The organism is Amycolatopsis sp. NPDC102389, from assembly GCF_044765885.1.
Lineage (GTDB): Bacteria > Actinomycetota > Actinomycetes > Mycobacteriales > Pseudonocardiaceae > Amycolatopsis.
The window spans coordinates 1-51,337 of sequence record NZ_JBIWKX010000056.1 but is presented as its reverse complement, the minus strand read 5'-3'; the positions used below and the strand labels follow the sequence as shown (position 1 = coordinate 51,337).

General features: G+C 70.4%; 36 protein-coding genes. 15 read left to right on the top strand and 21 right to left on the bottom strand.

Annotated features, from left to right (window positions below; genetic code table 11):
- Positions 1 to 732: 732 nt before the first annotated feature.
- Positions 733 to 1,953: a cytochrome P450 gene (locus ACIRGA_RS33115; protein ID WP_400948670.1), complete on the bottom strand. Its 1,221-nt coding sequence runs from the start codon at positions 1,951 to 1,953 to the stop codon at positions 733 to 735.
- Between the two features lie 139 nt (positions 1,954 to 2,092).
- Here ACIRGA_RS33115 and ACIRGA_RS33110 point away from each other — a divergent pair, with 139 nt between their 5' ends.
- Positions 2,093 to 3,586: a GGDEF domain-containing protein gene (locus tag ACIRGA_RS33110; protein WP_400948667.1), complete on the top strand. Its 1,494-nt coding sequence runs from the start codon at positions 2,093 to 2,095 to the stop codon at positions 3,584 to 3,586.
- A gap of 4 nt (positions 3,587 to 3,590) precedes the next feature.
- On the opposite strand, the gene ACIRGA_RS33105 is transcribed toward ACIRGA_RS33110, so the two are convergent.
- Complete coding sequence (locus ACIRGA_RS33105) at positions 3,591 to 4,538, bottom strand: phosphatase PAP2 family protein (RefSeq protein ID WP_400948665.1); 948 nt, start codon at positions 4,536 to 4,538, stop codon at positions 3,591 to 3,593.
- A gap of 110 nt (positions 4,539 to 4,648) precedes the next feature.
- On the opposite strand from ACIRGA_RS33105, the gene ACIRGA_RS33100 reads away from it, so the two are divergent.
- The 4 genes from ACIRGA_RS33100 to ACIRGA_RS33085 all read left to right on the top strand — a co-directional run bounded on the left by ACIRGA_RS33100 (position 4,649) and on the right by ACIRGA_RS33085 (position 8,109).
- A complete protein-coding gene (locus ACIRGA_RS33100) occupies positions 4,649 to 5,341 on the top strand; it encodes a response regulator (RefSeq protein WP_400948662.1) in 693 nt (230 codons plus the stop codon).
- On the top strand, positions 5,338 to 6,750 hold the full coding sequence (locus ACIRGA_RS33095; protein WP_400948659.1) for an ATP-binding protein: 1,413 nt from the start codon (positions 5,338 to 5,340) through the stop codon (positions 6,748 to 6,750). The genes ACIRGA_RS33100 and ACIRGA_RS33095 overlap by 4 nt, the downstream gene beginning before the upstream one ends.
- A complete protein-coding gene (locus tag ACIRGA_RS33090) occupies positions 6,747 to 7,244 on the top strand; it encodes a hypothetical protein (protein WP_400948657.1) in 498 nt (165 codons plus the stop codon). The genes ACIRGA_RS33095 and ACIRGA_RS33090 overlap by 4 nt, the downstream gene beginning before the upstream one ends.
- A gap of 196 nt (positions 7,245 to 7,440) precedes the next feature.
- Positions 7,441 to 8,109 carry a hypothetical protein gene (locus ACIRGA_RS33085; RefSeq protein ID WP_400948654.1) on the top strand — a complete coding sequence of 223 codons (669 nt, stop codon included), beginning with the start codon at positions 7,441 to 7,443 and terminating at the stop codon, positions 8,107 to 8,109.
- Here the strand turns inward: ACIRGA_RS33085 and rnhA are convergent.
- From rnhA to ACIRGA_RS33055, 6 genes are all read right to left on the bottom strand, one after another.
- On the bottom strand, positions 8,106 to 8,588 hold the full coding sequence (rnhA, locus tag ACIRGA_RS33080) for a ribonuclease HI (RefSeq protein ID WP_400948651.1): 483 nt from the start codon (positions 8,586 to 8,588) through the stop codon (positions 8,106 to 8,108). The genes ACIRGA_RS33085 and rnhA overlap by 4 nt on opposite strands.
- 22 nt (positions 8,589 to 8,610) lie before the next feature.
- Positions 8,611 to 9,801, bottom strand: coding sequence for a DNA polymerase IV (gene dinB, locus ACIRGA_RS33075; RefSeq protein ID WP_400948646.1), 1,191 nt, complete (start codon positions 9,799 to 9,801; stop codon positions 8,611 to 8,613).
- 42 nt (positions 9,802 to 9,843) lie between these two features.
- On the bottom strand, positions 9,844 to 10,836 hold the full coding sequence (locus ACIRGA_RS33070) for a HEAT repeat domain-containing protein (protein ID WP_400948643.1): 993 nt from the start codon (positions 10,834 to 10,836) through the stop codon (positions 9,844 to 9,846).
- Positions 10,836 to 11,504 carry a HEAT repeat domain-containing protein gene (locus ACIRGA_RS33065; RefSeq protein WP_400948638.1) on the bottom strand — a complete coding sequence of 223 codons (669 nt, stop codon included), beginning with the start codon at positions 11,502 to 11,504 and terminating at the stop codon, positions 10,836 to 10,838. Before ACIRGA_RS33065 ends, ACIRGA_RS33070 begins: the two co-directional genes overlap by 1 nt.
- A 62-nt stretch (positions 11,505 to 11,566) precedes the next feature.
- A complete protein-coding gene (locus ACIRGA_RS33060) occupies positions 11,567 to 11,860 on the bottom strand; it encodes a putative quinol monooxygenase (RefSeq protein WP_400948633.1) in 294 nt (97 codons plus the stop codon).
- Positions 11,861 to 11,888: 28 nt separating this feature from the next.
- Positions 11,889 to 12,305, bottom strand: coding sequence for a DUF6010 family protein (locus ACIRGA_RS33055; RefSeq protein ID WP_400948629.1), 417 nt, complete (start codon positions 12,303 to 12,305; stop codon positions 11,889 to 11,891).
- A 93-nt stretch (positions 12,306 to 12,398) separates the two neighbouring features.
- On the opposite strand from ACIRGA_RS33055, the gene ACIRGA_RS33050 reads away from it, so the two are divergent.
- Positions 12,399 to 13,337, top strand: a complete 939-nt coding sequence (locus ACIRGA_RS33050; RefSeq protein WP_400948625.1) for a GlxA family transcriptional regulator — start codon at positions 12,399 to 12,401, stop codon at positions 13,335 to 13,337.
- On the opposite strand, the gene ACIRGA_RS33045 is transcribed toward ACIRGA_RS33050, so the two are convergent.
- The gene (locus ACIRGA_RS33045; protein ID WP_400948620.1) at positions 13,334 to 13,624 is read right to left on the bottom strand and encodes a hypothetical protein; all 291 of its coding nucleotides are present in this window, start codon (positions 13,622 to 13,624) and stop codon (positions 13,334 to 13,336) included. The genes ACIRGA_RS33050 and ACIRGA_RS33045 overlap by 4 nt on opposite strands.
- Positions 13,625 to 13,741: 117 nt before the next feature.
- Between ACIRGA_RS33045 and ACIRGA_RS33040 the strand changes: the two genes are divergently transcribed.
- From ACIRGA_RS33040 to ACIRGA_RS33020, 5 genes are all read left to right on the top strand, one after another.
- Positions 13,742 to 15,001 carry an MFS transporter gene (locus ACIRGA_RS33040; RefSeq protein WP_400948616.1) on the top strand — a complete coding sequence of 420 codons (1,260 nt, stop codon included), beginning with the start codon at positions 13,742 to 13,744 and terminating at the stop codon, positions 14,999 to 15,001.
- A gap of 341 nt (positions 15,002 to 15,342) precedes the next feature.
- Positions 15,343 to 16,641 carry a diguanylate cyclase gene (locus ACIRGA_RS33035; protein WP_400948612.1) on the top strand — a complete coding sequence of 433 codons (1,299 nt, stop codon included), beginning with the start codon at positions 15,343 to 15,345 and terminating at the stop codon, positions 16,639 to 16,641.
- Positions 16,642 to 16,666: 25 nt separating this feature from the next.
- On the top strand, positions 16,667 to 18,109 hold the full coding sequence (locus ACIRGA_RS33030; RefSeq protein ID WP_400948608.1) for a glycosyltransferase family 39 protein: 1,443 nt from the start codon (positions 16,667 to 16,669) through the stop codon (positions 18,107 to 18,109).
- A gap of 57 nt (positions 18,110 to 18,166) precedes the next feature.
- The gene (locus ACIRGA_RS33025; RefSeq protein WP_400948604.1) at positions 18,167 to 19,405 is read left to right on the top strand and encodes a DUF222 domain-containing protein; all 1,239 of its coding nucleotides are present in this window, start codon (positions 18,167 to 18,169) and stop codon (positions 19,403 to 19,405) included.
- 1,168 nt (positions 19,406 to 20,573) lie between these two features.
- Entirely contained in the window at positions 20,574 to 26,060 is a 5,487-nt protein-coding gene (locus ACIRGA_RS33020; protein ID WP_400948601.1) for a carboxyl transferase domain-containing protein, read from the top strand.
- A gap of 67 nt (positions 26,061 to 26,127) precedes the next feature.
- Here ACIRGA_RS33020 and ACIRGA_RS33015 read toward each other — a convergent pair whose 3' ends face one another.
- The 8 genes from ACIRGA_RS33015 to ACIRGA_RS32980 all read right to left on the bottom strand — a co-directional run bounded on the left by ACIRGA_RS33015 (position 26,128) and on the right by ACIRGA_RS32980 (position 42,832).
- Positions 26,128 to 26,661 (bottom strand): bifunctional nuclease family protein, encoded by a 534-nt coding sequence (locus ACIRGA_RS33015; protein WP_400948599.1) that lies wholly within the window; start codon positions 26,659 to 26,661, stop codon positions 26,128 to 26,130.
- Between the two features lie 23 nt (positions 26,662 to 26,684).
- Entirely contained in the window at positions 26,685 to 28,442 is a 1,758-nt protein-coding gene (gene ctaD / locus ACIRGA_RS33010; protein ID WP_400948596.1) for a cytochrome c oxidase subunit I, read from the bottom strand.
- Positions 28,443 to 28,522: 80 nt separating this feature from the next.
- Positions 28,523 to 29,665 (bottom strand): glycosyltransferase, encoded by a 1,143-nt coding sequence (locus ACIRGA_RS33005; protein ID WP_400948593.1) that lies wholly within the window; start codon positions 29,663 to 29,665, stop codon positions 28,523 to 28,525.
- Complete coding sequence (locus ACIRGA_RS33000) at positions 29,666 to 30,457, bottom strand: alpha/beta fold hydrolase (RefSeq protein ID WP_400948591.1); 792 nt, start codon at positions 30,455 to 30,457, stop codon at positions 29,666 to 29,668.
- Between the two features lie 2 nt (positions 30,458 to 30,459).
- Entirely contained in the window at positions 30,460 to 30,759 is a 300-nt protein-coding gene (locus ACIRGA_RS32995; protein WP_400948589.1) for an acyl carrier protein, read from the bottom strand.
- Positions 30,756 to 34,991: a beta-ketoacyl synthase N-terminal-like domain-containing protein gene (locus ACIRGA_RS32990; protein ID WP_400948672.1), complete on the bottom strand. Its 4,236-nt coding sequence runs from the start codon at positions 34,989 to 34,991 to the stop codon at positions 30,756 to 30,758. The genes ACIRGA_RS32995 and ACIRGA_RS32990 overlap by 4 nt, the downstream gene beginning before the upstream one ends.
- A 36-nt stretch (positions 34,992 to 35,027) precedes the next feature.
- Positions 35,028 to 41,486, bottom strand: coding sequence for an SDR family oxidoreductase (locus ACIRGA_RS32985; RefSeq protein WP_400948586.1), 6,459 nt, complete (start codon positions 41,484 to 41,486; stop codon positions 35,028 to 35,030).
- A 440-nt stretch (positions 41,487 to 41,926) separates the two neighbouring features.
- Positions 41,927 to 42,832 (bottom strand): LysR family transcriptional regulator, encoded by a 906-nt coding sequence (locus ACIRGA_RS32980; protein WP_400948583.1) that lies wholly within the window; start codon positions 42,830 to 42,832, stop codon positions 41,927 to 41,929.
- A 71-nt stretch (positions 42,833 to 42,903) separates the two neighbouring features.
- Between ACIRGA_RS32980 and ACIRGA_RS32975 the strand changes: the two genes are divergently transcribed.
- Positions 42,904 to 43,893 (top strand): YeiH family protein, encoded by a 990-nt coding sequence (locus tag ACIRGA_RS32975; RefSeq protein WP_400948581.1) that lies wholly within the window; start codon positions 42,904 to 42,906, stop codon positions 43,891 to 43,893.
- On the opposite strand, the gene ACIRGA_RS32970 is transcribed toward ACIRGA_RS32975, so the two are convergent.
- Together ACIRGA_RS32970 and ACIRGA_RS32965 are read right to left on the bottom strand one after the other, a co-directional pair.
- Positions 43,871 to 45,046, bottom strand: coding sequence for an MFS transporter (locus ACIRGA_RS32970; protein ID WP_400948578.1), 1,176 nt, complete (start codon positions 45,044 to 45,046; stop codon positions 43,871 to 43,873). The genes ACIRGA_RS32975 and ACIRGA_RS32970 overlap by 23 nt on opposite strands.
- Positions 45,047 to 45,102: 56 nt before the next feature.
- On the bottom strand, positions 45,103 to 45,999 hold the full coding sequence (locus ACIRGA_RS32965; protein WP_400948575.1) for a DMT family transporter: 897 nt from the start codon (positions 45,997 to 45,999) through the stop codon (positions 45,103 to 45,105).
- On the opposite strand from ACIRGA_RS32965, the gene ACIRGA_RS32960 reads away from it, so the two are divergent.
- Complete coding sequence (locus ACIRGA_RS32960; RefSeq protein ID WP_400948573.1) at positions 45,998 to 47,422, top strand: PLP-dependent aminotransferase family protein; 1,425 nt, start codon at positions 45,998 to 46,000, stop codon at positions 47,420 to 47,422. The two genes, ACIRGA_RS32965 and ACIRGA_RS32960, sit on opposite strands and share 2 nt — an antisense overlap.
- Before the next feature lie 40 nt (positions 47,423 to 47,462).
- Positions 47,463 to 48,161 (top strand): Crp/Fnr family transcriptional regulator, encoded by a 699-nt coding sequence (locus tag ACIRGA_RS32955; protein ID WP_400948570.1) that lies wholly within the window; start codon positions 47,463 to 47,465, stop codon positions 48,159 to 48,161.
- Here the strand turns inward: ACIRGA_RS32955 and ACIRGA_RS32950 are convergent.
- Both ACIRGA_RS32950 and ACIRGA_RS32945 read right to left on the bottom strand, forming a co-directional pair.
- Positions 48,133 to 48,693 (bottom strand): hypothetical protein, encoded by a 561-nt coding sequence (locus tag ACIRGA_RS32950; RefSeq protein WP_400948567.1) that lies wholly within the window; start codon positions 48,691 to 48,693, stop codon positions 48,133 to 48,135. The genes ACIRGA_RS32955 and ACIRGA_RS32950 overlap by 29 nt on opposite strands.
- Positions 48,694 to 48,705: 12 nt before the next feature.
- On the bottom strand, positions 48,706 to 49,278 hold the full coding sequence (locus ACIRGA_RS32945) for a hypothetical protein (protein ID WP_400948564.1): 573 nt from the start codon (positions 49,276 to 49,278) through the stop codon (positions 48,706 to 48,708).
- A 188-nt stretch (positions 49,279 to 49,466) separates the two neighbouring features.
- Here ACIRGA_RS32945 and ACIRGA_RS32940 point away from each other — a divergent pair, with 188 nt between their 5' ends.
- The gene (locus ACIRGA_RS32940; RefSeq protein WP_400948562.1) at positions 49,467 to 50,987 is read left to right on the top strand and encodes an exo-alpha-sialidase; all 1,521 of its coding nucleotides are present in this window, start codon (positions 49,467 to 49,469) and stop codon (positions 50,985 to 50,987) included.
- The last annotated feature ends 350 nt before the right edge of the window (positions 50,988 to 51,337 follow it).

Here is a 51,337-nt window from a genome sequence, read left to right as displayed (position 1 = left end):
GGGTGTGTCACCCCACACATTTGCTCCTAAAACGAATTTTTTCTCATAACAACGCCCTATTTTGGGTATTCGGCGACAGGCTCCGGCTGCACGACCACTTGCGGGAAGCCGCCATCCGACCCCACTGTCCACAAAGGCCCGCCCTCGAGCGAACGTTGCCCGATCAGCCCTGCTCGGGCGTTTCGCGATGGGGGTCGCGAGTGACAAAGAGCGTTCTATTTTGAGGGGTAAGCCAAAGGTGGCGTGATGGCCTGGGTGGCAGGAGCGAGCTTACCGAAGAGGATCGACGCGGTCCCTCGCGTCCACAAAGGACACTTTTTCGGCCTAAAGTGACCGATTTGCGGACTTTGCGCATCTTCGCGCGGTAGTCGTGAGTGGCAAGTGGGGTTCTATTGAGGGGTAAGGCAAATGTGGCGTGTCGCGAAAGCCACTTTCGCGACGTCTGATGTCCCGAAAGTGGCTTTCGCGACACGAAGTCCGACGGGTCACGAGCGGGCCGCCCATCTCACCGGACACGTTTGCCTTACCCCTCAATAACCCTACTTGCCACTCACGACCCCACTGAAACCGTACATATACCCCTCAAACGGAGGCTATGCAGCCACCGCGCGTCCTTTGTGGACACTCAAGGGACGGCGTATAGAACGAGCTGAAGGGGACTTTCACCGCATGCGACGCGGTGAAGGGCGCTTTCACCGCGTCCGATGCGGTGAAGGACGCTTTCAGCCCACGCTAGAGCTTCACCGGCAGGTTGTGCAGGCCCCGGGTGATCGCACTCGGCCACCACACGAGCCGGTCCTCCGGCACGGTCAGCGTCATCGACGGCGCGCGGCCGAACAACGTCTCCAGTGCCGCGGACGCCTGCATCCGCGCGAGCGCGGCACCGATGCAGATATGCGGGCCGACACCGAAGGCCACGTGCCGCACCGGCCGCTCGCCCGGGCGGAAGGCGAGCGGTTCGGGGTGCACCGCCGGATCGCGATTGGCCGCCAGCAACGACAACAGGATCGGATCGCCCGCTTCCATCCGCTGCCCGGCGAGTTCCATCGGTTCGGTGACGAAACGCCAGCTGGTGTTCTGCAGCGGGGTGTCGCGGCGCAGCACCTCTTCGATGACGAGAGTCAGGTGCGATCCGTCGGCGCGGGCGCGGGCCGCCTCCTCCGGATGCGTGATGAGGGTCAGCGCGGTGGACGCGATGAGGCTGATCGTCGTCTCGTGCCCGGCGATCAGGGACAGGAACGCCGTCGCGGTGACCTCGTCGTCGGTCAGCTTCCCGGCGGCCTCCTGAGTGAGCAGGTCGCTGATCAGGTCCGCCCCCGGTTCGGCGCGTTTGCGGGCGACGACGTCGCCGAGCAGCGCGTCGAGGTCGTCGGTCGCCTTGAGCATCGAAGCCATGTCCGTGACGTCCCCGGCGGCGACCACCAGCGCGGGCGGGCGGACCTCGTCGAGCAGGCTGTCCGGGATGCCGATCAGCTCGCAGATCGACCGGATTCCCAGCGGGTACGCGAAATCCTCGACGAGGTCGCCTTCGCCCCGGTCCAGGATCGGGTCGAGCAGTTCGTTCGCGAGCTGATGCGTGCGGTCGCGCATATGCTGCAGCCGCCGCGGGCCGAACGCGCCGGCACAGGCTTTGCGCAGCCGCGCGTGCTCCTCGCCTTCGAAGTTGTTCATATGCCCGATGAGCGTCGGCCGATGGTCGGCGGGGAGCCCGAGATTGGCCTTGCGCCAGTGCTCCGCGGCGACGGACGGGCATTTGGACAACCGCGGATCGGCCATCGCGGAAACGACGTCCGCGTGCCGCGTCAGCAACCAGGTCCAGGTGTCGCCGGGAAGCGGGAGCCGGAACGCCGGCGCGTTGCTCCGAAGCCATTCGTAGGCGGGCGAAGGATTCCTGTCGAAGTCCGGACCGAACATCACGGGCACCGCGGCGTCGTCGTATGCGGCATCAAGCATACGAGTCACCATGCCAGCTTGTGGCGGTATCGCGTCCGGCGAACGCAGGTATCGGCCTGTCTCACGCGATCGTCAACGCGGTCCCCCTGTCACCCCTCGTGGTGACCCAGCAAGATCGAGCGGGTGCGGTGTGTGACGGATGGAGGTGACCCTCGTCAGCGAGTTCACCGAGCACGACCGTGACGCGATCTCGGAGCGGCCGCGCGGTTCGCTCCGGGTGTTCGCCGACACCGTCGGCCTCGCCGCCGCCCGCGTCTGGCGGCTGCGTGGCCGTGCCTGGAACACCCTGCGGCATCCGGCCGGGTGGGAGCTGTGGCGCCTGCCGCCCGCGGCGGTCTTCTGGATGCTCGGCACGGAGATCGCGGTCGCGATCTGGGCCTTGAAATCGCAAGTCGGTGCTTCCCTCACGACCACGGACCTCGTTCGCTTCGGCGTGATCGCGGGCTGCACGATCTGGTATCTCGTGCAGACACAGCACCCCGAGGAGCAGCGCCGGGCCGACGACCGCCGCGGCGAGCACATCGACCAGACCGCCGTCTGGCTGGGCGGCGCGGCCGTCCTGCTGCCGCCCACCTTGTCGCTCATTCTGTTGCTGATGGTCCGCGTGCAGCGCTACTCCATCGCGCACAAGGCGATGACGACCTTCCTCTTCACCACCGCCGCGCACGCCGCCTCCATCCTCGGCGTGCACACGATCACCCAGCTGACGTCACTGCACACCTGGCTCGAATCGGGCACGCTCCCCCAGCGGCCGGGCGACATCGCGGTCGCCGCCTTCGCGCTGCTGGGCGCCGCGCTCTGGTACTTCGCGTCGCAGACGCTGCTGATCAGCATCGCGCGCGGCCTGGCGTGGGGCGGCTGGCGGCGGCAGAAGCTGATCGGCAGCTGGGCCGACAACGCGGACTTCGTCTACGCGCTGCAGCTCGCCGCGTGCACGACGATCCTCGGCGCGGTCAACATCGCGCTGGTGCCGCTGGTGATGATCGGGGTCGCGCTGCGCTCGACCCGGCTTTCGCAGGCGCTGGCGGACACGATCGCGCGCAGCCAGCGTGACCGGAAGACCGGGCTGCTGACCGAAGACTCGTTCCACGCCCCGGCCGCCTTGCGGCTGCTCGAAGACCAGACCGGGCGGCGGCCGACGGCGTTCCTGATGCTGGACCTCGACCACTTCAAGCAGTGGAACGACAAGTACGGGCATTCCGGCGGCGACATCGTGCTCGGCTGTGTGAGCGCCGTGCTGCGGCAGAACACCCGCTCCACGGACGTCGTCGGGCGGTGGGGCGGCGAGGAGTTCTCGGTACTGCTGCCCGACACCGCCCGCGAGGAGGCGATCCGGATCGCCGAGCGGATCCGGGTGGCCGTCGCGAAGACCGCGATCACCGGCCTGACCGAACTCGCCAGCGGGCACGCCACCAACGAACCCCGCGCGGTGGGGCCGGTCCTCGGCTGCACCGTGTCGATCGGCGTCGGACTGTCGCCCGAGCATTCGACGGACTACGGCGAGCTCTTCCGCGCGGCGGACGCGGCCATGTACCAAGCGAAACGGAGCGGGCGGAACCGGGTGGTCGTGGCGCCCTCCGCGATTCCGCCGTCGCCACGGGCCCCGACGTCGCCGTTGAGCCGGGTGGACTGACGCGTCAGCGACGGGTCACGAGACGGGTTTCGAGCAGGTCGTCGACCACCCGGGTCTCCACGCCGGTCCGCCGTTCGAACGCGGACCCGCGCAGCGGCCACAGCGCGACCAGCACGACACCCACCGCGGACAGCGCGGCCAGCACCAGCGCGGCGACGAACTGGGCGGCGCCGTCGGTCGCCGTGCTCAGCACCGCGAAGCCGATCAGGACGATCCCGGTCGGCAGCACCGTGGCCAGCCCCACCAGGAACGCGGGCGTGCGGCGCAGGTCGCGGCGCCGGGTGGTCAGCCAGGCGGCGAGCAGGCAGGCGAACGACGCCCCGAGCAGGCAGGCACCCGCCGTGTCGCTGAGCCGGTGCCAGCCCAGCGCGATGGTCGACGACGCGACCCAGGCGACGGCGACGCCGCCGATGCCGATGACCGCCGGACGAAAACGTTGGGGCAGAACGAAAGCGAGGGCCATCAGGATGGCGATGGCGGCACTGACGTGACCGCTGGGGAAACTGTTGTGCCCCGGCCCGCGACCGCCGTCGGGCAGTTCGGGACGGACGAGGACGTAGAGCTTGAGCAGCTGCGCCGCGACGAGCGGGAACACGAGGACGCTCAGCGCGGGGATCAAGAGGCCAGGTTTGCGGCGGAGCAGCGCCAGGACGACGAGCCCGATCCCGGCGGCGCCGATCACGAGCACCATGTCCTGGTCGCGCAGCGGTCCCGCCCAGTCCATTGTGGACCACTGGCCGGACTGTGCGCTCCGGACGACGCCGTTCTCCGCGAGCTGCCCGGCCGACGTGTGCACGAACAGCACGTAGGTCACGACGAACGCGGCGGCCAGTCCCAGCCCGGTGGCGAGCTGGAACACGGCCCTGGACAGGGTGCGCCTGGTCTCGGCGTGCCGTCCCGGCAGCGGACGGCGGGCGGGGGTCGGCTTCGCTTCGTGGGTGAGTAGGGCCATGCGTCTCACTGTCCCCACGCCGTTTCGCCGTGAGGTCCGGACAATGTCATGGTTCTGCTACAAGATCGAGCCGAGTCGCACACGTGCGGCGACATCCGAATAATGGCGGCGTGGCAAGTGTCCTTTTGATCGAAGACGACGCGTCCGTGCGGGAGGGGCTGGAACTCGCGCTGCGCCGGCAGGCGCATACCGTCCACACCGCCGAGAGCGGTGAGCTCGGGCTGGAGAAACTGCGGGTGTTCCAGCCCGACATCGTCGTGCTGGACCTGATGCTCCCCGGCATCGACGGCTTCGAGACCTGCCGCCGCATCCGCTCGGCGGGCGACGTGCCGATCATCATGCTCACCGCCCGCAGCGACGACTTCGACATCGTGGCCGGCCTGGAGGCGGGCGCCGACGACTACGTGACCAAGCCGATCGAGCCGCGCGTGCTCGACGCCCGCATCCGGGCGGTGCTGCGTCGAGCGGTGAGCGAGAAGCCGGCGAACGAGAACGACGCCGCCGGGGAAAGGCACGGCCGCCTGGTCATCGACCGGGCCGGGCTGGTGGTCACGAAGAACGGCGAACCGGTCTCGCTGACCCCCACCGAGCTGAAGCTGCTGCTGGAGCTGTCGCGCACGCCGGGACAGGTCTACAGCCGCCAGCAGATCCTCTCCGCCGTCTGGGATCACGACTACCTCGGCGACTCCCGGCTGGTCGACGCCTGTGTCCAGCGGCTGCGCGCGAAGATCGAAGACGTCCCCGCGAAACCCGAACACGTCCAGACCGTCCGCGGCTTCGGGTACCGGTTCGGCCGTTCATGAGGCTGCTCTCCGGGTTGCGGCCCCGGCTCATCCTGGCCTTCGCGGCGATGACCATCATCGGGGCGGCGGCCGCGGCGGGGGCCAGTTACGTCTCGGCCCGGAACGCGATCCTCGAGGCGGTGCAGAACGCGGCGATGAACCAGCTGAAGGACCGGGTCAGCACCTACGGCCGCCCGCTGTCCACGCCGCCGACCCAGGAACAGCTCAACGACTTCGCGGGCAGCCTGCGGTTGAACGCCGTCGCGGTCTACAAGAACCTGCGGTCGGTGAACGGCCCGGACCTGACCACGTTCTCGCCCGAACTGCGGCAGACCGTCGCGAACGACACCCGCATCCAGTTCCAGCGCGTGGACCGCGAAACCGTCCCTGAACTGCTGGTCGGCCTGCCGGTGCTGGTGCGGCAGCCCGACGGGTCGATGGGGGCCAGCGGCGTCCAGGTGTACTCGCTCACGTCGCTCGTCCAGCAGCAACAAGCCATCGACGAACTCGCGAAATCCGCCTGGCAGACGGCCGCGCTCGTCCTGCCGCTGGCCGCCGCGCTCGCCCTGCTCGCGGCGAGACAGGTGCTGAGACCGGTCCGGGCGCTCAACACCGCCGCCGCCCAGCTCGGCGAGGGCAGGCTCGACGTCCGGCTGCCCGCCAAAGGGTCCGACGAGCTGGCCGAACTGGTCACGACCTTCAACAACACCGCCGCCGAACTGGAGCGCACGGTCGGTGAGCTGAGAGCCATGGAGGCCGACGCCCGCCGCTTCGTCGCCGACGTCTCGCACGAACTCCGCACGCCGCTCGCGGCGATGAACGCGGTCACCGACGTCCTCGACGAAGACGCCGAGACGCTGCCGCCGGACACCGCCGTCGCGGCGCGGCTGGTCTCGGGTGAGACCCGGAGGCTGACCCGGCTGGTGCAGGATCTGGTCGAGATCTCCCGGTTCGACGCGGGCCGCGCCGAACTCGTGCTCGACGAATGGGATCTCGCGACGGCGATCCGGGACAGTCTCGACGCGCGCGGCTGGCGCGACGGCGAAGACCTGGTCACCGATCTGCCGGAGGGCGTCCTGGCCCGGGTCGACCGGCGGCGACTCGACCTGATCGTGGCCAACCTCGTCGGCAACGCGTTCCGGCACGGCACTGCCCCGGTCGAGGTCCGGCTACGCGACGGCGGCGGCGAAGTCACCCTGGAGGTGGAGGATCACGGACCGGGGATCGATCCCGAGGTCCTGCCGCACGTGTTCGACCGGTTCACCAAGGCCGACACCTCCCGCGCCCGCTCCGAAGGCAGCGGGCTGGGCCTGGCGATCGCGCTGGAGAACGCCCGTCTGCACGGCGGCGACATCACCGCCGCCGACACCGGGCACGGCGCCCGGTTCGTGCTGCGCCTGCCGCACCGCACCGAAGGAGCGACGCGATGAGGAGGACCAGGGTGCTGCTCGCTCTCGCGGCCGCGGCGCTGGTGGCGGCCTGCGGTGTCCAGCCGACCGGCGTCGTCCCGGCCGGGCCGGGGCCGTCGATCCGCGCCACGACTGGGCCGAACGTCCTCGGCGGGCTGACGCTGTACTTCGTCTCCGACGGCCGGGTCATCCCGGTGACGCGGCCCACCGAAGGCTTCATCTCCCCCGAAGGCGCGCTCACGTTGCTGCTGAAGGGGCCGACGGAGCGGGAAGCCGCGCAAGGGCTCACCAGTTTCGTCCCGGCGGAGGTGGGGCGGGTCGAGGTGTACGCGGGTGACCCGACCGCCATCGTGCTGCCGTTCAGCATGCGCAAGCTGTCCAACCAGGCCATCAACCAGCTGGTCTGCACCACGATGGCGGCCACGGCGGCGACCACGCGGATTCCGCGCTCTCCGGGAGTGAACGTGACCTCGCCGGACGGGGACATGTACTTCCAGTCCTGCAAAGCGGACTGAAGTCGTCACTCACGGTGGTCACATAAAAGCGCTTCTCGTATCTGTACGGGCATGAGCCTCTTTTGGTTCAACGATCAAGGTAACTGTGGGCGAACACACTCGGGCGTGACATTGCCGTGTCCTTTTCGTAATGTTGCCCGGAGCTCGCGGCCCCCGACGCGAGTTCCCGTCCCCGAAGTGGTGAGTGATCAGAGAAATGGCCGGCAGACATCGCAAGAACAAGGCTCCGCAGTGGAAGCTCCCCGCGGGTATCGCGGCAGCGGTCGCCACGGCGCTCCCGGCGTCGATGTGGCTGACCACCGCGGGTTCCCCCGACGTCGAAGCGGCCAGTGCCGCGCTCGCACTGAAGGCTCCCCCGGTCTCCAGCGTGACTCCCTCGCCGTCGACCAGCAGCACCCCGCCCTCCAGCACGACCACCCAGCCTCCGTCGGCCTCCTCGGCTCCCCCGAAGCCGACGACGTCGACCAAGGCCCCCGCCCCGGTGAAGACGACCGTGCCCGCCGCGACGGCGTGTTCGACCAGCCTCGCCGGGACGAAACCGCACGTCGCCCAGGTCGGTAACCACGTGAAGGCGAAGTTCGGCGTCAAGAACGTCGGCGGTGTCGCCGGCCGGGCGAACGCCAGCGACCACCCCTCCGGCCTCGCGCTGGACTTCATGGTGGACACCGCCACCGGCAACGCCATCGCCGACTACATCCTGGCCAACCAGAAGGACTTCGGCGTCACCTACGTCATCTGGCGCCAGCGCTACAACGACGGCAGCGGCTGGGACACCATGGAGGACCGCGGCGGCGCGACCGCCAACCACATGGACCACGTCCACGTCTCGTTCGCCAAGAGCGCGAAGGTCAACGTCAGCTGTTAGCGAGTCCGAGCGGACCGCTCGCCGGGCTGGATCACGGGTCGCCCCACGACCTCTTCCACGCCTTTGACGGCGAGCCGGTCCGCTCGCTCGTTCTCCGGATGTCCGGCGTGGCCCTTGACCCAATGCCATTCGACGTCGTGCCGCGAAGCGGCTTCGTCGAGACGGCGCCACAGATCGGCGTTCTTGACCGGCGTCTTGGCCGAGGTCATCCAGCCGTTGTTCTTCCAGTTCCGCACCCAGCTGGTGATGCCGTTCCGGACGTAGGTGCTGTCGGTGTAGATGTCCACCGTGACCCGGCGCTTCAGGCTTTCCAGCGCCTCGATGGGCGCGGTCAGCTCCATCCGGTTGTTCGTGGTCGGCCCGGCATCCCCGCCGTAGATCTCCTTTTCGACCGTGCCGTACCGCAGCACCGCGCCCCAGCCGCCGGGACCGGGATTCCCGCTGCACGCGCCATCGGTGTAGATCTCGACTTCCGCCACCGGGACACCCTAGCGACGGGGTTCAGTCCGGCAGGAGCGGCACCCACGGCTCCTCGACCTGACCCAGATGCACCGCGCGCGTGATGGACTTCGAACCGAAGCGGTCCCGGACGGTGTCGAGCGTCGAATCGAGCGCGTCCCTCGGCTTCGCCCCGAACGGCAGGGCCAGCTGGATCGCGTCGTCCTTCGACAGGTTCGTGAGCGCGAGCCCGATCAGCGTGAGGCCGCGTTCGTCGATCAGCGGTCTCGCCGTGGCGAGCAGGTCACGCGCGGCCGCGACGATCGCGCCGGTCTGCTCGGTCGCCTCCAGGAGGGTGTGCGAACGGGTCGCCTTGGTGAAATCGGCGAACCGCATCCGCAGCACGACGGTGCGGCATACCCGGTGCGCCGCGCGCAGTCGGCGGGCGAGGCGATCGGCCAGGGTCAGCAGCGTCGCGTCGAGCTCGGCGGGCGAACGCGGCCTGCTGCCGAGCGCGCGCTGCGCCCCGATCGACCGGCGACGACGGCCGGTCTGCACGCGGCGCGGGTCGTCGTTGTGGGACAAGGCGTGCAGATGGGTGCCGACGCCGCGGCCGAGCATCCGGACGAGTTCCTTCTCCCCGAACCCCTCCATCTGCCCGACCGTCGTCACCCCGCGCTCGCGGAGCTTCTGCGCCGTCACCTTGCCCACGCCCCACAGCCGTTCGACCGGGAGCGGATGCAGGAACTCTAGTTCCTTGTCGTGCGGCACGACGAGTAGGCCGTCGGGTTTCGCGACCCCGCTGGCCACCTTCGCGAGGAACTTCGTCCTGGCCACGCCGACGGTGATCGGCAGGCCGACCTGGTCGAGGACGTCCTTCCGCAGTTTCGCGGCGATCCGGCTCGGCGTGCCCGCGATCTTCAGCAGCCCGCCGACGTCGAGGAAGGCCTCGTCGATCGAAAGGCCTTCCACGAGCGGTGTCGTGTTGCCGAAGACCTCGAACACCGCCTTGCTCGCCGCCGAATACGCGCGCATCCGGGGCGGGACCACGATCGCGTCCGGGCACAGCCGCCGCGCCTGGCCGCCGCCCATCGCCGTGCGGACGCCATACGCCTTCGCCTCGTAGCTGGCCGCGAGCACGACACCGCCGCCGACGATGACCGGCCGTCCCCGCAGCCTCGGGTCGTCACGCTGCTCGACCGACGCGTAGAACGAGTCCAGGTCGGCGTGCAGGATGGGACCCTCGGGCGGCATAGAACATATGTTCGCATCAAACGGCCCGCCGGCCAAGCCGCCTCACCCAGGGGAGCCGAGCGCTCCCGCCAGGGCCGACGCGAGGCGAGCGACGGTGCGATCGTCGTCTTCGGCCAGGTTCCCCAGCGCGTCCAGCGCGAGGGCGCGCGGCATCTCGACGAGGGCCTGGGTGAGACGGATCCGCGCCGCGGGGTCCGCGGTGGCGAGCTCGCCGGTCAACGCGCTCATGATCCGGTCCGCGGCTCCGGCGTCGCGCGCCAAGGCGCCGAGAACCTCGGCCGCCTCGACGTCGGACGTGCCCTCGACCACCATGCGGACGAGTTCCGGCACGGCCGCGCTCTCACCACGCGACCCCAGGGCCGTCGCGGCGCGGGCGCGGACCGCGGGATCCGGGTCGCCGAGTGCCTCCGTCAGCGCTGCGGTCGCCTCGTCACCGGGCATCCCGGCGAGCGCGAGGATCGCGCGCCTCCGGACGTCGACGTCCTCCGAACGCGCGCCGGACGCCAGGCTCGCCACGCCGTCACCGCCCGCCCTCGCGAGGGCCCATCGCAGGGCCCCGGCGACGTTCGGATCGGCTTCGGCGAGGACCGCCCCGGCCAGCAGCTCGGCGGGAACCTCGGCCGGGGCCAGGGCGGTCTGCTGCCGCCGAGCCGCGTGAGGCGAGTTGAGCCCGCGCAACAGCTCGACTATGCGCAGGACCCCTTCCCAGCCGGCAGGCGCCGAACCATCGACCGCGCGGAGCCGGTCGAGCAGCTCCTGCTCCCGGTTCAGGCGCTCCTCGGTCCGCCGGATGAGGTCGCCGACGAGATCGGACGGCTCGAAGGCCGGATCCTCCAACGCGCGGCCGATCTCGCGCAGCGACAAGCCGAGGGACCGCAGGCTCTCCACGTGGAAGATCCGCCGGATGTCCTCGTCGGAGTACTCGCGGTAGCCGCCGAAGGTGCGGCCCGTCGGCCGCACCAGCCCGAGGGTGTCGTAGTGCCGGAGCATCCGGCTGCTCACCCCCGAGCGGCGCGCCACCTCACCGATCAGCATCAGGCTCCCTCCGCTCGTTCCGGCCCGAGCGCGACGATCCGCTTCGACTCGTCGAAACCGGCGTCCGGGTCGCGCAGGAGGCGCTCCGTGGCGCGGGCGTGCGCGCACACCTCCGGGTCGGTACTCGCCGAGCCCGCCAGCAAGACGGGCTCGATCACGGGTCCGAGCGCGACGAGCGCCCTGCTGAGACTCAGCCGCACCGTCCGGTCGCCCCGGCCGAGCTGGTCGGCCAGGTCACGCGCCAGCCGGGCCCGCTCCCCGTCGGGGACGAGGACGACGGCGGCCCGCCACGCGCTCCGGGCGACCTCGTCGTCGGCGTCGTGCAGCAGCGACCGGGTGATCGCGGGCCACGCGGCGCGGTCCCCGATCTTGGACAGCGTGTGCAACGCCTGGCTCCGGGCCTGGGCGACCTCCGAACCGAGCTCCTCCAGCAGCACCGGCACCGTGCTCTCGGCGGGTAGCCGCGTCAACGCCCAGGTCAGCATGTCCCGGACGTAGAAGTCCGGCTCGATCGCGCACCGCGTCACGAGCGGGTCGACGAACCGCACGTCCGGATTCGTCCCGGCCGCCAGTGCCGCCTTGAGCCGCGTCGACGAGCTCTCGGAGCTCAACGCGTCGAGCACGCGCAGGTCCGGTGAAGTCCTCTGTGTCGTGTTGATGGGGATCACCTCCTGCGCTCCAGTGAAGACCTTGTCACGATGTCAAGGTCAAGTTCGGCGCTCCACCGCGGTCAGTCGAACGGGGGCCCGGAGTGGGAGACCTGGTGCTTGAACACCTCGCCGTCCCGGATCTCGGCGGAGTACGTCGGCCTCGGCGAGATCGCGCGCCAGGCGTTCAGCACCTCCTCCGACTCCCAGCTCTCGAAGATGTTCACCCGGCCCGGTTCGAGCGTGTCCGCCGAGATCACCACGTCGAGGCAGCCGGGATGGGCCCGAGCCTTTTCGACGATCACCTGGTGTCCCTCGACGTACCGGTCCCGCTCCTCCGGGTCGACGTACACCTTCCCCGCCACGATCACCGTCATTTCAGGCTCCCTTCGTCCGGTCGGTTCATTAGACCGACGAACGCGGACGTCGGGAAACGACACGGGCGCGGACGAAATCCGTCACCGATCGCCCGCCGGCGAAACACCAGATCGCGATCACCGGGTCGCAGATCGCGCAGCCGAACGAGGAATGCTCGGCGAACGGGATGATCGGGGCGCCTTTGAGGTGGTGCACGACGTCCCAGCCGGTGTGCAGGAGCCAGGCGATGCCGATGAACGTCCAGGACTCGAGGCCGCGGTACGCCACGTAGGTCACGACCACGGTGAACGCGAACTCCCAGATCCCGAGGCCGCCGCCGCTCAGGTAGGCGGCGCCGGCGCCCGCCACCATGACCGCGTTGAAGCGGCGGCGGTGCGGTTCGTGGATCAGCGACATCAGCACGACGTAGACGAGGCCGACCAGAATCGGCGCGATGATCATCATGGCTCGACGCTAGAACCGGGCCGGACCCGCTCCCAGTGGCGTGAACGACGCCTTCCAACGGGATCTCGCCATCGGGCGGGTACGTTGCCGTTCATGCACACCGTCGCCGTCCTCGCGCTGGACAAGGTGATCCCGTTCGACCTCTCGACACCGATCGAGGTCTTCACCAGGACCCGGCTCGCCGACGGAAGCGCGGGCTACCGGGTGGTCGTCTGCGCGGAACACCCGGAAGTCGACGCCGGGCACTTCACCCTGCGCGCGCCGCGGGGGCTGGACGCGCTGCGCGAGGCGGGCACGATCATCGTCCCCGGCACCGCCGATCCGGCCCGGCCGTTGCCGGAATCCGTCCACGACGCGCTGACCGCGGCCGTCGCGAGGGGCACGCGGATCGCCTCGATCTGTTCCGGCACCTTCGTTCTCGCCGCCGCGGGCCTGCTCGACGGCCTTCGCGCCACCACTCACTGGGTCGCCGCCGACGCACTGGCCGCGGCGTACCCGGAGGTCGATGTCGACCCGGACGTGCTCTATGTCGACAACGGGCAGATCCTGACGTCCGCGGGCGCCGCCGCGGGCCTGGATCTGTGCCTGCACCTGATCCGGCGGGACCACGGCTCCGCGATCGCGGCCGACGCCGCCCGCCTCTCGGTCATGGCGCTCGAACGTGAGGGCGGCCAGGCGCAGTTCATCGCGTTGCGGCATCCACCCGCTCCCCGCGGCGCGACGCTGGAGCCGACTCTGCTGTGGATGCAGGAAAATCTCGGGCGCGAGCTCACATTGGCCGACATCGCCATGCACGCCGGGATGAGCACGCGCACGCTGATCCGGCATTTCCGGGAGCAGACCGGGACGACGCCGTTGCAATGGCTGCACCGGACCCGGGTCCGGCAGGCACAGCATCTGCTGGAGACCACCCAGCACGCCGTCGAGCGGATCGGATCCGAAGTCGGTTTCGGTTCGCCCACCTCGTTCCGCGACCGGTTCAAACGCACGACCGGCGTCAGCCCAGGTACCTATCGACGCGCTTTCCGTTAAGCGGCCAGCGACACGACGGTGTCCGAAGCCCGTGCCCGGGCCTGGTCGGCGAACCGCCTCCGCGCGACGACGACTCTGAGCCATCGTTCCGAACGCTCGGCGTCCAGATCGGAGGTGGCACGGGCGAGCACCTCGGCGGCGTGCGCGGCGGAATCGATCTCCGCGGCGGCGCCGAGGTAGTCCCCCGCCTCGATCAGCTTGTAGGCGTGACGCATCTCGGTCTGCGCGGTCGAGTAGATGGCGTAGGCGGCGAGGTTGTTCGCCAGCGGGCCCAGTGAATGCGACATCGGATTCTCCGTTCCTTCTCTTACCGACACGTCGAACGGGCCCTCGCCGGTTCGACACGGCGGCGGATATTTTCCCGGGGTTGCGCGAAGTGGCCGCCGCACGACAGCCTGAAACGCATGCCAGCTCGAGCGGCGTCGTTCCGCAGCGTCTTCGCGGTCGCCGGATTCCGCCGGATCTGGCTCGCGCATCTGCTCTCGGTCGCCGGTGACCAGCTGGCCAGGGTCGCGCTCACGGTGCTGGTGTTCGACCGGACGTCTTCGGCGGGCTGGGCTTCGGCGGCGTACGCGCTGACCTTCGTGCCCGACCTCCTCGGCGGCGCGCTGGGCGGCGTCGCGGACCGGTTCTCGCGACGCACCGTGATGGTGGTGACCGACGTCGGCCGCGCGGTCCTGATCGCGCTCATGGCGGTGCCCGGCCTCCCACTCCCCGCCGCCGCCGCGCTGCTGTTCCTCGTTCAGCTCATGGCCGGGCCGTTCCACGCGGCCCGCCAGGCGATGCTGCCGGATCTGCTCGACCCGGACCGGCTGGTCGTCGGCCAGGCCGTCATCTCGTCCACGTACCAGGCCGGGCTCGTGGTGGGCTTCGGCGCGGGCGCCGCCGTCGTCACCGGCCTCGGCGTACCCGGGGCGCTGCTGATCGACGCGGGAACGTTCGCGCTGTCGGCGCTGATGCTGCGCTTCGGGCTCGAACGCTTCCCGCCCTCGGCGCCCGCCCACCACGAACGCCCGTCCCTGATCGCGGGCTGCCGCCTGGTGGCGCGCGACCGCAAGCTGCGCTGGCTGCTGCTCATCGCCTGCTGCTGCGGCTTCTACGTCGTGCCCGAGGGCCTCGCCGTCCCGGTCGCCGCCGAACTGGGCGGCGCGGGCGCACTGCCGTGGCTGCTGGCCGCGAACCCGGTCGGTTCGGTGCTCGGCGGGCTCCTGCTGAGCCGGATCCCGCGCGAACGGCAGATCCGGGTGCTGGGCGCGCTGACGGTGGCGAGCAGCCTGGTGCTGATCCCGACCGGCTGGGCCCCCGGCCTGGTCACGATCGTCGTGCTGTGGACGATCTCGGGCGTGTTCTCCGCGCACGACATGATCACGCAGACGCAGTACAGCCTCGCCGCACCGCCCGCCCATCGCGGGCAGGTGATCGGGGTCGCGATCGCGGCGTTGCGGGCGGCTCAGGCGGTGGGGATCGCGGCGGCCGGGCTGCTGGCCCAGGTCGTCGCGCCGACCACCGTGGTCACCGTCGCGGCGGGCGCGGGTGTGGTGGTGGCCGGGATCGCCGGAGCCGGCTGGTCACGTGCGGTGTCGTCCCGCCGCGGCCCGGAGGAATCCGAAGATCCCCTGAGTCCGGCCGGCGGGACGACACCCGTTGGCGAGCACGGTTCCTGACACATCACGTCCAGTTGTTGTCACGACGGGTCGTCCAGTTGTTGTCACGCACTACGTTCACCTCCCTTCGCGAAAGCCGCGCGTTCGTGGGCGACATCACTCACGTCCAGTTGTTGTCACGCCGAGTGGTCCAGTTGTTGTCCCGCATGCCGTTCACCTCCCTCGAAATAGCGATCCATCCGGCAAAACATTCACCAGTTGTTGTCCTGCATCGGTGCACCTCCCACCATTTGGTTGGGCTGTCCGGGCGAATTCGGCGCCGTGTGTCTTATCGTCCGGACAACGACGGTCGTCGCCGTCCCGGTTCGATTACGGTGTAGATCACCGACGGAAGAGGGTGCGTGGACGGACGACTCGGCGGCGCGCGGCGGCGGCTCAGGGCCTGGCACCTGTGGAGCCTGCCGCGACCTGTGCGTTCCTACGTCCTGGTCGTGAATCTCATCGCGGTCCTCTCGACCGCCGCCACGGCCCGGCTGGTCCCGGTGACCGGTACCGACCTGGTCCGGTTCGGCGTCTTGACCCTGTGCGCGGCCATCGCGATCGAGGGCACCCGGCAGATCGAACGCCAACGTGAGTACGACAGAGCCCCGTCGGTCGCCTACGTCGACACCAAGGCGGTCTGGAGCGTCGCCGCCGTCATCGCGCTGCCTCCGGTGCTCGCCGCCGCGATGGTCGTGGTGACCTACACGATCGCATGGCTGCGGATCTGGCCACACCAACGGCCGGTCCTCCCCCATCGGTGGATCTTTTCCGCCGCGACGGTGCTCTGCGGCACGCAGGCCGCCGTCGTCGTCCTCAGTCTCGGCATGCGCCACTACCCCGGCTCGCCCGACTCCGGGCTGCTCGCCGGGCTGGGCGACCTCGCCGTCATCATCGTGGCCGCGGCCTTGCGCTGGGCCATCAACACCGTGCTGGTGATGGTCGCGATCGCGCTCTCGTCGCCGCCGAAGTCGATCGGCGAACTGTTCTCCGGGTTCGGCGACCAGATCCTCGAGGCGGGCGCGCTCGGCCTCGGCCTCGTGACGGCCGTCGTCCTCGTGCAGGCCAACCCGCTGGTGCTGGTCGGGGTCGTCATCGCGCTGGTCGCCCTGCACCGCGGACTCCTGCTGACGCAGTACCGGCGCGACGCGCACACCGACGCCACCACCGGTCTCGTCACGAAACGCCGCTGGCGTCAGCTGGCCGAAGAACAGCTGGGCCGCACGCGCGCCGGCCGCAAACTCGGCGTGCTGTTCCTCGACCTCGACAATTTCAAGACGATCAACGACACCTACGGCCACCCCAACGGCGACCTCGTCCTGCGCGCGGTAGGCGACGCGCTGCTCGCCGAAATCCGCGAACAGGACATCTGCGGGCGGTGGGGCGGCGAGGAGTTCGCGATCGTCATCCCGGACATCCACGGCGAGGAGACGCTGCGCCAGGTGGCCGAACGGATCCGGCACCAGGTGGCGGTGGTCTCGGTCGCGCTGCCCGATCGCGACACCGTGCTGACCGACCTGACGGTGTCGATCGGCGGGGCGCTGTACCCGGCGGCCAACATCACCAGCGTCGACGACCTCCTCGTCGCCACCGACACCGCGCTCTACCGCGCGAAGCAGGGTGGCCGCAACAGGGTCGAACTGGCACCGCCCGCGCAGTAGGATTCGCCGCGTCCGGGGAGGCGCGATGGAGCGATTCGCTCGAGGTCCGGTCGGTCTGGTGGTCGCGATCCAGGTCTTGGTGCTGACGTTGCTGTCGGGGCGCTACGGCTTCCATCGGGACGAGCTGTACTTCCTCGCCGCGGGGAAACGGCTCGCCTGGGGTTATGTCGATCAGCCACCCCTGACCCCCTTGCTCGCGAGGCTCTCCACCGACGTCTTCGGCGCCACGCCCGCCGGACTGCGCGTGGCCGCGACGGTGTGCGCCGCCGCGACGGTGGTCCTGCTAACGCTGGTCGCCCGCGAATTCGGCGGTGGCCGCGGCGCCCAGGTCCTCACCGCCGCGATGACCGCGCTGGCGGCGTTCGTCGTGGTCGACGGGCACATGCTGTCGACGGCCACCGTCGACCTGCTGATCTGGAGCGCGCTGGGCCTGGTGGTCCTGCGCCTGCTCCGCACCGGGGACGGACGGTGGTGGCTCGCTGTCGGCGCCGTCGTCGGTATCGGGCTGGAGGGCAAATGGCTCGTCCTCCTGATGGTCGCGTCGATCGGCCTGGCGGTCCTCGCCGTCGGCCCCCGGACGGTGTTCCGCAGCGGCTGGCTCGCCGCCGGGATCCTGCTCGCGCTCGTCCTGGCCGCACCGGGCCTGATCTGGCAGGCGGCGCACGATTTCCCTTTGCTGACCGTGGCTTCCGGTATCAGTGACGAGGACGGCGCGGAGAACCGGATCCTGTTCGTGCCGATGCAGCTGCTCTATCTTTCGCCCGTGGTCGTACCGGTCTGGGTCGCCGGCGCGCTTCGGTTGTGGCGCGATCCGGACCTCCGCTGGGCTCGCTCCCTGACGCCGGCTTATCTGGTGTTGTGCGTGATTTTGCTGGTGCTGGGCGGAAAACCGTACTACTCGGCGCCGTTTCTGTTGCTGCTCGCGGCCGCCGGGGCCGAGCCTTGTCTGCGATCACTGGATCGCGTCTCGCGTCGCGTTGGGGCGGCGGTAATGGCCGTGCTGGGCGCCGCGGTCTCGCTCGTCGTCGGGCTGCCTCTGCTTCCGGTGTCCGTGCTGGCGCCGATCCTGGTGGTGAACAAGGAACAAGGCGAGCAGTCGGGCTGGCCTGAGCTGGCTTCCACGGTCACCCGGGTCTGGGAACAGATCCCGCCGGAGCAGCGCTCGACCGCGGTGATCTTCACGCGGAACTACGGGCAGGCGGGAGCTTTGGAACACTACGGGCTGCCGTCGGTGTACTCGGGCCATATGTCCTATGCGGACTGGGGGCCTCCTCCTTCCGACGCCGTCGGTCCCGTGGTCGTCGTGGGGCCGTATCTTCCGGATTGGTTCACCGGATGCCGCGAGGCGGCCGTGCACGACAACGGTCTCGGAGTGGAGAACGACGAGCAGGGAGTGCGGATTTCCTTGTGTACGGGGACTTCGCGGCCTTGGTCCGCGCTGTGGGGCGAGTTGCGGCATTACTACTGAGCCGGCCGCTGCCTTGGAGTCCGGAAACTGTCGGTGGTCGGTTGTACGTTCTGCGTTGTGGACACTCTCAACGCCACTGTGGCGCTACTCAAGGAAATCACCGAGTCCGATGCTTTGAAGGAGGTCAATGCTTCGCTGGATTCGTTGGGGGACAACGATGCCGTCGCCGCGGCGGTCGCGGCGTCGGAAGGGATCGCGCGGTTGGAGGCGGTGCGGTTCCGTGCTCTGTCGCAGCTGAGCCGTCATCGTGACGGTGCTGTCAGTGTGGTGCAGGAGGTGGCGTTGGCTCTGTCCGTTGTGGACGGTCACGCGGCCGGGCTGGTGTCGACCGCTCAGGCGTTGACCACCCGCCTGCCCCGCACACTCGGGCTGTTGGACCGCGGGCAGGTGGGTGGGTTCGGGGCGATGAAAGTCGCCACAGCCACCGCCTGGCTCTCCGACGACGACGCCCGTGCGGTGGACGCGGTGCTGGAGGACCGGCTATCGGGTAGGAACGCCGATCAGATCCGGAAAGCGGCGAACCATGCGGCGATGATGGCCGACCGTGACGGCGCCGCCCGACGCGCGGAACGGCACCGCGCCGGACGTCGGTTGTCGCTGCGGCAAGGCGAGACAGGGGTGGCGTCGATCGAGGTCGAAGACGGTCCGGTGGAGAAGGTCGCCGCCGCCTACACGCGGATCGACCGTGAAGCACGCGCCCTGAAGACCGGCGGCGAGGCTCGGACCCTGGACCAGTTGCGTGCCGACGTCGCGTTGGATCTTTTGCTGGGTGGTCAGGGTGGGAAGAGCGAACGGTGTGAAGTGTTCCTGTACATGGACCTGCACACCTATCTCGGATTGAACGACGATCCGGCCGAGTTGGCCGGGCACGGGCACATTCCGGCTCCGTTGGTCCGGCACATCGCATCCGGGCCGAACACGGTGTTGCGGCGGATCATCACCGACCCGTTGTCGGGGCAGGTTCTCGACCTGGGCCGCGACCGGTATCGACCCACGGCGGGGTTGGACGAGTTCGTGCGGGTCCGGGACCGTGAGTGCCGAAGACCCGGCTGCCACCGTGTGGCGCAGGCGTGCGATCTCGACCATGCGCTGCCCTGGCAGCACGGCGGCCATACCGCCGACACCGAGCTGGTCGACCTCTGCCGCCGTGACCACCGGTTGAAAGATGAACCCGGCTGGAACTACCGGCTTGCTTCCGATGGGACTCTCACGATCACCGCGCCTACGGGGCAGGCCTACGACAGCACACCACCGCCACTGCACGAACCCCGAGCGGACGAACCACCACCGTTCTGAGCCGTCGCCAGAAAACGGCAACAGCCGCGCGGTGTTGCGCCTCGGAGGAACGCCGCTGTTCTGGCTTCGTTGCCGAAATACGGCCACGGCTCGCTTGAAGAGCGCCGTCACTCCGCGAACCGGCCGCCGCCTGGGGAATCCCCACCATGCTCAGGATCGCCTGAGCCGCCCATGACGACGCAGCTTCTCGACAGGCTCTGGCCGTCGCCGAAAAACGACCACACGGCGCTTCTCCCCTACCCGAAAACCCTCCGATCTCCATCGTCGAAAAACAGCAACCCCCGCTGGGCGCTCACCCACCAGGCCGACACCGTCACGCACTACTGCCCGGCCGGCCGTCGCCAAAAAGCGACCACAGCTCGATCGAGGACCGCCACCACACCGCCGCCTCTCCACGAGCCACCCCAAAAGTGCCAGCCAATCGCCACGACAGCAATCAACTTCGACCCCACCCCACCGTCGCCGAAAACGACCACGCTCCCGCGGCGTCACCAACCCGACCGCCGCCTCGCCTCTACCCGAGAACCCTTCGATCTCCATTGCCGAAAAACGGCAACCCCGCTGGGCGCCCACCACCAGACCGACACCACCACGGGCAGCCGTCATCGAACAACGGCCGCGTCTCGATCGAGGACCGACGCCGACCCAACTCCCACCGTCGCCGAAAAACGACAAAGCCCCGCCAACCTCCACCCAAGGCCCCGCCGAGCCAACCAACCCGTCCCGAAAGTGCCCAGCCAATCGCCACGACAACCACCAACCCCGGCCAAACGCCCGTAGCCGAAAACCGGCCACAATCACCCAACCGCCAAGACCCACCACAACAACGAGCCGCCCGCCAGCACCTCGCCGAAAACCGGCCACACCCCCACAGCAGCCGCGACAACCGCCCACCCACCCGATGAAACCGGCGTGAACACCCGGTGACACCTCGCGAACCCGGCTACCAAGCCGAGCCGCCAGTTGTCCACTTCATGACGTCTTCCGGCCCCTCCGCTAGGTGTTCCAGGCCACTTTTTGGCGGGTTCCTACAATCCCCGGCCCTCGGCATGCGCCACCGGCGACATTCTCGTACCGGCCGGTAAGCGGCAGGCTGTTAGACAGGTACAGAAGACTGTCCCGCGCGTGATCCGGCGGGACAGTGTCGCGCGCTTGGGAGGCTCAGTCGGTGTTCAGTCGTGTCGCCATCGTCAACCGCGGAGAAGCCGCGATGCGGCTCATCCATGCCGTCCGCGAGCTTTCGGCGGAGACCGGACGGCGGATCGAGACCGTCGCGCTCTTCACGGACGCGGACCGGTCGGCGACGTTCGTCCGGGAAGCCGACATCAGCTACAACCTCGGGCCCGCGTCGGCGCGTCCCTATCTCGACTTCGCCGTGCTGGAGCGGGCGTTGACCGAGACCGGGGCCGACGCGGCCTGGGTCGGTTGGGGGTTCGTCGCCGAGGATCCGGCCTTCGCCGAGCTGTGTGAGCGGCTGGGCGTCACCTTCATCGGGCCGAGCGCGGACGCGATGCGCAAGCTCGGCGACAAGATCGGCGCGAAGCTGATCGCCGAAGAGGTCGGTGTGCCCGTCGCGCCGTGGAGCCGCGGCGCCGTCGCGGATCTCGACGCCGCCATCAAGGCCGCCGCCGAGATCGGCTACCCGCTGATGCTCAAGGCGACCGCCGGCGGTGGCGGCCGCGGTATCCGCGTCATCACCTCCGCCGACGAGCTCGAAGACGCCTACGAGCGCACCAGTCTGGAGGCCGAGCGCGCCTTCGGCAGCGGCGTCGTCTTCCTGGAGCGCCTGGTCACCGGCGCCCGGCACGTCGAGGTCCAGGTCATCGCCGACGGCCAGGGCACCGCGTGGGCGCTCGGCGTCCGCGACTGTTCGGTGCAGCGCCGCAACCAGAAGATCATCGAGGAGTCCGCCTCCCCGGTGCTGAGCCCCGAGCAGGCCGACGAGCTCAAGCGGTCCGCCGAGCGGCTCGCGCTCGCGGTCGAGTACCGCGGCGCCGGAACGGTCGAGTTCCTCTACCACCCCGGCGACAAGCTGTTCGCGTTCCTCGAGGTCAACACCCGCCTGCAGGTCGAGCACCCGATCACCGAGCTGACCACCGGCATGGACCTGGTCAAGGCCCAGCTGCACGTCGCGGCCGGTGGCAAGCTCGAAGGTGTCCAGCCCGCCGAATTCGGTCACGCCGTCGAGGCGCGGCTCAACGCCGAGGACCCGGACCGCGACTTCGCCCCGTCGCCCGGCCGCATCGCGCGCCTGGACCTGCCCGCCGGCCCCGGTATCCGGGTCGACACCGGGGTCAGCGAAGGCGACACGATCCCCGCCGACTTCGACTCGATGATCGCGAAGATCATCGCCTACGGCCGCGACCGTGACGAGGCGCTCGGCCGGCTGCGCCGCGCGATGGCGCAGACCACGGTCATCATCGAGGGCGGCGCGACCAACAAGAGCTTCGTCCTGGACCTGCTCGACCAGCCCGAGGTGATCGACGGCAGCGCCGACACCGGCTGGATCGACCGCGTCCGCGGTGAGGGCAAGCTGGTCACCCACCGCCACTCGGCGATCGCACTCGCCGCCGCCGCGATCGAGGCCTACGAGGACGAGGAAGCCGTTGAACGCCAACGGCTTCTCTCCACCGCGCACGGTGGCCGCCCGCAGGTTCAGCACGAGAGCGGCCGTCCGCTCGACCTCAAACTGCGCGGCGCCGCGTACCGCGTGAGCGTCGCCAGGATCGGCCACCGCCGGTTCCGCGTCGGCGTCTCCGCGGGCGGCGACATCCACCCCGCCGACGTCGAGGTCGACCGGTTCGACGAGCACACCGGCCAGATCACCGTCAACGGCACCCGGTTCCGCCTGGTCACCGGCACCCACGGGCCGATCCACCTCATCGAGGTCGACGGCGTCACCCACCGCGTCAGCCGGGACGAGGGCGGCGTCGTCCGCTCCCCCGCGCCCGCGCTCGTCGTCGCGACCCCGCTGGAGGTCGGCGCCGAAGTCGAGGCGGGCGCGCCCGTGCTGGTGCTGGAAAGCATGAAGATGGAGACGGTGCTCCGCGCGCCCTTCCGCGCGAAACTGCGCGAGTGCGTCGTCTCGGTCGGCAGCCAGGTCGAGACCGGCGCTCCCCTGCTGCGGCTCGAACCGCTGGCGGACGAGGGCGAAGAGGTCGCCGAGGACACCGGCAGCGTCGAGATCGAGCTGCCCGCGGAGCCGGACGGCACGTCGGCGGCGCAGCGGATCGCGCGGGGACAACAGGATCTGCGCAGCCTCCTGCTCGGCTTCGACGTCGACCCCCACGACGAGCGCCGCACGCTCAGCGCGTACCTCGCCGCCCGCGACGAACTGGAGGGCAACGGTGACCGCCCGCTGGAGGGCGAGGTCGAGCTGCTGACCGTGTTCGCCGACCTGTCCGAGCTGATGCGCAACAAGCCGGCCCGCGAGGACGCCAAGGCGGACACCCGGGTGCACAGCTCCCGCGAGTTCTTCCACACCTACCTGCAGAGCCTCGACGTCGAGCGGGCCGGGCTGTCGGAGTCGTTCCAGAACAAGCTGAAGAAGGTGCTGGCGCACTACGGCATCCAGGACCTGGAGCGGACGCCGGAGCTGGAAGAGGCGGTCTTCCGCATCTTCCTCGCCCAGCAGCGGACCTCGTCCGACGTCGCGGTCGTCACCGCGCTGCTGCGGCAATGGCTCACCGAGCCGCAGCCGTTCGAGTCGATGCGCGAGCCGGCGGGCAAGGCGCTGGAGGCGCTCATCGCCGCCACCCAGCTCCGTTTCCCGGTAGTGGGCGACCTGGCGCGCAGCGTGGTGTTCCGCTGGTTCGCCCAGCCGCTGCTCCGCCGCACTCGCGCCGAGGTGTACAGCGAGGTCCGCAAACACCTGCGTCACCTCGACCTGCACCCGGATTCGCCGGACCGCGCCGAGCGGATCGCGAGCATGCTGGCCAGCGCGCAGCCGCTGGTCCGCCTGCTCGGCCAGCGGATCGGGCGCCCCGGCACCGATCACACCCCGCTGCTGGAAGTGCTGAGCCGCCGCTACTACGGCAACCGCGCGCTCACCGGCGTCGGCCAGGTCACCGTCGGTGGCTGCACCTTCGTCACCGGTGACTACGCCGACGCGAACGAGCGGTTCCACATGGCCACCACCGCCGTCGACCGCGCCGGGCTGCCCGGGGCGATCAAGGCGGTCGCCGCTCTCGCGGCCCAGCTGCCCGCCGACACCGACGTCGAGGCGGACCTGTACCTGACGTGGGACGACGAGTCGGCCGACGACGACGCGATGGCCGCGGGGCTGCGCGAGGTTCTCACGGCCGGGTCGTTGCCGAGCCGGATCCGGCGGATCACCACCACGGTCGCCGGGCACGGCGGCGCGGTGATGCACCACCACTTCACCTTCCGCCCGTCCTCGACCGGGTTCAGCGAAGAGCGGCTGATCCGCGGCCTGCACCCGCTGATCGCCCAGCGGATGCAGTTGCAGCGGCTGGCGAACTTCGACCTCACGCGACTGCCGTCGGGCGACGAGGACGTCTACCTGTTCAAGTGCGTCTCGCCGATGAACCCGTCGGATCAGCGGCTGGTCGCGCTCGCCCAGGTCCGTGACCTGACCCCGTTGCGGGACAACGACGGCAAGCTGCTGGCCCTGCCGGCGGTCGAGGGCACGCTGGCCGGCTGCCTCGACGCGATCCGCGAGGTGCAGGCGAAGCTTCCGCCGAAGAAGCGCTTCGACACCAACAGGATCATGCTGTATGTCTGGCCGACCAGTGAGCTCACCGGCGAGGAGCTGAACACGGTCGCGCAGCGTGTGCAGCCGTCGACCGCGGGCGCGGGCCTCGAAGAGGTCCAGTTCCTCGGCAGGCAGCGTGACCGCGCGACCGGCGAGGTCAAAGAGGTCGCCGTGCGGATCGGCTACGACGTCAGCGGCGGCGTGCAGATGTCGTTGTCCGAGCCCACGACCGAGCCGATCCTGCCGCTCGACGACTACCGCCAGAACGTCCTGCGCGCCCGTCGCCGCGACACGGTGTACCCGTACGAGCTGACCGAGATGCTCGGCTCGTTCACCGAGTACGACATGGACGACACGAACACGCTCGTTCCGGTCGACCGGAAGAAGGGCCGCAACAAGGCGGCGATCGTCGCCGGTGTGGTCACCACGCCGACCGAACGCCACCCGGAGGGCGTCAAGCGCGTCGTGCTGCTGGGCGATCCGACGAAGGCCCTTGGCGCGCTGTCGGAGCCGGAATGTTCGCGGGTGATCGCGGCGCTGGACCTCGCCGAGCGGCTGCGGGTTCCGCTGGAGTGGTACGCGCTTTCGGCGGGTGCCCGGATCTCGATGGAGTCCGGTACCGAGAACATGGACTGGGTCGCGGCCGCGCTCAAGCGGATCGTGCACTTCACCCAGGACGGCGGCGAGATCAACATCGTCGTCGCCGGGATCAACGTCGGCGCCCAGCCGTACTGGAACGCCGAAGCGACGATGCTCATGCACACCAAGGGAATCCTGGTGATGACGCCGGATTCCGCGATGGTGCTGACCGGTAAGCAGTCCCTCGACTTCTCCGGTGGCGTCTCGGCCGAGGACAACTTCGGCATCGGCGGCTACGACCGCGTCATGGGCCCGAACGGCCAGGCGCAGTACTGGGCACCGAACCTCGCCGCGGCGCGGGACGTGCTGATGTCGCACTACGACCACACCTACGTGGCGCCGGACGAGTCCGGCCCGCGCAAGGCGGTCACGAACGACCCGATCGACCGGGACATCTCGTCGTTCCCGCACGCGGCCGTCGACAGCGACTTCACCACGGTCGGCCAGATCTTCTCGCGGGAGGCCAACCCGGACCGCAAGAAGCCGTTCGACATCCGCACCGTGATGCGCGCGCTGTCGGATCAGGACCACCCGGTGCTGGAGCGCTGGCCGGGCATGGCCGACGCGGAGACCGCGGCCGTGCAGGACGTGCACCTCGGCGGGCGGCCGGTGTGCCTGCTCGGCATCGAGTCGCGTTCGGTGCCGCGCCGCGGCTTCCCGCCCACCGACGGCCCGGACACCTACACCGCGGGCACGCTGTTCCCGCGGTCGTCGAAGAAGGCGGCGCGGGCGATCAACGCGGCCAGCGGCAACCGGCCGCTGGTGGTGCTGGCGAACCTGTCCGGCTTCGACGGTTCGCCGGAGTCGATGCGGAAGCTGCAGCTGGAGTACGGCGCGGAGATCGGCCGGGCGATCGTCAACTTCGAGGGCCCGATCGTGTTCACCGTGATCTCGCGGTACCACGGCGGCGCGTTCGTGGTCTTCTCGAAGGCGCTGAACCCGAACATGACGGTGCTGGCGCTGGAAGGCTCGTTCGCCTCCGTGCTCGGCGGGGCGCCCGCCGCGGCGGTCGTGTTCGCCGGTGAGGTCAACGCGCGGACCGCGGCGGATCAGCGGGTGCGGTCGCTCACCGAGAAGCTCAGCGGGGCCGCCGGTGCCGAACGGGCCGCGCTGGCCGCGGAACTGGCCGAGGTCCAGTCGTCGGTGCGGGCCGAGAAGCTGGGCGCGGTCGCGGCCGAGTTCGACGGCGTGCACAGCATCGAGCGCGCGGTGAAGGTCGGTTCGGTGGACGCGATCATCAGCGCCGCCGAGATGCGGCCGCGCATCATCGAGGCGATCGAAGCGGGCCTGGCGAAGCAGTAGCGGCCACTCCCATAGTGAGCTGAAGGGGCCTTTCATCGCGAATTTCGCGATGAAAGGCCCCTTCAGCTCACGGGTCGGGCGGCAGGTCCCCGAAATCCTCGGGCACGATCTTGTCCAGCGCCGCCCGGAACTCCTCGACCTCCCGTTCCTGCGCGACCGGATCGGGCGGCACCGTCGGCAGTTCCGCGTCGGGCCCGGATCCCACGATCTCGACCCGCACCGAAGCGACTTCCAGTACCGCGTCCGCCACCTCGATCCCGACCCCGGCCCGCAAACCGATCGCGACCGCGTCACTCGGCCGGGCCGAGACGCGGATACCGGAATCGAGTACCAGGTCGGCGAAGAAGATGCCGTCCCGCAGCGCGGTGACCTGGACCCCGGTGACCCGGTGCCCGAACGACTCGACCACCTGGCCGATCAGTTCGATCGTGCCGGGCCGGGGCAGCCGGATCTGTTCCTGCGCGAGCGCCACCGCGCTCGCCTCGGGGCCGCCGATCGTGATCGCCAGCCAGCGGCGTTCGCCCTCCCGTTCCCGCAGCAGCATCACCGGTGCCGCTTCCGGAGCCAGGACTGCCATCCCCTCGACGTCCATCGAAATCATGCGCGGTACCTCATTCCCTCGGGTCAGGCGGTGTCGTCGTCCTTCAGTGCCTTGCTCGCCACCACTTCCGACGGGGCGGGCTGGTCGCGGCGCTGGAACGGGGTCGTATGCCCCTCGGCGCGCAGCCGAGCGACCATATGCGGGTAGTGGAGTTCGAACGCCGGGCGTTCCGAGCGGATCCTCGGCAGGTCGAAGAAGTTGTGCCGAGGCGGCGGGCAGGTCGTCGCCCATTCCAGGGAGTTCCCGTGTCCCCACGGGTCGTCGGCTTCGACGACCTCCCCGAACCGGTAGCTGCGGACGACGTTCCAGAGGAACGGCAGCACCGACGCGCCCAGCAGGAACGCGCCGATCGTGGAAATGGTGTGCAGCAGGGTGAAGCCGTCCGTACTCAGGTAATCGGCGTAGCGGCGCGGCATTCCTTGGTTACCGAGCCAGTGCTGGACGAGGAACGTCAGGTGGAACCCGATGAACGTGGTCCAGAAATGGAGCTTCGCGAGCCGCTCGTCGAGCATCCGCCCGGTCATCTTCGGGAACCAGAAGTAGATGCCGGCGAAGGTCGCGAACACGATGGTGCCGAACAGCACGTAGTGGAAGTGCGCCACCACGAAATAGGTGTCGTGGATGTGGAAGTCCAGCGGTGGCGCGGCGAGGATGATCCCGGTCAGCCCGCCGAGCAGGAACGTCACCATGAACCCGATCGACCACAGCATCGGCGACTCGAAGGTGAGCTGCCCCTTCCACATGGTGCCGATCCAGTTGAAGAACTTGATCCCGGTCGGCACCGCGATCAGGAAGGTCATGATGGAGAAGAACGGCAGCAGCACCGCACCGGTCGCGAACATGTGGTGTGCCCAGACGGCGAAGGACAACGCGGTGATCGCGATCGTCGCGAACACCATGAGTTTGTAGCCGAACAACGGTTTCCGGCTGAACACCGGGACGATCTCGGTGATGATGCCGAAATACGGCAACGCGACGATGTACACCTCGGGATGCCCGAAGAACCAGAACAGGTGCTGGAACAGGATCGCCCCGCCGTTGGCCGGATCGAACACGTGCGCGCCGAGCCGCCGGTCCGCCTCCAGCCCGAACAGAGCCGCGGTGAGGATCGGGAAGACCGCCAGGATCAGGATGGTGGTGAACAGGATGTTCCAGGTGAACAGCGGCAGCCGCCACATGGTCATCCCGGGCGCGCGCAGGCAGAGGATGGTGGTGACCATGTTGACCGCACCGAGGATCGTCCCGAGCCCGGAGACGATCAGGCCCATGATCACCAGATCGGCGCCGACGCCCGGGGTGTGCGCGCCGCTGGACAGCGGCGTGTACATCGTCCACCCGAAGTCGGGTGCGCCGCTCGGCGTCACGAACGAGCTGAGCACCATCAGCCCGCCGAAGAGGTAAAGCCAGTAGGAGAACGCGTTGAGCCTCGGGAAGGCGACGTCCGGGGACCCGATCTGCAGCGGCAGGATGTAGTTGGCGAAGGCGAAGAGATTCGGTGTCGCGTACAGCAGCAGCATGATGAGGCCGTGCATGGTGAACAGCTGGTTGTACTGCTCCTGCGACAGGAACTGCATCCCCGGCCTGGCCAGCTCACCGCGCATCAGCAGCGCCATGAAGCCGCCGGCCAGGAAGAACCCGAACGACGTGCACAGGTAGAGCAGACCGATCGTCTTGTGGTCGGTGGTGCGGACGACGCTGAGGAAGACACTCCCTTTGGGGGCACGGATCCTCCCGCCGAAGCGGACGGCCTCCGGTCGCGGAGAGGGCTTCACGGCGGTCATGGCGACTCCCAGCACGAGGACACACCTTCTGAAGGCTGGTACCCCTCCAGGAGAGTCCCTACACACGGGCTTTTCAAGGGCTAGGCGAGTAGAGACTCCAGGTGGTCCGCCGCCGTGGCGGCCCCGCCCGCCTCCCGGAACGAAGCGCCCACCTTTTCGGCGGCCGATCGGTACCCCGGATCGTCCAGCACCCTGGTCACCGCGGCCGCGATCCGGTCCGGTTTCACGCGGCCGAACCGCAGCCGGACACCGGCACCCGCGTCGACGACCTGTCCGGCGATGATCGGCTGGTCGTCCCGGATCGGGGCGACCACGAGCGGCACCCCGTGCCACAGGCTTTCGCAGACGGTGTTGTGCCCGCCGTGGCAGACGACGGCGTCCACGCGGGCCAGGAGCGCCATCTGGGGCACCTGTGGCACCACGAGCACCGTGTCCCCCACCGGCCCCACGGCACCGCCGGGATCGGCGATGACGGTCCGGATACCGTCGACCCCGGACAGTCCGCGGGCGGCCGCGCGGAGGAAGTCCCCGGCGGCGTCGGCGTTCGCGGTGCCGAGGGTGACGAACACCGTCGGCATCGCCGGATCGAGCCGGTCCCACGGGAAGCCGCCGGTGGGTGCGCGCCCGCCGATGGACGGCCCGACCAGCCGGACCCGGTCCGGCAGCGTGGCCGGGCCGAACAGTTCGCGGGTGGTGAACGCGAGCACGCCGTGCGGCGACATCCTGGGGTCGCTGGGACCGCCGTCGATCCGCGCGCGCAGGCCGTCGAGGAGGTCGTCGAGCCAGGCCGCCACCTTCGGCATCCCGGCCAGCGGGTCGACGAGTTCCGCGGACGTCGTCGCGGAGGTGACCCACGGCAGACCGAGCCCGTCGGCGACGAGCCCGCCCGCGATGGCCTGCTGGTCGGCGACCACCACCTGCGGACGGAACCGGCCGATCGCGGCGCGGACCCCGGGCGCCATCGCCTCGGCCAGCGGGATCAGGAACTCCTCCCACAGGAACCGGAACGCCGCCGGCCCCTTGAGGCCCGCGTCGCGTTCGGGCAGGTGGCGCGGGACGGCGCACGGGAACACGTCGGCACCGTCGCCCGCGAGCCGCCGGATGACCTCCGGCCGCCCCGCCCAGGCGACCTGGTGTCCGCGCGCGGTGAGGGCGGCCGCGACCCCGACGGCGGGGTTCACGTGCCCGGTCAGCGGCGGGGTGACGAAGAGGAATCTGCCCACTCAAGCCACCGTTTCGCGCGAGTGTTCGCGGATCCAGTCCAGGATCAGCGCCGACGTCTCCTCGGTGCGCTCGACGAGCACCGAATGTCCCTGGTCCGGCAGGACAACGGTGCGGCAGTAGTCCAGTTTCGCCTCCAGGTCCGGGACCTGCGCCGAAAGCCCGGACAAATCGCCGAACAGCGCGAACACCGGGCAGCGGATCGCCCCGAGGTCGTCGTCGATCGTCCGGCTCAGCGGGATGTCCTCCGCCAGCGTGGTGGCCGCGAGGATCTTGTACGCCGATTTCGACAGCCTGGCGGTGTGCGCGCCGTGGTTTTCGGCGATCCAGCCGATCACCTCGTCGTGCGCGAGCCGGTTCTTCGCGTCGGCGAGCCCTTCGGCCATGTGCCCTACCCACGCCCGTACCGGTGGCTCCGCTTCGATGGCGACGACACTGGCAACGCGTTCAGGACGCGAAGCCGCGAGACCGAAGGCCACGGAGCCGCCGAACGAGTTCCCGGCCACGTGCACCGGTTGGTCGATCCCAAGCTCGGTGAGCAGACCGTCGAGATCGGTGACGAACTCCTCCAGCCGGTAGCCGGTGGCGGGCCGCGTCGTGCGACCGTGCCCGCGAAGGTCGTACATGACGACGTCGATGGCTTGGGCGGCGAAGGCGGGCCCGAGCGTGAAGTAGTAGCTCGCCAGGCTGTCGGTGAGGAGGCCGTGGACGAACACCACGACCGGCGCCGCGCCATCCGACGGACCGAGCCGCTGGACATGGACGTCGAGGTCGCCGACCTTGACCTTCGCCATGCTCAGGCCTTCCCCGCCAGGGACGCGACCACGTGGTCGACGAGTTCGCCGACGGTCAGCGCGATGATCTCGTCCAGTTCGCGTTCCGCGATGAACTCGGCGAAGTTGACCTTGTCGCCGTAGTGGTCGCGCAGCCGCCCGGACAGCGTCACGAGGTCGATGCTTTCCAGTTCGAGGTCGTCGTGGAATTTCGTCTCCCGGCCGATCTCGGCGTCGTCCAGCCCGTATTCCTCGAGGAGTTCGCGCAGCATCGCGGTGATGTCGGCCAAGACGGCCCCGGCCGCCACGGTTTCAGTGGTCATTCTTCGTTCTCCGTCCAAGCCACGACGTAATCCTTCGCCGGTGTGGTGATCGTGGTGTGCCACACCGGATACCGGGTACCGCCCACCTCGACGGTGAGCCGCCCGTCGTCCGCGCCGACGACGGCGAAAGCGCGCGGGTCACCGCGCAAGCCGGTGCGGAGCCGTTTCGCGACGGCCTCCTTCGCGGCCCAGAATCTGGTGAACCACAACGCTTCCGGCGGGCCGAGGAGGGTTCTCTCCGCCTCGCCGAGAGCAGCGGCGACCGTGCTCTCCGGCCGGTCTTCCACCGCCTCGATGTCGATCCCGCAAGGACCTCGGCGGGCGATGGCGACGCCGAGCGCGTCCCGATGGGCGATCGAGACGGTGAGCTCCGGCAGCCTTCTTCCGTAGGCACCCGAAACGGTCGGCGCGCCCGAAGCGTCGTTCCCGACCCGGAGTTCGGCGGGGAAGATGTCGCCTTCACCGTCTGTCCACAAGAGACGCCGCACGGCGTCCTTCGCCGCGATGCGGCCGAGCAGCCAAGCCCGTTTCCGACGGGGAGCCTGGGCGGCGTACGCCTGTCTTTCCTCCCCCGCCAGCACGTTCCGCATGATCAGCTCGCGCGTGGCCAGATCGGGCCACTGCTCGCGGACCAGCGCCCAGCCGCCGTGGCGTTCTTCGGACAGCGTGGCGCGCTCGGGCCGCCGGTCCATCGCGCGGATCACCGGGTTGCTGTCGAACCGGCGATCGCGCCAGCCCTCGACCTCGGCCCAGACCCGGCCGCCGCGGATCAGCTGGACGTCCGCTTCGAGTTCCGCGTCGGTCACTGAAACTATGCGGACGACGCAGTCAAGCCGTTCTCCCGGAACGGGATGTTCGCCGTAGAACCTGATCCGCCGCATCCCCACCGGGAACACCGTGGTCCGGGCGGGCAGCCGGGACATGATCCAGTACCCGAGGAGCTGCCCGGCGTTGTCCAGCAGCGCCCCCGGCGCCTCCGGGGTCCGCAACACCCCGCGCACGTGGCGATCCCCCACCGCGACCAGTTCATCGACACCCTGGAACCTCGGCCCGTGGAACATCCAGCGATCGGTGTAGAGCTGCTCGGCGCGTAGGTCTGGCGTCCGTTCGCGTTCGGCCGGGAACGTCCACGGTCCGGGCGGGTCGGCGGGAAACCCGGCGTCCAGATCGATCACGGCCCTGGAGTAGTCGCCGAGGGAGACACCAGCCCGGGAAGAACCTTGCGGCACCACGGTCACCGGCACGTCGAGCGCGGGCGTCGCGGCGATCCACTGGTTCAGCCGGACGTCTTCCAGCCCGACCGCGCGTCTGCCCGGCGCGGCCTGTTCGGCGAAGTCCATCAGATGCCCGATCACCGTCGTGGCGGGCACGACCGGCCACGAGTCGGCGGGTTCCGCGCCGGGTGGCTGCTTGAAGAAGCAGTGGTCGAGCAGATACGGCATGGTCTCGACGGAAACGCGGAGCTCGGTGCGCAACGGCCGGATCCGGGGCGCCGGTCTGGCGGCGAACAGTTCCGCCGCCAGACCGGCGGTGTCGGCCAGCAACCCGGAGAACTCGGCTGCCAGCGGGTTCCGTTCCCCGATTCGGTCCAAAGTGGACGCCTTAACCGCCGGCGGGCGGAAGGCGCGCCGGACACCCTCGTCGAGCGACACCAGCGCGCCGCCGAGGTCGAGCCGGATCGTGCGGCCGCGTTTCGCACCGCCTTGGCCCGGCAGGAGTTCGAACGCCGGATCGGCGCCGTCGGCCCACAAGGCCGTCGCGGTCCGCAACAGTTGCGGAAGTCCGGGGCGGTGCGCGGAATGCGCGGCGACGACGAGATGTTCGCGGTCGTGCAGGGTGTTCCCGATCAGCGACCCGAGCTGCCCGGCGCCCGTCTGGACGAACGCGCGGAATCCGGCCGCGTACATGTTCTCGATGAGCGTGCGGAACCGCACCGGCTCCAGCAGATGCCGGACGAACAGTTCCCGCACTCCGGCATCCGCCGACGGGTAATGCTTTCCCGTCGTGGCCGACCAGACGGGAAGTTTCGCCGGATGCAGGGTGTAGCGCTCGGCGGCCTCGCGGATCGGGCCGAGGTACGGGGCGAGCATCGGGGTGTGGAAACCGGAGCGGAACGGCAGCACCTGGGAGATCACGCCATCCGCGCGGAATCCGCGGACGAAGCCGTCGACGGCCTCTTCGGGCCCGCAGATCATCGACTGGTTGGGCGCGTTGTCGTGGGAAAGGACCACTTCGGACTGTCCTTTGAGGACCTCGGTGACCGCGGACGCGGCCGCGCCGATCACCGCGAACGCCAGCCCCGGCACCTGGAGCGCGTCGGGATCGAAACCCGCCAGGAACGCGTCCACATCGGTGTCGGTGTGGATCCCGGCGACGGCCATGGCGGTCCACTCCCCCAGGCTGTGCCCGGCGAGCGCGTCCGGGGTCACGCGCAGAGCGCGCAACGCCGTGTCGAGCAGCCTGCCCAGCTGGAAGACACCCTTGCCGTGCCTGCCGACGTCGCCGACGGCGACGTCCGGCGATTCCCAGCGGACGCCGAAATGCCGGGCGATGTCGTCGGCGTGGGCCTCGAATTCGTTCTCCAGCCCCGGGAAGACGAACGCGAGCTTGCCCCCGCCCGCGCCGAGCAGCGGTTCCGGAACGAACCAGAGGTCGTTGCGGCCGCGCCAGGGTCTGCCCTTCGCGACCACTTTCCTGGCCAGGTTCAACCGTTTGGGCGTCGGGTCGACGAGGCCGAGCCGGACCCGGCCGCGGCCGGTGTCACCCGTGCTCAGGACGTCGTCGCGGTCGAGCAGGCAACCCATCTCGGCGACGGTCGGCGCCGAGAGCCGCAGGACCCGTTCGGGCTCGGAGACCTCGACGGACGGCCGGGTCGCGGCCTGCTCCAGGACCACGTGGGCGTTGATCCCGCCGAAGCCGAACGCGTTGACCCCAGCCCGCCGCACCGGCCGCCGGTCGTCGGTCTCCCAGACCTTCGCGGCGCCGAGCGTCTCGAACCGGGTCGCCGCCAGCGCCGGATGTGGGGTCTCGCAGTGCAGGGTCGGCGGGAGAACCCCGTGGTACACGGCCAAAGCCGCTTTGACGAGCCCGGCGACACCCGCCGCGGGCATGGTGTGCCCGATCATCGACTTGACCGAGCCGAGCACCGCCGTCGGCTCGTCCGCCCGCCCGAAGACCTCCGCGATCGTAGCGAGTTCGGCGGCGTCGCCCGCCGGGGTGGCGGTCCCGTGCGCTTCGAGCAGACCGATCGTGGCGGGCTCGATCCCCGCCGCGGTCCACGCCTGCCGCACCGCGCGGACCTGCCCGGCGGTGTCCGGAGTGGACAGTCCGGCGGTCCGGCCGTCACTGGCCACCCCGGTGCCGGTGACGACGGCGTAGACCCGGTCGCCGTCGCGTTCGGCGTCCGCGAGCCGCTTCAGCACGACGACCCCGGTGCCCTCGCCGATCAGCACCCCGTCCGCGTCCTGGTGGAACGGCCGGATCCGCTGGCTCCGCGACAACGCGCCGAGCTGGGAGAAGACGCTCCAGAACGTGACGTCGTGGCAGTGGTGCACGCCGCCGGCCAGCACGACGTCGCACCGCCCGGTCGCCAGTTCGCGGACGGCGTGGTCGACGGCGACGAGCGAGGAGGCGCAGGCGGCGTCCACCGTGTACGCGGGTCCGCGCAGGTCGAGCCGGTTCGCCAGCCGCGAGGCGGCGAGGTTGGGCACGAGCCCGATCGCGGCGTCGGGGGCTTCGGGGCCGAGCCGCTCGGTGAAGGCCCGCCGGAGTTCCTCCAGCCGCTCACCGCCGAGTTCGGGCATCAGTTCGCCGAGGGTGCGGACGACCTGGGTGACCGTGCGGACCCGCTGGTCGAGCCGGACCAGACCGGGCGTCAGATAGCCGCCGCGGCCGAGGATGACGCCGGCCCGCTGCCGGTCGGCGGGCAGCCGGTGCTCGCCGCCCGCGTCGGCGATGGCCTGCGCGGCCACCCGCAGCGCGATCAGCTGATCGGGTTCGGTACCGGGAACCGACGACGGCATCACGCCGAAGCCGGTGACGTCCACATCGGCCAGTTCACCGACGAATCCGCCGCGGTGGCAGTAGATCCGGTCCGCCCGTGGTTCCGCGTCGGGCTGGTAGAAACCCGGATCCCAGCGGTCGGCCGGGACCTCGGTGATCGCGTCGACGCCGTCGACGATGTTGCGCCAATAGGTCTCCAGATCGGGGGCGCCGGGGAACAGCACCGACATCCCGACGATCGCGATCGGGGGCGTTTCGGCCACCGGTCACCACCCCGACGCGGTGTAGGTGACGGCCGTGAGGCCCTCGTCTCCCCACGCCAGTTCGCGCAGCAGGGCCAAGGTGCCTTCCTCGGGGTCGATCAGCTCGATCCCGCGCCGGGCGTAGTCCCGCATCAGTTCCGGGGTGACCATCCCGTTGTTGACCCCGGTCGGCGCCCACGGTCCCCAGTGGACGGTGAGCCCGCGACGTCCGTACACAGTGGACCAGCGGTGGCCGAGCGCCTCCAGCGCGTCGTTCGCGGCCGAGTAATCCGACTGGCCGCGATTTCCCAGAGTCGCGGCGATACTGCCGAACAGGACGGCGAATTTCGGTGCCTCCGGCAGTTCACCGGCCGCCGCGAGCAGGGTGCTCGCGCCTTCGACCTTGGTGGCGAAGACCCGGTCGAAGGACGCCGGGTCCTTGTCGGCGATCAGCTTGTCCTCGATGACGCCCGCCGCGTAGACGATGCCGTCGATCCGGCCGTGTTCGGCGTGGATCTCCTTGACCGCGCGGTGCACGGCCTCCGCGTCGAGCATGTCCACCGAGTGATAGCGCACCGGGCTGCCGAGGTCGGCGATCCGCCGCAGCGTTCCGCGGACCTCGCGTTCGGACTCGATGATCCGGATGGTCCGCTCGATCTCGGCCGGTTTGGCCAGCCCGCTCCCGATCAGGGCGGCCCGCAGCTCTTCCGTCGTCGTCGCGGTCGCGATCTCCGGTTCCTCACCGTCGATGGGCATGGCGGTGCGGCCGAACAGTTCGATACGGCACCGCGACGCCGAGGCCAGCGCAGTGGCCAGACGGGCGGTGATGCCCTTCGCCCCGCCGACCAGGAGGACGACCGAATCCCGGTCCAGGCCGAGCGCTTCGGCTTCGGCGGTCCCGTCACCCGCCGGACCGGCGCCCGTGCTGCCGAGCAGGCCGAGACCTTCCTCGGTCATCCGCAGCCCACGCCGCGCGCCACCGCGGCGGATGACGACCGGCTCCCAGTCGCCGGCGGACAGCTCGGCGAGCAGAGTCTCCACCTGTTCGTCCACAGTGGATTCGGGAGCCTGCTCGACCACCCGCGCGACCGTGTCCGGGTACTCCCTGGCCACCGTCCGGAAGAAGCCGCGGGCACCGTCGGCGGGGCCGTTCGCGATGAGCCAGCGCGGCCCGCCCGCCAAGACCGCCCGATACAGCGGGAAATCGTCGGGGAAGGACGGTGACAGGTGGAACACGCCGTCCGCGCCGTGCTCCGGAACCCCCTGGACCAGTTCGGCTTCGGCGCCGTACCCGGCGAGCCGGGCGGTGAGCATCTCGGCGACCTGGCCTTCACCGACGACGGCGAAGCGGAGCCCGGCGAGTTCCTCGTCGGCGGGTGCGGCGTCGGCGAGGGCGAATTCCCGCATGAGATAACGCTTCGGCGCCACCACGACGGCGTCGGTCTCCTCGGCGGGCCGGCCGCCGGAAGGGGTGCCGCCGAGCAGGTCGGCGAGTTCCGCCGCGGTCCTGGCCTTGGCGAGCACTTCGGGATCACCGCCGGTCAGGCCGAGCCGGGTCGCGAGTTCCCCGGCGATCTCGGCACGTTTGATCGAGTCGACGCTCAGATCCGCTTCCAGGTCCAGGTCCGGCTCGATCATGTCCACCGGATAGCCGGTCCGCTCCCCGATCACCTCGACGACGGTGCCGAAGACGTCTAGCACCGGACGTTCAGGTGCGACCTCGACGTGCGCGGGTTCGAGTATCGGCTCTGGCGCCGGGGGAAGGACGACGGGCGCGGGTGGCCGGACACCGGGATCGGTCCCGAGGTAGCCGAGCAGGACGTCCCGTTGCGCGGCGATCATCTCGCGGCTGGTGCGGAGGAACTCCGAGATGAGCGCCTCACCGCCGTCGGTGCCGGGCCGGGAAGTCACGATCGCCTCCGTGGGGATTCGCTGGGCGGGGTGCAGGGCGGCGGCGGGGATCTCGCCGCCGGCGGTGCGGACGAGCTGTCCGTCGAGGGTCCAGCCCGCCTTCTTCGGCGGCCGCGCGGACAGGGCGTCCAGACAGTCGCGGCCGGTGAACAACCTGCCGGTGCGGACCTCCGCACCCGCGACCGCCAGCCGCGCCAACGCCGCGAGGAAACCGGGGATCCCGGTGCGGCGGCCGCCTTCGAATGTGACCGTCCGATGTGGACGGCGGTCGAGCACGGCGTCGACGAGCCGGGCGAGAACCGAGCCTGGGCCCGCTTCGACGAACGTCCGGGCGCCCGCCTCGTACATGGCTTCGATCTGGTCCGCGAACCGCACCGGCGCACCGATCTGCGCGGCCAGTCCGGCGCGGATCCCGTCCGGGTCCGCCGGATAGGTCGCGGCGGTCCGGTTGGCCCACACCGGGATCTCGGGTTCCTGGACCGGGACAATGCTGAGCACGCGGGCGAACTCCGCCTCCGCCGGGGCGACGAGCGGGCTGTGGAACGCGCACGCGACCGGGAGGGATTTCGCCCCGATCCCGCGCTCCCTCAGCCGGTCCACCGCCACGCCGACGGCGTCGGTCGGTCCCGAGATCACCGTCTGCTTGGGCGAATTCCGGTTGGCGGTGACGACGGTCCCGGCCAGGCCCTCGGCGGCGAGCATCTCGGTGACGTCGTCGGCGTTCGCGGCGACGGCCGCCATCGTTCCCGGGTCGCCGGTGCCGGTCGCGCCGAGGATCGCCTCCGCCCGCGCCCGGCTGCAGTCCAGCAGCGAGGCCGAGCTCAGCGCGCCGGCGGCGGTCAGGGCGACCAGTTCGCCGTAGCTGTGGCCCGCCACCATCGACGGCCGGACCCCGGCCTTCCCCAGCAGGTGGTGCGCGGCGAGTCCCACGATCCCGAGCGCGGGTTGCGCGGCCCGGGTGTCGGTCAGCCGGGCGCGCTGCGCCTCGCGTCCGGCGTCGTCGAACGCGGCGGGTGGGAACAGGGCGTCGACGGTGCTTCCGGCGTGCGCGAGGTAGCGCCGCAGCTCGGGGAACGCGACGAACAGTTCCGCGAACATCCCCGGCCGCTGGCTGCCCTGCCCAGGAAAGAGGAACGCGATCTCGCCCAGCGGCGTGTCGTCGGCGGCGAAGATACCCGCGGTCTCGTCCCGCTCCCCCGCCATGGCCCGGCGCAGCGACGAAGCCAGTTCGTCCACTGTGGACGCCAGGATCGCGAACCTCGCCGGTCCGCCCCGGCGTTCCGCCCGGCGGGACGCGGCGAGCGCCAGATCGCGCAGCCGCCAGCCCTGCCCCGTGGCGGCCAGTAGATCCTCGGCGTCCTTGTCGTCCTTACCCGCGAACAGGAAGAGCTCGGCGGGCCACTCGTCGAGGGTCTTCGCGGGCGGGACGGCGCCGTCGTGCGCGGTGAGGACGACGTGGAAGTTCGTGCCGCCGAACCCGAAGGCGCTCACCCCGGCGACGCGTTCGGTCCCGGCCCACGGCCGGGCTTCGGTGTGGAACGCGAACGGGCTGGTCTCCGGATCCCACGCCGGATTCGGCTTCGCCAGGTGCAGGGTCGGCGGTTTGACCCCGGTGTGCAGCGCGAGGCTCGCCTTGATCAGCCCGGCCAGCCCGGCGGCGCATTTCGTGTGCCCGATCTGGGATTTCACCGAACCGAGCGCGCACCGGCCGGGTTCGGCACCCGCTTCGGTGAACACCTTGGTCAGGGTGGCGAGCTCGGTGCGGTCGCCGACGACGGTGCCGGTGCCGTGCGCTTCGACCAGCCCGACCCGCGACGGCGAGATCCCGGCGTTGCGGTACGCCCTGGTCAGCGCGTTGTGCTGGCCCTCCGGCCGGGGCGCGGTGAGCCCGAGTGCCCGTCCGTCGCTGGCGCTGCCGACCCCCTTGATGACGGCGTAGACGCGGTCACCGTCGCGTTCGGCGTCCGCCAGCCGCTTCAGGACGACGCACGCGACGCCCTCGCCCAGCGCGATCCCGTCTGCGTCGCTGTCGAAGGTGGCCGACCGGCCGGACGGGGAGAGCGCGTGCACCGAGGAGAACAGCAGGTAGTCGTTGATGCCGTTGTGCAGGTCGGCGCCGCCGCACAGGACGAGGTCGCTGGTGCCGGTGACGAGTTCCTTGCAGGCGACGTCGACGGCGGTGAGCGACGAGGCGCAGGCCGCGTCGACCGTGTAGTTCGCGCCGCCGAGGTCGAGCCGGTTCGCGACCCGGCCCGCGATGACGTTGGCGAGCACGCCGGGGAACGAGTCCTCGGTCAGCCGCGGCAGCTGACGATCGAGATCGGCCGGGAGTTCGCCGAGGTAAGACGGGAGCACGGTCCGCAAGGTCATCGCGTTGGACAGGTCGCTCCCGGCTTCCGCGCCGAAGACCACCGACGTGCGGGACCGGTCGAAGGCGCGTTCGGCGTACCCGGCGTCGGCGAGCGCCCGCCGTGACACTTCCAGTGCCAGCAGCTGGACAGGTTCGATACTCGCGAGCGACGCGGGCGGGATTCCGTGGTCGAGCGGGTCGAACGGGATCTCCGGCAGGAATCCGCCCCAGCGCGACGGCGTCTTCTCGCCGTCGCCGTCGGGCGCGTAGTAGAGCGCGGGATCCCAGCGCTGGGCGGGGACCCCGGTCACCGAGTCCACTCCGGACAGGATGTTCGCCCAGAACGACGGGAGATCCGCGGCCTGGGGGAAGACACCGGCCATCCCCACGATGGCGATGTCGAGCGGTTCCGGTGCGGGCTCGTCGTCCGGGAGGTCCAGCAGCTCGGCGGCGCGGGTGGCGAGGAACGCCTGGGCCCCTGGGCCGACGGCCTCGTGCAACCGGGCGATCGTCGTGACCTCGGACCGCAGGACGGCGACGTCGCCCGCCATGAACATGCCCTCGGCGAGCTGCCGGTCTTCGGCGACCGGGCTGAGCGTGTCCCCGACGCGCTCGATTCCCTTGCTCGCCAGGCGAAGCCGTCCGACGTTCAGCGTCTCCAGCCGCTCCCATGCCTCGCGATCCGGCACTTCCCGGTCCTTCAGCGCGCGTTTGAGCTCCGCGTACTCGGCCGTGAACGCCGAACGCACACACCGCGTCGCGTGCCCCGGCGCCGTCTCCAGCAGGTCGGTGCGCGTGGCCTCGACGACCTGGCGCTGGAACAACGGCAGGACGGCGCCCGCGCGGACGGCCTCTTCGGTGAACAGGTACGCCGTGCCCATCAGCAGGCCGACTGTCGCGCCGAGCCGGGTCAGCGGTGCGGCGGCCGCGGCGACCATCGCGGCCGATCGCTCGTCGTGGATTCCACCGGCGAAGTACACCTCGACCTCGGCTGCGTAGTCGCGGAGAACGTCGATCTGGGCTTCCCACAAGGGAAAACTCGCCCTCGGGCCGACATGTCCGCCGCATTCGGCGCCCTCGAAGACGAACTTGCGCGCCCCCGCTTCGAGGAACTGGCGCAGCAATCCCGGCGACGGGACGTGCAGGAACGTCGAGATTCCGACGTCTTCCAGCGCCTTCGCCTGCGCCGGGCGGCCACCGGCGATGATCGCGTGGCTCGGCCGGATCTCGCGGATCACCTCGAGTTGCGCGGCGCGGACCTCCTCGGCCGCGAACCCGAGCACACCGACGCCCCAAGGCGCGTCGCCCAACGCGGCCTTGGTCCTTTCGAGCATCTCGCGAGTCTGGGCGGCTCCGGACAACGCCAAAGCCAGGAACGGCAACGCTCCCCCGGCGGCGACGGCCCGCGCGAATTCGGGCTGGTCGCTGACCCTGGTCATCGGGCCCTGCGCGAGCGGCATCGGGCCGCCGGAAGCGCTGACGCCCTCGGTGATCGACGCGCGAACGCCGTGGATCGCGGCCGGGAGCGTTCCCCAGCGGTAGCGGAACCGCTCGGGCAGGAAGGCGTCCTGCCCGGCTTCCAGCGGCCGTCGGCGAAGTCGCCGTACGTCCCCGTCCACAATGGTCTCGGATCCGTCGAGGCCTTCCAGCGCCATCGTGAGATCCGACGGCAGTTCCGCTTCGGGGAGCAGCGCGAACGCCGTGTCGAGGACGACACCGGCGGCCCCTCCGGCTACGGCGGCGGCCGCGGTGTGCGCACCGATCCCGCCGTACGCCCAGACCGGGACACCGATCGCCGGATCGGCCAGCAACTGCTGCAGGAACACGAAGCTGCCGAGTTCGCCGATCCTGCCGCCCGCCTCGTGACCTCGGGCGACGAGCCCGGCCGCCCCGGCGGCGACCGCTCGCACGGCTTCGTCCCGGCTCGTGACCTCCGCGAGCACCCGGCGCCCCTCGAAGTCCACAGTGGACAAAGGCGCGCCCGCCGCGAGCAGAACCGTATGGGCCGCCGCGGGAAGCTCGACCGGCCCCGCGACGCGGACACCGAAACCGGTCGCGACCCAGTCCGCGGCCAGGTCGAGTTCTTCGCGAGCCGCCCGGTTTCCGCTCGTCAGATCCACTACACCGAGAACGCCGGCCCGCGCCGCCGCCGCGGCGAACCGCGCGGACGGCACACCGAATGGGTGCACCGCGATGAGCAGATCCGCCGTACCGGTCAACATTGAGGCATCGGCGCCAAGAATCGACTTACCCACGGGAAGCCTCCGGCACACGGAAGAGTGACTTGGTTACCGGGCGTACTTAAACGCAGGCGAGCCTTCACGTCAATACTCGACAGTAGGGTTTCCGCTCACAGGAACCGGATGGCGGTACGTCGACCTGCGAAAAGCGAGGCCCGTAGCGAGAATTTAGCGTTCCGGATACACACGGGACATCCGGGAAGCCGGGTTTTCCGTTCCCCTACAGGAAAGAACAGTCAACGACCAGGTGTCCCAACGAGCGATACGCCATCCGCCTGTTACCCGGAGTTCACCATTCCACTTTCCTCGGACCACCGGAATCAGCGGTCCGTACCTATTTCCGGAAATCGATGATGATTCGTCCTATCGTCGGTAGCACGCCGACGGGACTTTCGGTATCACGCGCGGAAACATGAAAGGGTTCAGCGGGCTTTCGCATTCCGGACCGCGATGCTCAACAGTTCCGCGGCGGGCCCGGCGAGCCGCCGTCCGACGGGCCACACCGCGCGCAGCTCCCGGCCGAAGTCGACGCCGTCCACCGCGACCGGGATGAGCCTGCCTTCGGCGACGTCCCGGACGATGGCGAGTTCGCTGATCACCGCCGGACCCGCGCCCGCGATCACCGCGTTGCCGACCGCGGAGGCGGAACCCAGTTCCAGCAACGGTTTCGCCGGACCGACACCGGCCTTGCGCAACGCGGCGTCCACGGTCTCCCTGGTCCCGGAACCCGGTTCGCGGACCACGAGCGGCGTGATCGCCAGTTCGGCCGCGGTCACGGGCCGCCGCTTGCGCGCCCACGGATGATTCGCGGGCACGACGAGGACCAAGCGATCGGTGGCCACCCGCCGGGACGAGAGACCGGGCAGTGAACCAGGCGACTCGACGAACCCGAGATCGACCTTGCCCTCCCGCGCCAGTTCGGCGGCCTGATCGGAGTTGGTGACCTCCAGCCCGAGGTACAGCCCTGGGTCGCGGCGTTTGAGCTCGCCGATCCAGCCGGGCACGAGGTATTCGGCCAGTGTCATGCTCGCGGCGACCCGCAGATGCGCCTCGTGCTGGGTGCGCAGCGCTTCGGCGCCGTCGAGCAGACCGTCGAGTTCGGACAGCACGCGCTGCGCCCAGCCCGCGATGATCCGGCCGTCGGGGGTGAGCGCGGAGCCGCGCCGCGTACGGTCGACCAGCACCAGCCCCAGCCGTCGCTCGACTGTGGACAGTCGTTTGCTCGCCGACGGCTGCGCGATCCCGAGGCTGGCCGCGGCCTGCCCGATACTGCCGAGCTCGTCCACGAGCACCAGGAGGCGCAGGGAGTCCAGGTCGGGTGTGGTCATAGCCCAAGTGTATGACCTACCCCTCGTATTCCCGGCTACCGAGGTACCCCCGTCCGGGCGAGGCTCGGACCATGAGCACCACGCACGCGAGGCCGACGAAGCCCTATCTGACCGCGTTGGCCGTCACCGGCGCCGGAGTCGCCGCCGCGTACCTGGTCGGCACCGCTTTCCCGGTCGTCAGCGCGCTCACCATCGCCGTCGTGCTCGGCATCCTCACCGGCTCGCTGTCGTCGGTGTCGGAGGAGACCCGGAAGGCCATCGCCGGGATCACCAAGAAGCTGCTGCGCGCCGGTGTCGTCCTGCTCGGCCTGCAGCTCTCGCTCCCGGCCGTCCTGGCGCTGGGCCCCGGAACCCTGCTCGCCGTGGTGCTGACGGTCGGCGTCACCTTCCTCGGCACCATCGGTCTCGGCAGGCTCCTGGGCGTGCCTCGTGGCCTGGCGATGCTGGTCGCGACCGGTTTTTCGATCTGCGGCGCGTCCGCCATCGCCGCCATGGAAGGCGTGGTGAAACGCGAAGACTCCGACGTCGCGACCGCGGTCGCGCTGGTCACCTTTTACGGCGGGCTCGCCATCGCGGCGGTCCCGTTGATCGGCGGCTGGCTGCGCCTCGACGCGGCCCGGATCGGTGAATGGGCCGGGCTCAGCGTGCACGAAGTCGCGCAGGTCGTCGCTGCGGCCACCCCCGCGGGCGGTGCCGCCATCGCGGTCGCGATCGTGATCAAGCTCAGCCGGGTCGTCCTGCTCGCCCCGATGGTCGCCGCGGTCGGCGTGCACGAACGGAATCGCCCCGTGGACGGGAAGCGGCCGCCGCTCGTCCCGCTGTTCGTCCTCGGTTTCCTGGCGATGGCCGCCCTGCGCAGCACCGGGATCGTGCCCGGTCTCGCGCTCGACGTCGCCAAGATCGCCTGCACGCTGCTGCTGGCCGGAGCGCTGTTCGGGCTGGGCTGCGCGGTCCGGATCGGCACGCTCGTCCGCACCGGCGGCCGCGCCCTGCTGCTCGGGCTGCTCTCCACCCTGCTGGTCGGGACCACCGCCTTGGTCACGCTGACCGTGCTCGGCTGAGGACCGCGACCGCGAGCAGCGCGACCACCCCGCCGGTGACCATCACGGCCGGGACGGAGACCGCGTCGACGACCAGCCCGCCGAGCAGCGCACCCGCCGAAAGGGTCGCCTGGAACGACGAGGTGAACAGCACCGACGCCGCTTCGGGCGCCTGCGGGGCCGCCCTGGCGAACCACGTTCCCGAACAGACCGGGACGGCACCGTAGGCGAACCCCCAGACCACCAGCAGCGCGAGGGCGCCCGCTTTCGTCTCGCCGAGAAACGGCAACGCACACGTCACGACGCCGATCAGTCCCGCCGCGGTGAGGAAGGTCAGCCGCAGATCGCGGGCGATCGCCGCGCCCGCGAGGAAGTTGCCGGCGATCCCGGCGGTGCCGTAGACGAACAGAAAGACGGTGATCAGCTCCGGGCTCACCTGCGTCACCTGGCGCAGGAGCGGCGTGACGTAGGTGTAGGTCCCGAAGTGGGCGAGCACGACCAGCACCGTGACGAGCAGGCCGAGCCGGGTCGCCCGCTGACGGGTCATCTCGCGCAGGACGCCGAGCCGGGTCGCGCCGGCCGACGGCAGCGGGGGCAACGAGAGAGCCAGCGCGGCGAGGACGCCGACCGTGAAGACCGCCATCACGGCGAAAGCCGCGCGCCAGCCGAAAAGTTCGCCGAGGAACGTCCCCGCGGGCACGCCCAGCACGGAGCCGAGCGGCACGGCCGAGAAGATCACCGCGGTCGCCGTGCCCGCGCGTTCCGGGCCGACGAGCCGGGCGGCGAGCCCGGAGCCGACCGCCCAGAACGCGCCGATCACCAGCCCGACCAGGACTCGCGAAACCAGCACGGCCCAGTACGCGTCCGCCGTCGCCGCGACGACGTCGGACAGCGCCAGCACCACCATCAGCACGCACAGCACGATCCGGCGGTCGAGCCGTCCCGCGGCGACGGTGACGGCCGGGGCCGCGAGCGCGGCGAGGAAGCCGGGCAGGGTCATGGTCAGGCCCGCCGTCCCCGGCGTGATCCGGAAGTCCTCGCCGATCGGGGTCAGGAGGCCGATCGGCAGGATCTCCGTGGTGACGAGGGAGAAGATCCCCAGCGTCACCGCGAGGACGGCGAGCCATCCCTTCAGCGGGGTCCGCGCGGAGGTGTCGAGGGTCGAAGCGGTCATGTGCTTCAGCCCATCACCACGCGGGCACCGCGGTCTGGCGGATTCGCGACGTTGATCTAGCTACGGGATCGCTGGGTCACCACGATGCAGGCGACGACGATCAGCGCGGTCACCGGCGCGGCGGCCGGGAGGTGCTCGCCGAGCAGCAGGACCGCCCAGACCAGCGTCAGCAGCGGCTGGGCGAGCTGCAGCTGACTCGCCCGCGCGACGCCGATCTCGGCCATTCCGCGGTACCAGGCGAAGAACCCGCCGAACTGCGAGATGAGCGCGACGTACAGCAGGCCGGCGATCCCCTCGCCGGTGACGTGCAGCGGCTCGGTCGCGAGCCCGAAGACGGCGAACGCGCCGGTGACCGGCAGCGCGAGGACCAGCGCCCACCCGATCACGTGCCACCCGGCCATTTCCCTGGCCAGCCTGCCGCCCTCGGCGTATCCGAACGCGCACAGCACGAGCGCGCCGAACAGAAACAGGTCCGCTGTGGACAGTCCGCCGCCGCTCTGCGCGACGGTGAACACCACGACCGCGCTCGCGCCGACCGCGGCGGCGAGCCAGAACCGGCGGGACGGCCGGTGACCGGTCAGCCTGGAGGAGATCACGGCGGTGGCCAGCGGCAGCAGCCCGATCACCACCGCGGAATGCGCGGTCGACGACGTCTTGAGCGCAAGCGTGGTCAGGATCGGGAAGGCGAGGACGCAGCCGAGGGAGACCACGGCCAGGCCCCGCCACTGGTCGCGCCTCGGCAGCGGGACCCGGAAGACCCGGAGACAGGTACCGGCGACCAGCGCGGCCAGGACGCTGCGCAGCCCGGTGGCGGTCCACGGGTCGAAGCCCTTGAGCGCCCACACGGTGGCGGGGAACGTGAACGAGAAGGCGAGGACCCCCAGCGCCGCCAGCGCGGTCCCGGAGCGGACCGCTACTGCCCGGTCCGCGATAGCGCTATCATCCAGTCTCATGTCCGATGGTAGCAGCGTCGCCAGCCTGGCCACAGAGCTGCGGTCCACTTTGGAGCGCTATCCGATCGATGGAAAGCTCCCCTCCAGCCGGGAGCTGGTCCGGCAGCTGAAAGTGAGCCCGGTGACGGTGTCGCGGGCCATCGCCGCGCTGGCCGCCGAAGGGCTGGTGATCACCCGCCCCGGTGCCGGCGTCTTCCGCGCCCCGCCCCCTCGTGAAGCCGCGGTGACCGGCGACGTGTCGTGGCAGGAGGTGGCGCTGAGCGCGCAGTCCGGCACCCGCGCGATCGACGCGAGCGGCGTGCTCACCGCCCTGAGCGACCCGCCTTCCGGCGTCATCGACCTCAACGGCGGGTACACACATCCGAGCCTCCAGCCGGAACGCGAACTCGCGGCCGCGTCGGCCAGGGCCGGCCGCCGTCCCGGCGCGTGGACGCGCCCGCCGATCTGCGGCCTGCCCGAACTGCGGGCCTGGTTCGCCCGCGACATCGGCAGCCCGGTGAACGTCGAGAACGTGCTGATCACCTCGGGCGGACAGAGCGCGCTGACCACGGCGTTGCGCGCGCTCGGCGCTCCCGGCGCGCCGGTGCTGGTGGAATCCCCGACGTACCCGGGGATGCTGGCCATCGCGCGGGCGTCGGGGCTGCGGCCGGTCCCGGTGCCGATCGACCGCGACGGCGTCCGGCCCGAACTGCTCGCGGACGCCTTCCGCGACACCGGCGCCCGGTTGTTCGTCTGCCAGCCCGCGTTCCAGAACCCGACCGGCGCGGTGCTGTGCGCCGAACGCCGCGCCGAGGTCCTGCGGATCGCCCGTGACGCGGGCGCCTTCGTGATCGAGGACGATTTCGCCAGGCTGATGGCGCATCCCGGCAGCCCGGCTCCCCCGCCGCCGCTCGTGGCCGACGATCCCGACGGCGTCGTGGTGCACATCCGCTCGCTCACGAAACCGGCGTCGCCGAGCCTACGGATCAGCGCGCTGGCCGCCCGTGGCCCGGCACTGGAACGGCTGCGCGGCCTCCACGCCGTCGAAAGCTTCTTCGTACCGCGGCCGCTGCAGGAGACCGCGCTCGAACTGGTGAGCTCTCCGGCTTGGACCCGCCACCTGCGGACTCTCGCCGCCTCCTTGCGGGAACGCCGCGACGTGGCCGTCTCGGCCCTGCGGGAGTTCCTGCCCTCCTGGCGCGCCGTCCCGGTCCCGACCGGGGGCTACCACCTGTGGCAGCCGCTTCCCGGCTTCGTCGACGAAGCCGCGCTGACCAGCGCCGCTTTCCGCGCGGGAGTAGCGGTCACCTCGGGCAGGATGTACTTCGCGGCCGAGGCGCCGGGGCCCTATCTGCGCCTGAGCTACGTCAGCGCCGCGACGGGCGCGCAGCTGCGCGAAGGCATCCAGCGCCTTTCGCAGGCGTACCAGGAGATCCCCGGTTGACGTCCGGCCGTACGATCGCCCACGGAGGCGACGAGAAGGCATGACACAGCCGGCGGCGGAGCCGCACGAACCACCTGGCAGGCTCTGGGAGCTGCTCGACGACGGCCAGCGCAAGGCGCTGCGTGCCGAGGCCGAACTGCGCCGGTACCCGGCGGGCACGGTGATCATCCGCGAGGGTGACCGCTCGGACTGGGTGCTGATCCTGATGACCGGGCGGGTCAAGATCACGTCGGTGTCCACCGGCGGCTACGACGCCGTGCTGGCCGTCCGCGATCCGGGCGACATCATCGGCGAGATGGCGTCGATGGACGGCAGCCTGCGCTCGGCCACCGCGATCGCCGTCGAGCCGGTCACCGGGCTGTGGCTGTCCGCGCGGGCGTTCAACTCCGTGCTCCGCGAACATCCCGGCCTGTCCGTGGTCCTGCTCCGGATCATCACCTCCCGCCTGCGCTACGCCAACTCGCGTCGCACCGAATTCGGGGACAGCACCGCCGCCGAACGCATCGCCGCGATCCTCGTCGACCTCGCCGAGCGCTACGGCGTCCCCGTCGCCGACGGCACCCTGATCGCCCTGCGGATCAACCAGCGCGACCTGGCGGGACTCGCGTCCGCGTCACGGGAAGCCGTCGCGCGGACCCTGCGGACCCTGCGCGCGGACGGGCTGCTCAGCACCGGCCGTCAGCGGCTTGTCGTCCGGAGCCTGAACGACCTCAGACAGCTGGCACCCGACGACCGCTGAGCCGCCACGGCAGGCCGAAATGCCGGTCGACCCGCGCTCCGGTGGCCAGGAACAGTTTCCGCACGCGCGGCTCGTTCTCCGGATCGAACTCCGGGATGGTCTCGATCAGCGTCGCGAGCTCGCGGACGAGCTCGGCCGCGGTCTTTCCCGGCACCAGCAGGACCCGCACCGGCGCGAGGCTGCGCACGGCCGGGGGCGGCGCGATGAGATCGACCCGGACGCGCACCAGGCCGGTCAGCCTCGCCAGCCGGAGAACCGCACCGGTCAGCCCCCAAAGCGCCAGTTCGGCCAAGAGGACCGGCGACAGGATCAGCGCGAGCCCGGCCGCCTGCCCGACGGCGAATCCCAGCATCAGCCAGTCCTCGAAGCCCGGGCGTGCTTCCTCGGCGGACCGGCCGCGGTGCCGGGTGAACGACACTTCCCGGTAGCGCTCGCTTTCGGTGACGATCGCGAGCGGCCGGATCCGGCGCAGCCAGGGCGCGAACCGCCGCACGATCAGCCACTCGCCGCCGCCGGTGTCGGTCACCCGCATCTTGTCGCCTCCTCATCGGTGCACGGCTCTCCGACGAAGCAGGGTCCGATGGCGTTCCACCCGCGCGCCGAACCGGGTGAGCGCCTCGCGCACGGCCGGATCACTGGGATCGAACCTGACGCGTCCGCGAAGCAGGCCGCTCAGCTCGGCCACCAGAGGAACGGCCAGGTCGTCGTGCACCCTGAGGACGGTCAGCGACGCGAGGCTGCGATGTTCCTTGTGCCATCCGGCGACGTCGACCCGCGCCGGCGCCTTCCGGAACCACCGCACGATCCGCGCGAAGGCACCAGCGACGCCCTGGCACAGCAGCTCCAGCGCGAGGAACGGCAGCAGGAGGAGTCCCAGCAGCAAGTACACCGGAAGGTGCACGAGTGTGTCCGCGATGGCCACCACCACCCACAGTCCGACGGCCACCTTGTTCAGGGAACCTTCCTCGCGCTCCACCTTGGGGAACGCCCAATCCGCCGTGATCTTGTGCTGCCGGTAACCGCCGGTGAGTCCCGCGAGCGGCTGGACCCACCGGCGCCACGGCGCGAACCGGCGATCGACCGTCCACTCTCGCCCCTCGAGATCGATCACCTTCATCGGCCCTCCCCCTATCCGATCTCGCACCGTGTCCGACGGGATCGAGCTTGGCAGGGAAACCGCCGTCGTTCTGCGTCACCTGACACAGAAGGCGAAACCGGTTGTACGCGTCTTGTACGACGGCTGTACGAGCCGGAAGGACTCTGATGTCCCGTCACCCGGAACCGAATCCAGGACGGAGCACTCCCGTGAAGATCTCCCGCGTCGCACAGGGCCTGTTCGCGGCCCTCGTCGCCACCGCGGCGGTCGGCGCATCCCCGGCCACCTCCCTCGCCACCCCGGCCACCGGCGACCAGATCTCGGCCGCCGCCGTCGGGAATACGTTGGTGTACAAAGAGAAAACAGAAGGTTACGACTGCTTCAGAATCCCTGCCATCGTCAAAGCGAACAACGGCGAACTGCTCGCGTTCGCCGAAGGCCGCAACGGCGGCGCCAGCTTCTGCAACGACAGCGGCGACATCGATCTCGTCGTGAAACGCTCGGCGGACAACGGCAAGACCTGGAGCGCCCCGAAAATCGTCATCGAAGGTTTTGGTGACACCAAAGGAAACCCGACGCCGATCGTGATCCCGTCCACCGGGCGGATCGTGCTGCTCTCGGTGATGGAATGCGTCAAGAATCCCGACTGCAACCGGATTCCGCGCGTCTCGATCAGCGACGACCACGGCAAGACCTGGACCGCGCCGAAGGTACTCACCACGCAGCTCGGGTTCGACACCGCGCCGGGCTGGCTCGCGACCGGGCCGTCACACGGCATCGTGCTGACCCGCGGCGCGCACGCCGGCCGGATCGTCGCCGGAATGAGTTACACCGTCGACGGCAAGAACAGCGGCGCGCTCGTCTACAGCGACGACCAGGGTGTCACGTGGAAACGCGGCGCCACCGACACCCCGGCGGCGTCGGCCGGGCTGAACCCGCAGGAGATCAGCGTCACCGAACTGCTCGACGGCCGGGTCTACGCCGCGGCGCGCAACCAGGCCAACAACGACAACAAATGCCTCAGTGGTGGGGCGAAGAACCGGGCCTACGCCATCAGCTCCGACGGCGGGGCGAGCTTCTCGACCAAGTTCACCTTCGAGGAGGACTTGATCACCCCGGTGGTCCAGGCCTCGACCGCGCGGATGACCGCGACCGACAAGGCGGGCAAGTACAACCGGATCCTGTTCGCCGCGCCGTCGGTCTGCGACCGCCGCAAGGAACTCGTCGTCCGGTCGTCGTTCGACGAAGGCGCGAACTGGCAGGGCAACTCCGCCGGAACGCTGGTGTGGAGCGGCGACGCCGCGTACTCCGACATGGTCCAGCTGTCCTCGGGCTCGGTCGGCGTGCTGTACGAAGCGGGCCCGGCGGGGAACGCCAACGAGACCATCCGCTTCTCGACCGTCACCGAGACGACCCTCGGCGCCCCGGCATGCGGCGGCGGATACGGCGTGATCGACTCGGAGCCCCTCGGGACGGCGGGCACGGTTTACCTGTCCTACAACGCTTCCAACGGACAGAACTGTGTCAGCACGATGAAGAGCGAGGCCGCGGGCACCGCGACCGCGACGTCGGCCTACCTCGAGGTTTCGGGGTCGGCGCGGATCACCGACTCCGGCTCGTTCTCGTGGTTCGCCGGCCCCGTGCGGGCGGCCGCGGCGGGCAAATGCGTGAAATGGGGCGGTTCCGCGGGCGGGACGAAGTACGACAGCCCGTCCGAACACTGCGGCTGAGCACTACCGCGTCGGTGTGTCTTGAAGGGCCCCAGGGCCGAAGGCTCCCTTCACCGCATCAGACGCGGCGAAGGGAGCCTTCATGTACCACCCGGCAACACAGCGGCCCGGACCCACCGTGGTACGTACGGTGGTGGGGGGGGGGGGGGGGGGGGGGGGGGGGGGGGGGGGGCGGGCGCCGCCCCCCCCCCCCCCCCCCCCCCCCCCCCCCCCCGCCGCCCCCCCCCCCCCCCCCCCCCCCCCCCCCCCGGCCGCGCCCCCCCCCCCCCCCCCCGCCCCCCCCCGGGGCGTGGCCGGCCTCGCGCTCAACACCCCCCACACCCCACCCACGACCCGAGCTTGACCAGGGC

Excerpts from the sequence above, each read along its gene's own strand:
- ACIRGA_RS33115 (WP_400948670.1), bottom strand. The coding sequence starts at position 1,953 with ATGCTTGATGCCGCATACGACGACGCCGCGGTGCCCGTGATGTTCGGT.
- ACIRGA_RS33110 (WP_400948667.1), top strand. The coding sequence starts at position 2,093 with ATGGAGGTGACCCTCGTCAGCGAGTTCACCGAGCACGACCGTGACGCG.
- ACIRGA_RS33105 (WP_400948665.1), bottom strand. The coding sequence starts at position 4,538 with ATGGCCCTACTCACCCACGAAGCGAAGCCGACCCCCGCCCGCCGTCCG.
- ACIRGA_RS33095 (WP_400948659.1), top strand. The coding sequence starts at position 5,338 with ATGAGGCTGCTCTCCGGGTTGCGGCCCCGGCTCATCCTGGCCTTCGCG.
- ACIRGA_RS33090 (WP_400948657.1), top strand. The coding sequence starts at position 6,747 with ATGAGGAGGACCAGGGTGCTGCTCGCTCTCGCGGCCGCGGCGCTGGTG.
- ACIRGA_RS33085 (WP_400948654.1), top strand. The coding sequence starts at position 7,441 with ATGGCCGGCAGACATCGCAAGAACAAGGCTCCGCAGTGGAAGCTCCCC.
- dinB (WP_400948646.1), bottom strand. The coding sequence starts at position 9,801 with ATGCCGCCCGAGGGTCCCATCCTGCACGCCGACCTGGACTCGTTCTAC.
- ACIRGA_RS33070 (WP_400948643.1), bottom strand. The coding sequence starts at position 10,836 with ATGCTGATCGGTGAGGTGGCGCGCCGCTCGGGGGTGAGCAGCCGGATG.
- ACIRGA_RS33060 (WP_400948633.1), bottom strand. The coding sequence starts at position 11,860 with ATGACGGTGATCGTGGCGGGGAAGGTGTACGTCGACCCGGAGGAGCGG.
- ACIRGA_RS33055 (WP_400948629.1), bottom strand. The coding sequence starts at position 12,305 with ATGATGATCATCGCGCCGATTCTGGTCGGCCTCGTCTACGTCGTGCTG.
- ACIRGA_RS33050 (WP_400948625.1), top strand. The coding sequence starts at position 12,399 with ATGCACACCGTCGCCGTCCTCGCGCTGGACAAGGTGATCCCGTTCGAC.
- ACIRGA_RS33045 (WP_400948620.1), bottom strand. The coding sequence starts at position 13,624 with ATGTCGCATTCACTGGGCCCGCTGGCGAACAACCTCGCCGCCTACGCC.
- ACIRGA_RS33040 (WP_400948616.1), top strand. The coding sequence starts at position 13,742 with ATGCCAGCTCGAGCGGCGTCGTTCCGCAGCGTCTTCGCGGTCGCCGGA.
- ACIRGA_RS33030 (WP_400948608.1), top strand. The coding sequence starts at position 16,667 with ATGGAGCGATTCGCTCGAGGTCCGGTCGGTCTGGTGGTCGCGATCCAG.
- ACIRGA_RS33015 (WP_400948599.1), bottom strand. The coding sequence starts at position 26,661 with ATGATTTCGATGGACGTCGAGGGGATGGCAGTCCTGGCTCCGGAAGCG.
- ctaD (WP_400948596.1), bottom strand. The coding sequence starts at position 28,442 with ATGACCGCCGTGAAGCCCTCTCCGCGACCGGAGGCCGTCCGCTTCGGC.
- ACIRGA_RS33000 (WP_400948591.1), bottom strand. The coding sequence starts at position 30,457 with ATGGCGAAGGTCAAGGTCGGCGACCTCGACGTCCATGTCCAGCGGCTC.
- ACIRGA_RS32995 (WP_400948589.1), bottom strand. The coding sequence starts at position 30,759 with ATGACCACTGAAACCGTGGCGGCCGGGGCCGTCTTGGCCGACATCACC.
- ACIRGA_RS32990 (WP_400948672.1), bottom strand. The coding sequence starts at position 34,991 with ATGTCGGTGCTGTTCCCCGGCGCCCCCGATCTGGAGACCTATTGGCGC.
- ACIRGA_RS32985 (WP_400948586.1), bottom strand. The coding sequence starts at position 41,486 with ATGTTGACCGGTACGGCGGATCTGCTCATCGCGGTGCACCCATTCGGT.
- ACIRGA_RS32980 (WP_400948583.1), bottom strand. The coding sequence starts at position 42,832 with ATGACCACACCCGACCTGGACTCCCTGCGCCTCCTGGTGCTCGTGGAC.
- ACIRGA_RS32975 (WP_400948581.1), top strand. The coding sequence starts at position 42,904 with ATGAGCACCACGCACGCGAGGCCGACGAAGCCCTATCTGACCGCGTTG.
- ACIRGA_RS32970 (WP_400948578.1), bottom strand. The coding sequence starts at position 45,046 with ATGACCGCTTCGACCCTCGACACCTCCGCGCGGACCCCGCTGAAGGGA.
- ACIRGA_RS32960 (WP_400948573.1), top strand. The coding sequence starts at position 45,998 with ATGTCCGATGGTAGCAGCGTCGCCAGCCTGGCCACAGAGCTGCGGTCC.
- ACIRGA_RS32965 (WP_400948575.1), bottom strand. The coding sequence starts at position 45,999 with ATGAGACTGGATGATAGCGCTATCGCGGACCGGGCAGTAGCGGTCCGC.
- ACIRGA_RS32955 (WP_400948570.1), top strand. The coding sequence starts at position 47,463 with ATGACACAGCCGGCGGCGGAGCCGCACGAACCACCTGGCAGGCTCTGG.
- ACIRGA_RS32950 (WP_400948567.1), bottom strand. The coding sequence starts at position 48,693 with ATGCGGGTGACCGACACCGGCGGCGGCGAGTGGCTGATCGTGCGGCGG.
- ACIRGA_RS32945 (WP_400948564.1), bottom strand. The coding sequence starts at position 49,278 with ATGAAGGTGATCGATCTCGAGGGGCGAGAGTGGACGGTCGATCGCCGG.